Below are 56,289 nucleotides of genomic sequence, written 5' to 3' on the forward strand. Positions count from 1 at the left end.
TGGGAAACCTTCAATAGAGATATTTTTATAGAAAAGCCGGTGCAAATGTTTGTACCGGCTTTTTTTGCGAATTCAGGTCAGATTTATTATAATTTTAATTTCTGTCGTCCAAATCGTAAATTTACAACTTATGAGGTTATCCGTTTTAATAAAACATCTGGAAGCGTTCGCTCCGCTGAACTATCAGGAAGATTATGATAATTCAGGTTTGCTGATCGGCGAGCCGGAAATGGAGGTTCATGCTGCGCTGGTTGCATTGGATTGCACAGAGGCGATTGTAGATGAGGCCATCGAACAGAATTGCAATTTGATCATCACACATCACCCGATCGTCTTTAAAGGACTGAAGAAGATTACCGGAAAGACCTATGTAGAACGGGTCGTGCTTAAAGCCATAAAAAATAACATCGCGTTGTATGCGATTCATACCAATCTGGATCATGTACAGCATGGAGTTAATGGGGTAATTGCAAAAAGATTGGGCCTTAAAAATGCAAAAATACTTAGCCCAAAGCGCGCTTTACTAAAGAAGCTGGTTACTTTTTGTCCTGTTGCCCAGGCGGAGGAGCTTAGAAATGCGTTGTTTGCTGCGGGAGCCGGTAGTATTGGAAATTATAGTGAGTGCAGTTTTAACGCAAACGGAACGGGTACTTTTAATGGAAATGAAGATACTGATCCTTATGTAGGAGAACGAGGATTGCGGCATCATGAGCAGGAAATCAGGATAGAAACCATATTTACAGTTCAGGATGAAAGAAAAATTTTGCTGGCCTTACTGGAAAACCATCCTTATGAAGAGGTGGCTTACGACATTTATCCCCTGGAAAATAAACTGGACACTGTGGGTGCAGGAATGATTGGCTGGCTGGAAGAAGGAATAGAAGGGCGTGCATTTCTTAACCTGTTGAAAGACAGAATGGATGCGGTGGTGATCAGACATACCAGGTTGCTGCCAAAAAAAATCCGGAAGGTTGCTGTTTGTGGAGGATCTGGAAGCTTTTTACTCAAAGAAGCAATTGCTGCGGGAGCCGATGCCTTTGTTACGGCAGATTTTAAATACCATGAGTTTTTTGATGCAGATGAAAAATTAGTCATTGCAGATATCGGACACTTTGAAAGTGAACAATTTACATCTGATTTGTTGATAGATATTATTCAAGAAAAATTTCCTAACTTTGCAATCCGTTTAACGGAGCATAACACAAACCCCATAAATTATTTCATTTAATGGAACAAACTGTAGAGCAAAAGCTAAAAGCTTTATACGAATTACAAACCCTGCATACTAAGATCGATAAAATACGTCAAATCCGTGGTGAATTACCAATGGAAGTAGCCGATTTAGAGGACGAAGTTGCTGGCCTGGAAACACGTATACAAAAATTCAAAGGCGAATTGGATGATACTGAAGATGCCATTGTAACACGTAAAAATATGATCAAAGAAGCTCAGAACTTGATCAAAAAATATGAGACCCAGTTAAAAGATGTTAAAAACAACCGTGAGTACGATGCCTTAACTAAAGAGGTGGAGATACAAACGCTTGAAATCCAGGTTTGCGAGAAGAAAATCAGAGAGTTTGGTTTTGATATTGTGACTAAAAATGAGGTTTATGAAAAAGCACTTGCCGATTTAGAATCAAGAAGAAAAGATCTTGATATCAAAAGAGGAGAGTTGCAAACCATTACTTCTGAAACGGAAAAAGAAGAGCAGGCATTGGCTAAAAAATCTGAAAAAGCAGAAACATTAATCGAAGAAAGGCTTTTAACGGCTTACAATAGATTAAGAGGAAATGCAAATAACGGATTGGCAGTTGTAACGATTGATCGTGATTCATGTTCTGGATGTTTCAACCAGATCCCACCTCAACGTCAGCTTGACATTCGTCAACGTAAAAAAATCATTGTTTGCGAGCACTGTGGAAGAATCCTTGTGGATGAGGCCCTTACACTGGAAGTTGTTCCTGCATAACAAAATGAGCTTATATAGAAAGAGGCCGGGATTTTTATCCGGCCTTTTTTTATGCCTGTTTTTTTCATTCTTTAAAACATACTTAGGTAACTTGCGTTATGTTTTTTTAATCATTGATCAGACCGATTGGATACCCTATGCCTAAAAGAAATTTTTCTTATACCAAATATGTTTTTCTCGCGCTCTTTTTGACCTGCCCCTTTTCACTTTTTGCCAATTTTGACTTCAATGCGAATTGCCTGAGGGCTTATCAGAATATTTTCGAGTTAAAGTTGACTACAGCAAAGGCGCTGATCGCAAATGAAAAGAAAGTAAACCCTGATAATTCGATTATTCCATTGCTGGAAAATTACATCGATTATTTTCATCTGCTGACTACAGAAAGTAAGACTGACTTTGATAAATTAAAGGAAAATAAGTCAAAACGCCTGGATCAGGTTGAAGGAGATGATAAAAGCTCTCCGTATTATTTGTATGCACAGGCTGAAATCAATTTGCAATGGGCCTTGATCAGGGGACGTTACGGAGAGTATTTTACGGCCGCAAGAGAGATAAAAAAAGCAAACGGCCTGTTGCAGGACAACGTAAAGAAATTCCCGGGGTTCCATCTAAATTCTAAAGGACTGGGTGTGATTAATGCTTTCCTGGGAAATTTGCCAGATGGAATGCTTAAAAGTACATTGGCTACATTTGGAATTAAGGGCAATCTGCAAACCGGGATGAATATGCTGGATAATCTGGCAGAAAACCTTCCTAAGTCGACCTACGAGCCTTTTTATGAAGAGGTGATCTTTTATTATGTGTTTGTTTTGAATGACATTGCCCATAGTCCCAGTGCTTACCAGAAAACGATGAAATATACCGGGAGAATTGCAGATAGCAGTTTGCTAAAAGCATATCTGCAAGCCTCCGTTTGTACAAAAACCGGACATAACGCAGAAGCGATCCAGATTTTATTAAACAGACCTTCCGGAAGTTATTATGAGTCCTTCCCCTATCTGGACCTTTTACTGGGGAAAGCAATGCTTAATAAATTGGATTACTCGGCAACTACTTATTTTAACCGGTTTTTACAGCATAATAAGGGCGTAAATTACATTAAAGATGCGAACCTGTACTTGTCGTGGTCTTCCTTGTTAAAAGGCGATACAGGGGCTTATTCTGCGTTCGTAGCCAAAGTGAAAACTACGGGCTATACCTATCAGGAAAAAGACAAGCAGGCTTTGAACGAGGCCAATTCTCCTGTGCCGGATGTGTCGCTGTTAAAGGCGCGTCTTTTATTCGATGGAGGCTATTACAGTAAAGGGCTGGAAGTCTTGTCAGACAAGAAGGAATCCGATTATACAGCAGGACGGAACAAGGCGGAGTATTACTATCGTTTGGGCAGGATAAATGATGAATTAGGAAAAGATGAGCATGCGTTATCCAACTATCAGCTTGCCATAAATGCGGGCAAAACGTTGAAATATTATTTTGCAGCAAACTCCGCTTTACACATGGGAAAGATTTATGAGCGGCAGAAAAACTATTCCAAAGCTAAAGCGAGTTTCAATACAGCCATCCAAATGAAAAATCATGAGTATGAAAGCAGTATTGAGACTCAGGCTAAAGCAGGATTGAATCGTATAAAATAGTTAGTTCCCTTTTTTTTCATTTTTATTCAGGCTCAGATCTGCGGCTGCAGCGCCTGCAGCAAGAGCGCCGATTCCTACGCCGTTCATTGCTTTGCCATATCCGGTTGTTTCCGAATAATAGAAGATATTGCCAGGCTTACGCTCCATAACTGTCATTACTTTTGGATTTGCACCTGTTTTGACTAAATTGGAAATATAAAAATCCTGACGTAAAGAGAAGTTCTGTTGTTTATTTTCCTTTTGCGTATACAGGGTTAAATAGCTTTTGAAATTCAGAGGGCTGTTTTGTGAATTAAAGCTCGCTTCTTTGCCCCATACACCTGGCTGACCAGCAAGAGGAATGTAAGACCGTTGATATAAGGTGTCGGAAATGGCTTTATAGTCTATCTGAGCTAATTTTAACGGGATCTTTGTAATGCGGGATCTTGGAGGAATGAAACTGATTTCTTCCGGTAAAGTTGCAGCACCCGAAATTTTTGCGTCATAATCAGTCGTCTCCAGGCCATTGATCAACTCAAAACCTCCAAGGGAGCTTCCAGACAGTTCAGCGTTAAACGTAATTTGTTTTCCTGAATAACTGGTTGCCCTGTCTCCCTTTATCAATGCTGACTTTTGCCAGTTCACATATAGGGGTTCATTCAGTTTGTTGTAAAGTTCAATGCTGATTGGGGCATTCACGCCATGAAAATTGTAGGTAATGGCAAGTGTATCGTTCTCAAACTTGAACTCTCCTGTAGCCTCATTTTTGATGGTGTTTGAACTTTCTAAGGTGCTTACATAGTATCTGGAGCAGGAACTGAACGATACTATTGCAGTTAAAAACAGAAATAATTTTCTCATAGCGTTATTGATTTGATTTGTGTGCTAATCAAATTTAACGAAAAACAAACGCGTTTCTATCTTTTTACTGAAAATAATTTAAGTTAAAAGCGGTAAACAAAAGCATTGATGTGCATTCCCGCCCCCACTGATGCAAATACAGCATAATCTCCTTTATTAATCTGATACCCGTTTACATTTCCTTTCCAAACCAGGTCAAGTAAGGTTGGTACGGTTGCAACAGAGCTGTTTCCGAGCCAGCAAATAGACATCGGCACCAGGTTATCAGGAACAGCGTCTATATCGTATAGTTTGAAAAGACGCTTCATGATGGCATGGTCCATTTTTCCATTTGCCTGGTGAATGAAGACGATTTTGATGTCTTTTATATCTATTTCTGCTTTATCAATCGCTTTTTTAACCACCTGAGGGACATTTGTAACCGCAAATTCATAGAGCTTACGTCCATTCATTTTCAGATACATATTGCCATTGGTTTCCGCAGGGTTATTGCTCTTCCCCATCGTCAGCAATGATCCAAAATTAATTGCATAAGTTTGCGTTTTGTGGGCAATGATTCCTAAGTCCTTTTCTGAGGTCTGAGCTTCAAAAATTACTGCAGCAGCACCATCTGAAAAGATCATCGTGTCCCTGTCGTGAGGGTCTGTGATTCTTGAAAGGGTTTCTGCTCCAATGACCATGACCCTTGATGCATCCCCACTTTGAATCAGATAATTGGCCTGAATAGCGCCTTGTACCCAGCCCGGGCATCCAAATATAAGATCGTACGCAACGCAGTCCGGATTCTGAATCTGAAGCATTTGTTTTACTTTGGCCGCGAGAGAAGGCAGGATATCCATCCTATTGCTACCGAGTTTGACATCCCCAAAATTGTGGCAGAATATGATGTGATCAAGGCTTTCTTTGTCTATTCCTGCATGATCAACCGCGCGTTGTGCTGCAATAACTGCCATGTCGCTGCTGGTTGAGTGATCATCAATATACCGTCTTTCTTTGATCTCTGTGATCTCTGAAAATTTATTGATAATTTCATGAATGTCCTTGTCAAGGACTACTCCATTGTCGTAAAATGTTGAGTTTAAAAAGGCGTCACCTGAGATGATATTTTCTGGAATATAACTGCCAGTACCTATAATAACTGAATGTATGTTTCTTTTTTCGCCCATTTTGAACCGTATACTGATTTGGTGTACAGTATAAAATTAGGATTAATTAATTGAAAAATAAAACGATTAAGAGAAATCGTCGATTAAAAATACAAATAATTCTTTAGGTCCGTGTGCTCCGAGTACCAGTGTTTTTTCAATATCAGCTGTTCTGCTGGGTCCTGTGATCGTGCTGATCATGGAAGGGAGTTGATCTCCGTATTTGTTTTTGATGAGTTTAAAAGCATCCTTTAGATCGAGGACGAGTTGTCCTGTTCTTGCAATTACAATGTGATGGTGTGGGAAGATACTGAGTCTTCTTCCGGCTGCATTTTCGTTAGAAACCATTATGGAGCCATTCCGGGCAATCAATGCTTCACAAAGCGTGATTCCTACTTCTGCAAGTTCAAAGTCTTTGTCCGTCTGATAAAAAGGGAATTCGTATTCAGATAAGAGTCGTTGTAATTCTGGCTCCCAGCAATAGATTTTTCTCCAGTTGAATTTTTCTGCCAGTTGTAATATGTTTTCAATGAATTCCATTCCATTTTCGCAATAAATGAAATTACCGGAAACGGCAGTAAGCTCTTCTGCGAACATAATTTCTGGCATTTCATCGCTTTTTGGATATAGCGGGGTATCTTCCAGATTTGGATAGGGATTGTCGCGCTTTTCTAAAAGGGCTTTCCTTATCTTTTTTAGCATTAATTCTTTAGAAGATCTGTTTTCTTGCATAAAAAAAAAGGATGAGCAGTCCACCTACGAATAAGTGGACTGCTCATCAAAAATGAGTTTAAGATTCTGTTTGAGCAGGGCTGGTCGGGGCAGCAATATCAGTTGCTTCACCAATACCATTGTGTAATAACCCTTCGGCAGCAGGTTTTTGATCACCTGTTCCATTTACAAATTCGTCGTAAGTGGTGCGGTTATCAAAAGGGCGTTTGCCTAAAATCTCTTCCAGATCGGCCTGGAATAAGATCTCTTTTTCCAATAGTTTCTGAGCTAATTTTTCTAAACCATCTCTTTTATCGGTTAAGAGTTGTTTCGTCCTGATGTAAACTTCTTCTACCAGTTTACGCACCTCTATATCGATCAGTTCTGATGTTTTTTCAGAATAAGGCTTATTGAAATTGTATTCATTCTGAGGATCATGGAAAGATACATTACCGATGGTACTGTTCATTCCATAAATCGTTACCATTGCATAAGAAAGCTTGGTAATGCGCTCTAAATCATTCTGAGCACCAGTTGAGATTTTACCAAAAACGATGTCTTCAGCAACTCTTCCACCCATAGTCATACACATCCCGTCTGTTAACTGCTCTGTAGTGTATAAGAATTGTTCTTTAGGAAGGTACTGAGCGTATCCTAATGCAGCAACGCCACGAGGAACAATGGATACTTTTACCAAAGGATCTGCATGTTCAAGGAACCAGCCTGCGATGGCATGACCCGCTTCATGGTAAGCAACTATTCTTTTCTCTTCCGGAGAGATGATTTTATTTTTCTTTTCTAATCCACCGATCACGCGGTCAATTGCATCCTGAAAATCCTGCATATCTACAGATTCCTTATTGCGTCTTGCTGCAATTAAAGCGGCTTCGTTACAAACGTTGGCGATTTCGGCACCAGCAAAACCAGGAGTTTGTGCAGACAGCTTTTTAGCGTCTACTACTTCATCCGTTTTGATTGGTTTCAAATGGACTTTGAAGATCTGTTCACGACCCACCAAATCCGGCTTGTCAATAGAGATCTGTCTGTCAAAACGACCAGGTCTAAGCAATGCAGAGTCCAATACGTCAGGACGGTTTGTTGCGGCAAGAATGATGATTCCTGAATCTGTACCAAATCCATCCATCTCCACCAATAGCTGATTCAGCGTGTTTTCGCGCTCATCATTTCCACCCATCATGCTATTTTTTCCTCTGGCACGGCCAATCGCATCTACCTCATCGATAAAGATGATACATGGTGCTTTATCTTTGGCTTGCTTAAACAAATCACGTACACGTGATGCACCTACTCCAACAAACATCTCCACGAAGTCTGAACCGGATAAGGAGAAGAAAGGAACCTGAGCTTCACCGGCAACCGCTTTTGCCAATAAGGTTTTTCCGGTACCTGGTGAACCAACTAATAGCGCTCCTTTAGGGATTTTACCTCCCAGATTGGTGTATTTTTTTGGGTTTTTAAGGAAATCGACGATTTCCATTACTTCCTGTTTAGCTTCTTCCAGTCCTGCGACATCATTAAAGGTCACGTTTACCTGACTCTCTTTATCAAAAAGGGTTGCTTTAGATTTTCCAATATTGAAGATCTGACCACCACCACCACCGGCGCCACCGCCCATGCGGCGCATGATGAAGATCCAGAATCCGATAAATAACAATACCGGGATAATTACGGTAAAGAACCAGGAGTTGAATGTACTTTGTCTGGTTTCTTTTTCTGCAAGAATCTGCTGATCCGGAGGCAGGTTTTTCTGAGACTCCCTCAATTGAGTATCTAAGGCATCCATGGAACCTGAGGTGAAATATACAGCTGGCCCGTTAGCAGTACCAAAGTTATTCTTGCTGATGTATTTTTTATACTTCTCCGTGTTGAGTCTGTCCTTTTTAATATAGACCTCTACCTTTACCAGATCTTCATGCTTATAGGCGACCAGTTTTTCAACATCACCAGGTAAAAGCATTTGAGTTTCGAAAGTACGGTAAGTAACGTCTTTAGTTGTATCAGCGCTAAATAAGAATTGCAATAAAATCAAACCTAAAATAATAGCCGCATAAACCCAAAAGATATTGAATTTAGACCCTTTTTGAGGTTTCTTTGGGATATTCGGGATTCTCTTAATTAATTTAGGTTTTGTATTTGGGTTCTCTTTCATCTTGAGTCAAAAATGTTTTGTGTAAATGATTAGGCGCTTTTATAGCTTGTCGACTGGGCATCCCCCCATAGGTCTTCAATTCCGTAAAAGTCTCGCTTTTCAGTTTTAAATATGTGAACTACAATATCGAAATAATCCAGGATGATCCACTCTGCGCTTTCGAGCCCTTCTTTTCTCCATGGATTGGTTTGGGTGCTTTTATAGATTTCATCTTCTACACTATCGGCAATAGCCTTTACCTGTGTGGTCGAATCTGCGTTGCAGATGATAAAGAAATCAGAAACAGAACTGTTAAGTTCCCTTAGGTCTAAACGCACAATATCATTCCCTTTTTTTTCCTGTATGCCATGAACGGCTATCTCTGAGAGGTATGTAGAAAGGTTTACAATTTTCTTTTTTACCATTAAAATGTTTTAGTTTTGATAAACAAATATACAATCAACACTTGCAAAATAACACTTTTTCAACATTATTTGTTGGTCAAAATCTTATCAAATTATTAGAGGTTGATTCTACCAATAACTTTTTAAAAGTGTTGGTGTCAAATTCCGAGCCATTAACCGAAGGAACTGTTATTATGGCAGATAAACAATTCGCAGGGAGAGGGCAGCAGAACAATGTATGGCATGCTGAGCCGGGATTGAACCTGACTTTTAGCATTTATCTGAAGCCATCTTTCCTTCCGGTGTCGAGACAATTCCTTCTTAATATGGCTGTGAGCATTGGTATTCGAAATGCGCTGGGACTTTTTGTAAAGGATGGGGCCAGGATTAAATGGCCAAATGATATTTATTATGGGGATCAAAAGATGGGAGGAGTATTGATTGAAAATATCCTGTCGGGAGCGACCTATAAGGCAAGTATCATCGGTATTGGTATCAATGTTAATCAGGTTCATTTTGACCCGAAACAGCTAAAAAAGGCCACTTCTCTGAGAGAAATTTTACAACAGGATGTTAATTTAATTGAGCTATTAGCAGAAATTTGCAGTCATATTGAAAAGCAATACCTTCAGTTGAAGTCTGGGAACTATAGTCAATTGATGGAAGACTATGTCAATGGACTGTATAAATTTAACGAACCTGCAGCATACCGCCAAAATGGCGAGGTTATTGAAGGAAGGATCATTGAAGTTACACAATCCGGTTTATTGGGTGTCCTGACAAACGGAACGTTGAAGCATTATAATTTTAAAGAAATAGAGTTTTTAAACCATACACCATGAAAAAAATCAGTCTGATACTGGCATTTGTATTATTTGCGGTAATCGGGGCTTCTGCCCAGATCGAAAAACCCGTAACCTGGTCTTATCTTGCCAAAAAAATAAGTAAAACAGAAGCGATAATTTACCTGAAAGCGAATATGGAAGAGGGATGGCACATCTATTCTCAGAATTTGAAGCCCGGGGGACCAAATAAAACGGTTTTTTCTTTTGCTTCATCAAAAGACTATAGCCCTGTAGGAAAAACGACGGAGCCAAAAGCGACAACTTATTTTGATGAGAACTTTAAAATGAACGTAAGTTATTTCGGGGATAAGGTGATCTTTCAACAAAAAGTGAAGCTGAATAAAGCTACAGCGACGGTGAAAGGAACGGTTGAGTTTATGGTATGTAATGATAAACAGTGTTTACCTCCTGATGAGGTCAGCTTTAGCATTCCTGTAAAGTAGAAACCAGGCATTTAGCCGGTAAAAGAGCGACAGGAAATCCCTGTCGCTCTTTTTTTATAGGTAATCAATCAAAGAGTTATCGGGTTAGCGTAAAAATATCCTGCCGGGGCCTGTATTCAAGGACTTAAATAAAAAATAATAACTAATTTCACGCCCTTATCACAAAGGCGATTGATTCGCTGCAGCGGCATTCGATTGAAAATATTAGGAAGCACTGCGGTATGATCACCTTTAAAACACAATACACACAGATGAAAAAAGGACTTTTAATGTTGGGATTTTTGTTGTTGTTTACAACAGCTTTTTTCTCGCATAGCTTTGCGTCAGTGCAAAAGCCGGATTCGGCCGCAACTGAAGAAGAACTGGTTTTTACAGAAGTCGGTTCTGCTCAGGATAGTGCCGCGAACAATATTGTAAAGGATACCGTAAAAAAAGCAACTACAGTCGATAAAACGGTAGAAAAGCAGCAGCCTCTGGCGGCTTCCGGAACGTCAGAAAAAGATAAAACGCTTTGGGAAACATTTATTGCCGGTCTTTTAGGAGGCTTTATTGCTTTTCTGATGCCATGTATCTTTCCAATGGTGCCGTTAACGGTCAGTTATTTTACCAAGAGAGCAGGTAGCCGACAGAAAGGAATCGGGCAGGCCTTCATTTATGGTGTTTCTATCATTGTGATCTACGTGGCTTTCGGCCTTTTAATAACCGCTATTTTTGGCTCTGCCAAATTAAATGAACTCAGTGCCAGTGGTTGGTTTAATTTCTTCTTTTTTCTGTTACTGGTCATTTTTGCGATTTCCTTTTTCGGAGCTTTTGAAATCACGTTGCCGAGTTCCTTTGTAAATAAGATCGATCAAAAGGCCGACGACAGCAAGGGACTTGGGGGCATCTTTTTCATGGCGGCTTCTTTGGCCCTGGTTTCTTTTTCCTGTACAGGCCCCATCATTGGGACTTTATTAGTTCAGGCGAGCTCTAAGGGGGAATATCTTGCTCCGGCAATCGGGATGTTTGGCTTTGCTTTGGCCCTGGCGCTTCCTTTTACCTTATCAGCGATATTTCCCGGCTTTTTAAGTGCAATGCCTAAATCGGGCGGATGGTTAAATAGCGTAAAGGTTTGTTTGGGCTTCCTTGAGCTTGCATTGGCTTTAAAGTTCCTTTCAGCTGCCGATCTGGTTTGGCATTGGGAGTGGTTCGACAGGGAGATTTTTCTGGCATTATGGATCATTATTTTCATCCTGATGGGGGTTTATATTCTTGGGAAGATTAAATTTTCCCACGATAGTGACGTTCCTTATGTCTCTGTTCCAAGATTGTTTTTTGCGATCCTCTCTCTGTCTTTCGCTGTTTATCTTGTTCCGGGATTATGGGGTGCTCCGGTAAATATTCTTAGTGGAATTGCACCACCCATGAATACTCAGGATTTTATTTTAAACGGTAACGGGGCTTCAGTTTCGGGCAGCCCTTCGGGATTTCCTGCAACGGTAAAGTATAGTGAAACATTAAAACCACCTGTTGGATTCCATTCGTTCTTTGATCTGGATGAGGGCCTTGCTTATGCTAAGCAGGTAAACAAACCGGTGCTGATTGATTTTACAGGGCATGCCTGTGTAAATTGTCGTAAGATGGAAGATAAGGTCTGGATTGATAAAGAGGTGGGCAGATTGATTAAAGAAGAATATGTGTTGATTCAGCTTTATGTGGATGAACGTAATATAAAAATGCCTAAAGAGAAAGTTCATTATTCAGAAGTACTAAGGACAACTACAGATGACCTGGGAAGATGGAATGGTGATTTTCAAGCAACAAAATATGTGTCAAATTCTCAACCTTTTTATGTATTGGCAGGGCACGACCTGAATCCGCTTGTGAAACCACAAGGGGCAATTTTTGATGCAAAGGAATATGCTGCATATTTACAAAGTGGTTTAGATAAATTTAAAAATGCTGGAAAACCAAATGAATAAGATTAAAAATATAGGAGTACTAACTTCCGGAGGTGACGCTCCGGGAATGAATGCTGCCATTAGGGCAGTGGTTAGAGCGGGAATCTATTATGATTTGAAAGTTACAGGTATACTGAGAGGATACGAAGGCTTGATTCATGGCGATTTCATTGAAATGGACCGAAAATCTGTCGCAAATATTATTCAGCGAGGTGGTACCATCTTAAAAACTGCCAGAAGTGATGCTTTCCGTACAAAGGAGGGCAGGGCAGAAGCACATCGTCAGTTGGTAAATCAGGGTATAGATGCGCTGATTGTGATTGGTGGAGATGGAACTTTTACCGGAGCTCATTTGCTGACTACAGAATTTGATTACCCCGTAGTTGGATTGCCTGGAACAATTGACAATGACCTTGAAGGAACCGATTTTACCATAGGTTATGATACGGCCATTAATACCGTAATTAATGCTGTAGATAAGATCCGGGATACGGCGGAGTCGCATGACCGCTTATTTATTGTAGAGGTGATGGGGCGTGACTCCGGACTGATTGCTTTGAGAAGCGGAATTGGTGTTGGAGCAGAAGCGATCATGATCCCTGAAGCAAATATGGGAGTAGATGGACTGGTGACAAGGCTAGAGTCAGGACGTAAGGATAAATCATCAAAGATTATCATCGTAGCAGAGGGAGATGAAGTTGGGGGTGCATTTAATGTAGGAGAAGTTCTGAAAGAGAAATTCCCTCATTATGACATCCGGGTATCTGTATTAGGACATATCCAACGTGGAGGAAAACCAAGTTGTATGGACCGGGTATTGGCTAGCCGCCTTGGTGTTACTGCGGTGGAGGGCCTGATCGCGGGTCAGTCGGGCGTAATGGTTGGACAAAAAAACCGTGAAATTCTTTTTACTCCTTTTGATCATGCAATTAAACATATTGACGCGAAAGAAATCACACCAGCCTGGTTGAAGCTGGTAGAAATACTTTCCTTATAAAGGTAAAAGAGAAAGGCCCTGAAATTTCAGGGCCTTTCTCTTTTTATTCAATGATTACTGCTGTTCCTGTTGCTGCAACCATGAGCATGCTGCCACCACTTCCTACGGTTTCATAGTCTAAGTCTACTCCAATGATCGCATTCGCGCCCATTGCAGCCGCATATTGCTGCATTTCATTTATTGCTGTATTTTTTCCTTCTCTTAAGACTTGTTCGTAAGAACCAGACCTCCCGCCAACGATATCTCTGATACCGGCGAAAAGATCTTTAAAAATATTGGCGCCAATTATGGTTTCGCCGCTTACAAGGCCAATGTATTTGACTACTTTTTTGCCTTCTATAGAATTTGTTGTTGTAATTAGCATATCGTTTTATTTTTGTTATTTGATGCCCGTTACGTGTAAATGTTACAATTCCGGACCTACTAATTTGTCCAAAACCTGCTGCCAGTTGTCTACGCGTTCGTAATCCGTCAGCAAAAGATTATGAGGGGAGCTGAACAACAGTTTCCTGCCTTTAAAGCCGATAAAGTTTTTTGCCCTGTCATCTATCATTACGTCAACATCTACGATCTTATCCCCGCAAAACATGATGTTCTGCCAGGTGATGAAAGGGAAGTGGTCGGCAAGCCAATCCATTTTGTCTTCGAGTGAATTTCTAAACTCTGTTGCCGCAGAGACGATGTAAACGTCGTGGTGTTGTTGTAATTTACGGACAGCTTCGACACTTCCTTCGATAAGGGGGAGGTCCCGGAAAAAGCCTTTTTCATTGATATAGTCGAACCATTTATGGTTGGCATGTTCAGGGACATGATGATAAATTTCGTTTCCTGGCTCAGGGATAAGGTCCAAGGGAACGCCGTAATCCCGGTGGTATAATTTGATAAATTTGCTTAGGGGATCGGCCAGGACTTCGTCCATATCTATTGCTATTCTCATAATGGTATCGGTTTTGGTCAAATATCTCCAATTGGCCTAAGACTTATGTTAACTGAATTTAAAATTATTGCATCTTGCTAATCATTAGTATTTTACTTACTTTTGCAACCCCGCAAGCATAAAGCTCCGGGAACTATGTTGAATACATAAACTATAAAAAGAAATGGCAACTAAAATCAGATTGCAAAGATTCGGTAAAAAAGGAAAACCTTTTTTCCACGTAGTGGTAGCGGATTCCCGTTCACCAAGAGATGGTAAATTCATTGAGCGTTTAGGTTCTTATAACCCAAACACCAATCCTGCAACCATCGAAATCAATTTCGAAAAAACATTAGACTGGGTTAACAAAGGTGCTGAGCCTACGGATACTTGTCGTGCTATCCTTTCTTACAAAGGTGTTTTATACAAAAAACACTTAGAAGGTGGTGTTAAAAAAGGTGCTTTAACAGCAGAACAGGCAGATGCTAAATTTGCAGAGTGGTTAGGTGCTAAAGACGGTCAGATCGAAGGTAAAAAAGATGGCTTAACTAAGTCTAAAGACGAAGTTAGAAAAGCGGCATTAGCTGCTGAAGCTAAGAAAAATGCAGATCGTGCAGCTGCTTTAGCAATCAAAAATGCTCCTGTAGCAGAAGAGGTTGTTGAAGAAGAAGTAGTAGCGGAAGAAGCAACTGAGGAAACTCCGGTAGCTGAGGAAACTGCTGCAACTGAAGAAGCTCCTGCAGCTGAAGAGAACAAAGAAGAACAAGCATAATATTTTTGTTATTCTGAAGAATAGCGAAGAATCTTCCCTGGGAATGTATTCTTCGCTATTTTCGTTTAACACGAATTGGTTTTGAAGGATTGAGATATTAAGGAATACGATTATGAAGATTGAAGAAGCATTTTATATTGGTTACATCACCAAGACTAAGGGATTAAAAGGAGAGGTTCAGCTATTTTTTGAATATGATGAGCCTGAGCTATTGGAACTGGACGTTGTTTTTGCTGATTTTAATGGAAAAATGGTGCCTTACTTTGTCTCGACTTATAAGCTACATACCAACAATACCGGCAATTTTTATTTTGATGACGTAGACCATATCGATAAAGCACAGCCTTTATTAAGAAAAAAGATCTATTTGCCGCTCACAAAAATGCCAGACCGCTCCAATGATGAATTTCACTATGAGGACCTGAAAGGCTATCTGGTTTCGGATGAAAATCACGGAGAGCTTGGCGAAATCCTGGAAGTAAATGAATATCCTCAGCAGTTCGTGGCAACGGTATCTTACCGGGATAAAGAAATCATGTTCCCCTTGAACGATGATATGATTGTGGAGATCGATGAAGAAGAAAGCATCTTAAGAGTTCATCTTCCTGATGGCCTGATCGATCTTTACCTCGAAAATTAAATTATCTTTGTCCTATGCGTTTTGACATCATATCCGTTTTACCTGATTTACTTGAAAGTCCATTTGCCCATTCTATCTTGCAGCGTGCGCAAAAAAAAGGAATTGCAGAAATTATTGTGCATAACCTGAGGGATTATTCAACAAACAAACAAAAAAGCGTTGATGATTATCCCTATGGTGGCGGGAGTGGGATGGTGATGTCTATTCCTCCTTTTGCCCGTTGTATTGAGCAGTTGAAAACTGAGCGGGAATATGATGAAGTGATTTTTATGAGTCCTGATGGCGTTACCTTTAACCAGACCATTGCTAATGAATTGTCAGGAAAGGGAAATGTGATCATTCTATGTGGCCATTACAAGGGCATAGACCAGCGTATAAGGGACTTGTTTGTGACTAGAGAGATTTCTATTGGGGATTATGTTTTATCCGGAGGAGAGCTTCCTGCAGCCGTTCTCGTTGACGCTATTGTGCGGTTGATTCCCGGAGTCCTGAATGATGAAACTTCGGCTTTATCAGATAGTTTTCAGGGGGAGTTGCTGGATGCGCCTGTATACACCCGTCCGGCCGATTGGAATGGACATAAAGTCCCCGATGTGCTGTTAAGTGGCCATGAGTTGAAAATCAATGAATGGCGCCATGAGCAGGCTTTATTGAGAACGCAACAACGGAGGCCTGACTTGTTGGAAGATTAGCTCTTGCCGCTGAGTAAGCCAATAATTCTATCCTTATCTTTTATTTGTTCCTTTAGTGCTGCAGACATTTCTTTGCAGTTTTTGAGGTTATTCTTTAAATCACTGTATTCATTCCTGGATTCTGCGGTAAGGCTGGTGCCTGTTTCTGTTTTATAGGACCTTGCTTCCGTCTCAAAGAATGTGGAAGGCGGTACTTCTAAAATTTTAGCCATCAGCTTAATGTCCCGATATTTAATGGATTCATTAATCAGACTAAGCTTCAGTCCATCAAAAGTTTTATCCATTTGATTGACAAGCCAGGTAAAAGGTCTTTTCTTTTCAAGAAGGATTTCATCAACAACGGCTTTTATATCCATAAAAATTTAGGTGTATTTTTTATTTTCACTAAAATAATCAGTATATTAGTTCTAAAAAATTATGTACTATTTGTCATAATTTTGATAAACATACACATTTAATAATATTTTTCATAAAAGGTTATGACTGAAGACCCTAAAAAGTACAAAATCAATGATTATTTGAATCAGCTCAATGTTAAAGAGTACCGGATGGCGGTACAAATCATTCCCAAAATTTTGGGAGTTTCCCTAAATACTTTTCATAATTATCGGAATATTTTATGGAATAGCACTCAGGATATTCCCTATGAAAAAGTCGTGATGTTTGAGCAGCTTTTTGAAATGAGGTCTGGTGAGCTAATTAACAATGCGATCTCCGTAAAAAAATTAAAAGATTTATTTCAATCCGAGTCCCCGGTTCTGGGAGAGGGAAAGGAGCAGGCCTGTTAAGACGGAATTTTAATTTAATAATATTCTTAAAGTGAGTAAAAGTGTATTAATTGGAAATAAATTATGTATATATAATGCTTATGTATATAATTGTATTATGAATATTATTTTGTAAGAAATATTTTGTATTGTATGTCAACAAAAGACCATTTGTAAACGAAAATTGCAAACCCAGTTAAAATTATGGAAGAACCAAGGAAGTACAAGATTGAAGAAGAGATGAATAAATTGAACCTTAAAAACTATAAGGCAGCCAGCAGAGTGATTCCGAAACACCTAAAGATCGCTTTTAATACTTTTCACAACTATCGTAAGCTTCCTGCTGACGGAAAAGCTGATATTCCGTATGCAACAGTGAGGTTATTGGAAGGTGTATTTGGAATGAAGCCCGGTGAACTCGCAAATTATCCCATAGAATTGAAAAGTCTTGACACCTTGATTAGTGAAGAAGCTTGTCATCAGGAAGAAGATCAAAAATAAAACAGAAAAATACAGGTCCCCAATCTAAAGATAAAATAAATTTGGCTTGAAAAACGCCTTTTCCGTGGCCCTGATTGTGGAAATGTTAAAGAATGTGGAAAAAAATAAAAAACGCTTTCATTTATAAAATAATTTTCCTAATATTGCAGTCCGATTTTAAACAACAAAAAGTCGGCTTAATAGCTTAAAATCATGGATTTAGTAAAATTTGTTGAAGAGCAGGTAATCGCAAAAAATGAGTTTCCTGCATTCAAATCAGGAGATACAGTGAGTGTTCACTATAAAATTCGCGAAGGTAATAAAGAACGTATTCAAATTTACCAAGGTGTAGTATTACAACGTAATAGTGTAGGTGCTAATGAAACGTTTACTGTTCGTAAAATGTCTAATGGTGTTGGTGTGGAACGTATATTCCCTATCAATTCGCCTAATATCGCTAAAATAGAGGTTAATAGCCACGGTAAAGTTCGCAGAGCGAAACTTTTCTACCTACGTGAACTAACTGGTAAAGCAGCTCGTATCAAATCTAAAAGAGTTTAATCTCTTTAGAAAAAGCATAATGGCCTTCCCGATGATATCGGGGAGGTTTTTTTGTTGGTGTATTTTCGTAGAATTAATAGCGAAAAATTGTCCGTATGGTGGATGTTAAATGTTCTCTGGCTTGAGTACCTTTGGAGATCTGTAAGAACTAAAAAACCATATATTCAATGAAAGACCTGTTAAAAAAATTCGAAGAGAAAAGACCCGAGATTGTTTTTGAGTGGAAAGATAAAGAATCAGAAGCCGAAGGCTGGGTCGTAATCAATTCTCTCCGTGGCGGGGCAGCGGGTGGTGGGACCCGTATGCGTAAAGGGCTTGATAAAAGAGAAGTCGAATCTTTGGCAAAAACAATGGAAGTGAAATTTACAGTTTCAGGCCCCCCTATAGGAGGTGCTAAATCGGGAATTAACTTCGATCCTGCAGACCCAAGAAAAAAAGAAGTTCTGGATAGATGGTATAAAGCGGTAATGCCTTTGTTAAAAAGTTATTATGGTACCGGAGGTGATTTGAATATTGATGAAATCCATGAAGTGATACCTATCACCGAAAATTATGGACTTTGGCACCCTCAGGAGGGTGTGATCAATGGGCATTACCAGGCCAGGGAAAATGAAAGGATTCATCAGATTGGCCAGTTGCGCTATGGGGTATCTAAGGTTTTAGAGGACCTGAATTATACGCCTGATATCAAAAGAAAATATAAAGTCGCTGATATGATCACCGGATATGGTGTCGCAGAGTCTATCAGGCATTTTTATCACATCTGGGGAGGTGAGATTGCCGGAAAAAAAGCAATTATTCAAGGTTGGGGTAATGTTGCCGCAGCGGCAGGTTATTATCTCGCTCAGCATGGTGTCAAAATTGTCGGAATCATTGACCGCGTTGGTGGATTAATTAAAAAAGAAGGATTTACACTAGCCGAAATTGTTGATTTGTTTAACAAAAGAGAAGGAAATACATTGGTGTCTCCAGACCTTATCCCATTTGAACAAGCCAGCAAAGAAGTTTGGAACATCGGAGCTGAAATATTTGTGCCAGCTGCAGCTTCCCGTCTTGTTCAGCAGGCGGAAGTAGATCAGATGATCTCCGGTGGCCTGGAGGTAATTGCCTGCGGTGCAAACGTTCCCTTTGCAGATAAAGAGATCTTCTTTGGAAGTATAATGGAGCATGCGGATAGTCATGTTGCCGTAATCCCGGATTTTATTTCCAACTGTGGAATGGCGAGAGTTTTTGCCTATCTGATGCAGAGAAATGTAGAAATGAGTGATGATGCGATCTTTACAGATGCTTCCAATATCATCTACAATGCCATGGTAAATATTCATAAACAATCTGCAGCAAAGAAAGAATTGTCTAAAACTGCATTTGAAATTGCTTTAAAACAACTGATATAAGATGGATAGTCCGTTTTTTGAGCAGATATTCTGGGGAAACACGATTAAGAATTATTGTCTTTTTGCAGGAATCCTTCTATTTGGTGTATTATTCAAGAAAATCATATCACGCCTGCTAAGTCTGCTGTTATTTCGCTTGTTTAAGAAATTTGCCTCTGCAGTTAAGGATGATACTTTTGTTGGCCTGTTGCTACAACCGATTGCTTTCTTCATTAGTCTCTGTTCCTACTATTTGGCTATTAACCAGCTAAGGCAGCCCTTAGATCTGGTGTTATTCGGATATGCTAAGCAGATAGAAAAAACGAAAGAAACAGTACATGTCACCCTTGGGCAGGCGATAGATAAGGTCTTTCTCTTTCTTATTATCCTTTCCGTTTTTTGGATTATATTGAGAATTATTGATTTTATTGCCCATGTCCTGAAGTTTAAAGCCTCTCTTACGGCCGACCGTGCAGACGATCAGCTCGTTCCTTTTTTGAAGGAACTGGCAAAGACTATTATTTGTTTCTTTGGCTTTTTTGTATTGCTCGGTTATGTTTTCGAAATCAATGTCTTAACACTCATTACAGGTTTAGGGATTGGTGGTATTGCGATTGCCCTGGCTGCGAAAGAAAGTCTCGAAAATCTGATCGGCTCTTTTACTATTTTCCTTGACAAGCCTTTTACGGTAGGAGATGTGGTTAAGGTAGATGGAGTAGAAGGCACTATTGATAAGGTTGGTTTTAGAAGTACGAGGCTGATTAGTCCCGATAAAACAACCATTGTTATACCCAACAGGGCAATGATTGATGGGGTGCTGGAAAATGTAACCAGAAGAGATTTTCGCAGGGTAAATTTCTTCATTGGCATCACTTATGAAACGCCAGCTACTGCTATAAAAGAGATCGTAACCGCTATTAGTACATTATTAACGGAACATCCTGAAACAACAGATGGTTTTGCTGTTTTTGACAACTTTGGCGATTCGGCTTTAAATATCCAGGTCGTATACCTGGTGGTACAAATGCCACATAGTGAGTTTATCAGGGTCAAAGAAGAGATTAATTTTCAATTGATCAGGATTGTTCAGGAGCATGGCTCTGACTTTGCCTATCCAACACAGCGTGTCGTAGGAGAAGAGCCTCCTGCTGCAGCTGCTACAAGTGTAGGTTAAATGAAATTCTGAATTAAAAAAGACCGCAATTCTTTTCATCCCCGAATCTTTGCTGAAGGGCAAATCTTCGAATGTCTTCAAAGAACAGCGGTCTTTTTTTTAATGCTGCTCCATTCCTGTAAAGCGCCCTGTACAGCCTATAAGGATGTGACAGCCAATTGCAAAGCGTGTTATATGTCGGGCCCTAACTCCTCATTTGTTAAGTCTAAGCTACCGGAATGGTTTTGTCCGCTGGGTCATGGAACTTAATTTCCTCAAAAAAGAGGCGTTCTATGAAAAAGCCTAGAAAATTTTGCGCCCTTCCGCGCAAAAGATTTCAGCCTTTGAATAGTAATGCTCTTTTTTAGGAGCACTTAACCCTTAATTTCCAAGATCAACGAATCAATAAAGCACAAAAAAGCCGGTGTCTCTTAGAAACACCGGCTTTTTAAATATGATCTTGCTTAGCTTAATTCCGCCAAGACGGTAATTCCGCCTTTTACGACCTGATCTAGTTCAAGGTTAACCTTAGTGCCCAAAGGCAAAAAGATATCTACTCTGGAGCCAAATTTAATGAAGCCAAACTCTTTGTTTTGTTGTACTACGTCACCTTCTTTTACATACCATACAATACGTCTGGCAAGAGCGCCTGCAATTTGTCTGAACAATACAGGGGTCCCATTTGCATGTTCTACAACTACTGTTGTCCTTTCGTTCTCAGTAGAGGATTTTGGATTCCATGCTGCAAGGTATTTACCAGGATGGTATTTGAAAAACTTTACCACTCCTGAAATCGGATTTCTGTTGATGTGCACATTAACGGGCGACATGAATATTGAAACCTGGATTCTTTTGTCTTTAAAATATTCTCCTTCTACCGTCTCTTCAATCACCACAACTTTACCATCTGCAGGGCAAATTACTTTATTGTCTGCCGTAGTGAACTGTCTGCTTGGGTTTCTGAAAAACTGTAAAACGATGAGCATTAAAACAGCTGAAAAAATATAAACAAACCATCTTAACCACGTTATATCGGCAAATCTATAGTCAATAATAGCATTCAATATAAAGATGAAAAGTAATGATATTGCGATGGTGGTGTAACCTTCTTTATGTATCGTCATTGTTGATTAGGGTATTTGTTTCTTTTCTGCAAAAGTGAGAAAAAATTATAACATTAAGGTAAAGGGGACGCAACAGTTTTAGCCTTATAGATATGGTTGAGGTTTCTGCCTAGTCCGTTATAATCTAAACCATAGCCGACAACAAACTCATTTGCAACTTCAAAGCCGACATATTCCAACTCTTCTATGGGTGCTTTTAGGGCTTCTGGCTTTAGGAGGAGCGAACAAACCTTGACAGATGCGGGTTGTTGTTTATAAACTTCCTTCAGGATGTATGCTAATGTAAAACCAGTATCAACAATATCTTCAACAAGAATGATATCTCTGTCTTTCAGGTTGCCAGGGAGACCAAATGCTTCTTTAATTTCTCCGGTACTTTGGGTGTCTTTATAAGAGGAAACCCTGATAAAGGCCATTTCACAAGGTAATGTAATCTCTTTTACGAGGTCAGCCATAAATAAGAAACTCCCATTTAAGACCCCAATAAAAACGGGACACCTGTTTTCGTAATCCACATTGATCTGAATTCCTATCAATCGGGTTCGTTTTGCAATGTTGTCGTTTTCGAGTAGTATGTCGAATTCCTTGTCTTCAATTTTTATCGTGTTCATATTCGTTTATACTAACAACTAAGGGTTCTCTTTTGATTGTTCCAGTTGCTTTTCTAATTCTTTTTCTTTCCTTCGCAGCTCTCTTCGTTCCTGTCTGAGTTGTTTTTTTGTTTTTTGAAGGCTATCTGTTTTTACAGCAGGTCTGGAAGCGGTGTCCTTTTTAGACCCTCCACCAAAGATGCGGTCAAACAGACTTTTTGATTCGTCATGTGTTTCTATCGCCGGTAGCGGATCTTCGTTATCAAACGCCGTTGTATCCACCGTAGTAGAGTCTGGCAACAGATATTGTCTAAGGCCGGCTCTCAATTGGACATTGTAAAAACCATAGCCGCTGCTGTCGGATGGCGTCAGGCCACGTTTGGCCATAATGTTTCCGATGTACTTGAAATAAGGGTACAGATAGTCTTTCAGACCTCCGTCTCCTCTGAATTTATAAAGCGCAATTTTTGGTCTGGGAACGATGTTGGCCAGGAAAATTCCTTCACCAATGTTAAGGTCTGAAGGTCTTTTTCCAAAATAATATCTTGTGGCTTCACCGATTCCGTAAATATTTTGTCCCATTTCTATGATGTTGAAATAGACTTCCAACATTCTGTTTTTGCTAATCAGGCGATTGTTTTCAATCAACCATACAATGAGAATTTCTTCGGCTTTTCTGGCCAGTGTTTTCTGTCTGCTGAGGAAGACATTTTTTACCAGTTGCATAGAGATGGTACTTCCGCCCCGTACAAATTTCTTTTCTTTGAAATTTACGGCGAAAGATTTACGGATAGACTCCTGTACAAATCCTTTGTGGCTGAAGAAGGAAGGATCTTCGGAAGTTAATATCGCATTTTTGAAATTGCTGGAAACGCCTGATAATGGGGTGAAATTTGGGTTTGAAGGGCCAATCATGATATCACGCATTGGTTTCCCACGTTCATAGGGCGTATACACAAAATCTTTATTGATCTTTTGAAGGTTTGTTTTTCCCCATTGAAGAATTTTGAAATTAGTTGGGGTTAAGCCTGAATTGAAGCGGACGCTGTCCGGAATAGCGCTATCCAGATAAAAGTTAAGGTCATATTTTACTTTTCCACTTACTTTTAAGCCGTCCAGAGATTCAAATAAGCCCTGTGGGAAGGCATTTAATACCTCCTGGGCATCTTGCTCCGGTGCCATAATCTTAACCTCGTAAATTTTGTTCGGAGATAAGGTGTATTTTAGGTAAGGATGAAGTATTGCTTTTTTCAGGAATACGGTAGATGAGCTATCAAGAGCAACATAATTGGGACCAATAAGCATGTCCGCCTCAATTTTTGCGTCGGAAACGACAATGTCATTCGATGCTATTTTCGGATGGTTAACCAGAAGGTTTTTAACAGACCAGGATCCCTTTATCTTGAAATCATCGCCGCTATAGTCTGCACTTTTCATTTCGGTTCTAACGGTATCAAAGCTGAATTTAGCTTTGAGCTTATTTTCAAGGTATGGAAGCTCTATCTTTTTATTGTCGGCAAAGAGCATGACATCTAATTGTTTTTTGCCGGGTTTAACCGTTCCGTTGATGTGCCATGTTGCGGCATTGTCATTCACCAGAATTGTTGATAGTAAATCTCCGTCGTTGATCGTTGCGGTGGTAGTTAAGAACTTCAGCTTTGCCGTGTCATTGTCATTGACCTGAAGCATCAGGTTTTTTATTTCCATGTTGTCAGGAATCTTGTATAGAACCTGGTTCAACAGATTATGCGCGAGATCTGCGAGATCTGATTTGGTTTTCTTTTCTGTGTTTTTCTTTTTCCGTTTCAGAAAAAAGTCCAGGTTACTTAAAGAATCTTTGAATACAACATTCAGTGTTCCCTTATTCAGAATAATTTCAGAGAGTTTGACATTTCCGAAGATCAGGGGGAAAAGTTTCACCCCGACGGTAAAATCATCAATGGTAGATAGGGTATCGCGGTCTTTTGGGACTACAGAAATGTTTTTCATGTGGACGGTACTCAGTCCACTGAATCCCGATTCCCCGATTTTAATGTCGAGACCATAGTCTTTGTCGGCTTTAGCAATTGCTTTGGCCATCATTGTTTTTAATAACGCTTCTCTTTTGCTATAGGCTATAGAGCCAAGAACAACGGATAGCAATAGAAAAACCCCTAACACCCACGCGCCAATTTTCAGGTATTTTTTAGGGATGTTAATTTTTGGAAGATGCATGCTGTAAAATAGATAATAATTGCTAAACGTTAAACGCAAATGTTTATTTCGTGTTAAAATTACACTTAAAAAGCCTAAAGTCAATTAATTGTGGCCGTCTTTTGTTATTTTTGGCTAATGATAATTAGTCCAGAACAAGTTCTAGCCGCTCTGAGAAATGTTGAAGACCCTGATCTTAAAAAAGATCTGGTGACTTTGAACATGATCAAGGATTTGAAAATAGAAGATAAGAACGTGAGTTTTACCTTAGAACTCACGACTCCGGCCTGCCCGATGAAAGATATGCTGAAAAATGCATGTTTTAATGCTGTGAAGCATTTCGTAAGTCAGGAAGCCGAAATAGAAATCAATATTACTTCCAGGGTAACCAAACCTATGGACATCAACCAACTGAAAGATATTCGTAATATTTTGCTGGTTTCTTCAGGAAAAGGTGGTGTAGGAAAGTCAACTGTAGCAAGTAATCTCGCCATTGCCCTGGCTGCCGATGGCGCAAAAGTAGGCCTGATCGACGCAGACATCTATGGGCCTTCTGTTCCAACGATGTTTGATCTTGTAGGGGCTAAGCCGAGTGCCAGAGAAACTGCAGATGGAAAAACGCTGATCCTTCCTATTGAAAAGTATGGGATTAAGCTTTTGTCTTTAGGCTTTTTTGCAGATCCGGATCAGCCTGTACCCTGGCGCGGACCAATGGCTTCCAATGCGGTCAAACAATTGTTCAATGATGCCGACTGGGGAGAATTGGACTATCTGATTGTAGATCTTCCTCCGGGAACAGGAGACATTCACATCACCATCACCCAGAGTTTCCCGATCGCTGGTGCTGTAATTGTAACGACACCTCAACAGGTAGCACTCGCGGATACCAGGAAAGGATTGGCAATGTTTAAAATGCCAAGTATTAATATTCCTGTATTAGGAGTAATTGAGAATATGGCTTATTTTACACCAGAGGAATTGCCTGAGAATAAATACTATATTTTTGGCAAAGACGGTGGCAAGGAACTGGCGAAGTCATTTGAGGTACCTTTCTTAGGTGAAATCCCAATCGTTCAGGGAATTACTGAAGCGGGTGATAAAGGTGCACCAATTGCGTTGAATAAAGAAAGCAAGATATCCGCTTCTTTTGCAGAGATTGCCGGAAAGGTCGCACAACAAGTGGCAATTAATAACTCGCTGAGTGTTAATTGCTAAAAAATTACTATTTTTATACTTTAAAAAATTACCAAAATGGATTTAACACAACAAGTAGAGCAGGCATTAGAAACGATCAGACCATATTTAATCGCTGATGGTGGAGATGTTGCAATAGAAGAGATTACGGCGGATAATGTAGTTAAATTGAAATTATTAGGAAACTGCGGGTCTTGCAAAATGAGCTTTATGACTATGAAAGCTGGGATTGAGCAGGCAATTATGAAGGCTGTTCCACAGATTACTTCAGTCGTTGCCATTAACCTTGCGGAGCCGGTATAATTGTTTTAACACTATTTAACTAGCCGTTTTAATTAATACCGCTATTTTTGTATATGAAGTATTCACTCACCTTATTATTGCTTCTTTTGATTTCTTCTGCGTTTGCACAGCAAACCACGGGGAGTAAGAAGTTGATTCAGTTTACTGGTATCATTACCGATGTAGACAGTAATACTGTGGTGCCTTATGTAACGGTTACCAATTTGACGAATAAAGGGCAACGGTATGCCGCCAACTATAAAGGATATTTTTCCTTTATTGCCCATCCTGGTGATACCATCCTTTATACGGCTGTAGGATACAGGGATTTACTCCTGCCTATCCCTACTCAGATCGATGACAGTAAATATACAGCAATGGTGAAGTTAAAGTCAGAGATTGTGAACCTGCCTACCGTTAGGGTATACCCCTGGGCTACTGTAGAAGAGTTTACACGGGATTTCATGGCGATGAAAATTGCCGATGATGATTTTTCTATCGCCATCAGAAACGTATCTCAGGAAAGTATTTCGGGATTGATTCAAACCCTTCCGAGGGATGCAGGGGAGATTTCGGGAATTAATTTCAGACTAAATCACGACCGGGCCTTAAATAAGAATATGGTGCAAACCAACCCGCTTTTAAACCCATTTGCATGGGGTAAGTTGATGCAATCCATATTCAAAGGAGATAAAAGCAGGAGCGAAGGGAATTAACGCCTTCTGCTCTGCTGTGGGAAACGCATTTTATAATCCACTTTTACATTTCCTTTAGAAATCGCGTCCAGTTTGCTTTTCAGCATTCTTTTCCGCAATAAGCTTAAAGTTTCCGTAAATAGTTTACCCTGAATATGATCATATTCGTGTTGGATCACGCGGGCTAATATGCCGTTAATTTTTTCTTCATGTAGCTCCCAGTTTTCATCATAATATCTGATGAGGATATTGGGTTTACGAAATACGTCTTCTCTGATATCGGGAATACTCAGACATCCTTCATTGAAAGCCCAGGGTTCACCTGTTTCTTCCAGGATTTCTGCATTGATGAAAGCACTTTTGAAGCCTTTCTTCTCCTCTTCATCTACGCCGGTATCTACAATGAACAACCGGATCGGTAATCCAATCTGAGGGGCAGCTAAACCAATTCCATGAGCATTATACATGGTTTCGAACATGTTACTGATTAATTGTTTTAAATCCGGATAGCCCTGCTCAATAGGAGCACAAACCTTTTTCAATACCGGATCGCCATATGCTACAATAGGTAATTTCATAGTGCAAAAATACAAATATTACCCTAAAGGGTAAAAGGTTAAGGACGTAAGATTACTTTCATCTAATATTTCATTGGCAATATTGGCCATATCAGCGGTTGTTACTGCCTGAATTTTATTAAATACAGTTTGGAGGTCGTCAATTTTGTCGTAGTCTATCAGGCTTTTAGCCATGGATATGATCAGTCCGATCCTATTTTCTTCGCCCAGAGCGATCTGTCCAATAAATTTATTCTTAGCTTTTTGAAGTTGAACCTCTGTTAGCGGATGATCTTTAATCTTTTTAAACTCTTTGAAGATCAAGGATAGTGCTTTGTCCACTTTTTCCTGATCTGTACCGAAATATAAAGTAAAAATACCCGTATCGCTCAGGGGGCTATAGCCGGTTTCAATCGTATAAGCGATTCCATGTTTCTCCCGGATCTGCAGATTCAAAATAGAGCTCATTCCGGTGCCACCCAACAGGTTATTGAGCAATAGCAACCCTGTTTTATAGGGATGGTGCAAAGAATAAGCCTGAGCGCCTAACATGGCATGCGCCTGCATGATCGGTTTCTGGAAAGAATGGGTGACTACAGGAGCCTTTTCTGGTGCAATCCTTGAGTTTTTGTGTAGGTTCTCCGGTATTTCAGAATAATATTTAGCCCCGATCTTAATGACTTTATTCAAGGAATAGTTCCCTAAAACGGCGATAATGATTTTGTCCGTATGGTAATTTTCCGCAATGAAATCATAAATGTCTTTCTTCTCGATTTTACTGACACTTTCTGCGCTCCCAAGGATATTTCTACCCAGCGAATGACCAGAAAAAACAAGGTCCTCAAAATCATCATATATCGCTTCTTCCGGTTGGTCAAGGTAGGAGGTAATCTCATCAAGAATTACACTCTTTTCCTTCTCCATTTCGTCTTCTGGAAAGGTCGAATGAAAGACAATATCGTGAAACAATTCCAATGTCCTGTCCAGATATGGGTTCAGGAAAGAAGCGTGAATGCAGGTATACTCCTTAGTCGTATAGGCATTAAGGTCTGCGCCAACACTCTCCAGTCTGTTTAAAATCTGGTTGGTATTTCTTTTTTCTGTGCGTTTAAAGATCAGGTGCTCAATAAAATGAGCCAGACCGGATTTTTCTTCCTGTTCATCTCTGGACCCGCTATTTACAATAATGCAGGCATGAGAGATTGCGGATGCAGAAGGGACATGAAGTAATCGGATGCCATTCGGCAAGGTGTGAACATTGTATTCCATCAGGGAGCAAAGATACGCAAGAAATAAACTTCTGTAGGATAATATTTGGTCTCCATCAGGGTGTTTTAGAAGCTTATTTAACTACTGCATACTTAAACGTATAAAAACCGGTCTCATTATAATCCTCTTCATCAAAATAATAGCTTATAATTTCCAGTTTAATATGTTTTCCTGAAGCAGTTTTAACAATAATGACTTTACCTGGAATAGGACTGAGCGCATGGGTTGCCATGTCATAATTGTACCATCCGTTGCCCGATCCGGTTGGGATGGCACTGCTGCTTTGGCTGTCTTTTTTATATCCGTTTTCCGGAGCTTTAATTACTTTATCAAAGGTTGTATTACTTAAAATCTGCGCAGAAACGTTTTGTTTGCTGTTGATTTTAATCGCCGTATTGTTAAATGCCAGGTCCCATTTTTCTGTCTCTTTGACAATTTTTCCAGCCTCCAGGCTATAGAATGTCGTTTTCGACTTGGCATCAAGATTTTTCTCTGTCTTTGGACCTTGAGCTATGGTGTTGAGGCCGGCAAAAAGAAAAGCCGACATTATGGATAGGGTATAGATAGCTTGTTTCATGTAAGTTTTTTTACAAAGAAACAAACTATCTGGAACTATTCTAAATAACTGATGGATTTATTTTTCTTCTAAAAGTCAGCACTTGATCCTCCGCCTCCAAAACTTCCTCCGCCCATCCGGCTTCCTTCAGGAGCCGCAGCAGGACCAGAAAAGGTTTCGCCGACAATAAGAGACTCTACTCTAATCTTATCCATTAGCTGATCATCATCAAATTCTTCATAGGTAAAGCCTTTCTTTGGTGTTTTTAGGTAATGGATTACTCCATAAGATATGGCCAGTAATGCTGCTCCAACGAGTGATAAAGCACCTTCAATAGGCATGATATGGTAATAATTCCTAAAGGTAAATGCTGCTGCAGCAATCAGGATTAAGCCTGAACGTAGTAAAATCACGTCTTTTCGTTTGAGACCTAAGGCGATATATACAAACGGAATGACTATAGTCCAGGTCCAGAAGAACCAGCCGAGTGGAATTCCTTCTCCTTCCTGCAAAGGTTGACTGATCGTGCTTCCCATTTCTTTGACTACGAAATAATTGCCTGCTGCATAGCCGATTAAAAGACAGAAGACCTGCACCGCTGTAAGGCAATTTTCATAGTCTTTATGTTTCTTCCAGGAAACACAAAGAAAATAAACTCCGGCAGAGACCAGGATGATCAGAAAAGGAAGAATCGCTGCGGCATAGAAGCCAAATATTTCCCGGCTAAAGAACAGGAAGAAAATTAGGGAAAGAAAGGATACAACAGCCATTAACATATCAGCGAAACGCAAGGCAAAATAGCCCGCCAGTACCAAAGTGAAGCCAAAAAGGTAACTTTCAAAAGGACCAGATAGGCCGTTACGCAGTACGATGGTAAGGTAGCCAATAAAAGCAGAAACAATTAAGCCTGCGGCTGTCCACATTAATGAATCGTCTACACCGGATCTGAAATGATGCATCCGTTGAACGATTAATTCCAGCGCGATATAACTGATGATACCTAAAAATAGCCAGTAACCCGGGGAAGTAATCAGGTTATTTATACTGCTCAGAATGAGACTGAGCAGTCCTCCTGCAAAACTGGTAATGATCAGGGTCAGGATAAAAAGGCCGGTCCTAATGAAAATATTGGGCATGTAAAAGCCGACCGGATACTTTTCTTCGATGTGTTTTAATTCCTCGGCAGTAATGTCCCCTAAGCGTTGCGCTCTTTTTAGCTGGTTCTGTAAGTCTAAATTCTTCAGCCAGGTTTTGTTGTAAATGATCATGAGGCTTTAATTTGCTTGTTTAAATAAATCAACAGACGGATCAGCGCAATGGCAGAGCCAATAAAATAAAAACAACAGAAGTATAATGCTTCGGTATCACCGATGGTGATGAAGCCTCTGACCACCAATGTACTAATGGCGATATAACTATACAGGACTACCAGCAGCAGAAAGTAGAACGCTTTGTGCTTCATTGCATCAGTATAAAGATAATAGGCCAGTGCGAAGAGCACAAAAAGCCATATAAATGAAAAGGAAGCATTATAATGATTAAAGTAGCCAAACAATAAAGAGATAAACGAAATATGGATTCCGAAATGCAGGTAACTAAATCTGAAATGCTTTTTGAAATTGAAATATTCGGTCAGCTGCCCAGCCAGTAATAGGATTGAACCCAGGATCAGGTAAGTATAAATCACCGTTTCATTGTCAAAATTCCCACTGGAAAGTACTTGAGCAGGCGTAACCGATACCCCCATCCATATGGCGAGGTTGGCAATTCCCATACTGAGAATTCCAAGGTGGTCAAATTCATAGGCTACAAAAAATAAAAGCAGCATCGGAATGAAGGTCGCCATCCCATAATTGGTGCCGAAAACAGTATACTGAAACTGCAGATAGCCAACAAATGTTAAAAAGCTAAGGCAACCGAGGAGCAGCAGGTAGTCAAAAAGGGAATTTGGAGATTTTACCTTTTCCCTGCTAAACGGGGGCCGATGTTTAAGACAGTAAGTGAAACAACCAATGCTGATTGCTGCGATGATGGCCAGAATCGCCTGATGGCCAATCGTATCAATGTTCTTATAGATGAGAATGCCTAATCCGGTACTCAATAGCATTACGCCCAGATATAATAAGGTTTTTAGTTCCCAGTGCAAAGAAAACAGAGGATTTTGCCTCCTCAGCCGTATATTTTCAATAGATGTGGCTGAAATAAAGTCTTCTTCTTTTAGTTTATCGTAATGCTCCGCATTCATAGGGTAAGGAAATGTTTAATCATAGGATATTCAAGTATACGCAAAGATTTTGTTTCCTCGCCATCAAGGCTGAAATTGGAAGCTGAACTGTCAATTTGACAAGAATGTTGAATTGGAATAGCCATTGATAGGATCGTTATGTACTTAAAAATGAGTTAACATATGAGCATAGAAGAAAAAGGAACCATTTCCATTCACACGGAGAATATTTTCCCGATCATCAAAAAATTCCTGTATTCAGACAATGAGATTTTCCTGCGCGAGCTGGTTTCCAATGCCGTTGATGCGGTACAAAAGATTAAACGTCTTGCCGCATTGGGACAATACAACGGAGAGCTGGGTAACCCATTGGTAGAAGTTGCTGTTGATGCAGAAAAAAAGACCATTACCATTACAGATAATGGTTTGGGTATGACTGCTGAGGAGATCAAAAAATACATCAATCAGGTGGCTTTCTCCGGAGCAAGTGAGTTTGTAGAGAAGTTTAAGGATGCTAAAGATGCCAATGAAATCATCGGTAAATTTGGTTTAGGCTTCTATTCTGCATTTATGGTAGCGGACCTGGTAGAAATCCAGACCCTTTCTTATCAGGATGGTGCCGAGCCTGCCCGTTGGGTATGTGATGGCAGTACTGAATTTGAAATCAGCGCAGGTAACAGAACGACCAGAGGTACTGAAATTACCCTGCACATCAATGCGGAATCAGAAGAATTTCTAAGTAAAAACAAGCTGGAAGAGATTCTGGACAAATATGGTAAGTTCTTGCCGGTACCGATTAAATTTGGAACAAAGACCGAACAAATTGCAGATGGTGAAGACGAAGAAGGAAAGCCAAAAACCGTAGCTGTTGAAGTCGACAATATCATCAATACCACAAACCCGATTTGGACAAAAGCACCTGCAGATTTGTCAGACGAAGACTACCTTGCGTTTTATAAACAACTATATCCTTTCTCGGAAGATCCTTTATTCTGGATTCACCTGAATGTTGATTATCCTTTTAACTTAACAGGAGTATTATACTTCCCTAAAGTGAAGAACGATTTTGACATGCAACGCAATAAAATCAAGTTGTTCTCCCGTCAGGTATTTATTACAGATGAAGTAAAAGATATCGTTCCGGAGTTCCTGATGTTGTTACATGGCGTAATTGACTCACCGGATATCCCATTGAACGTTTCCAGAAGTTTCCTTCAGGCAGATAGTAACGTTAAAAAAATCAACAGTTACATCACTAAAAAAGTAGCGGATAAATTACACGAGCTCTTTAACAAAGACCGTAAGGCTTATGAAGAGAAATGGAGTGATATCGGTTTATTCGTGAAATATGGTCTGGTAAGCGAAGATAAGTTTTATGATAAAGCGAAAGATTTTGCCTTATTGACCAATACAAAAAACGAACACTTCACTTTAGGTGAATATCATGACAAAGTAAAGGACTTCCAGACCGATAAAAATGGACAGGTGGTTTACATTTACTCGAATGATCCTGCAAAACAGGATAGTTTTATTCAGTCGGCCAATAAAAAAGATTACGATGTCTTATTAATGAACTCGCCTATTGACAATCATTTTATCAATCATTTAGAGAACAAACTGGAAAAAACACAATTGAAACGTGTAGACTCCAGCGTGGCAGATAAATTGATTGAAAAAGATGATGCCGTAGAATCTGTGCTTACAGAGGAGCAGTCGAAAAAGGTTACAGAAATCTTTACAAAGGCAATTACCAAACCTGGAATGCAGGTAGAAGTGGTTGGATTAAACCCGGAAGAATTACCGGTTACGGTAACTATGGATGAGTTTATGCGACGCATGAAAGACATGGCCCAGATGGGTGGTGGTATGGGCTTCTACGGCAGCATGCCTGATAATTATAAGGTAGCCATCAATGGAAATCATAAACTGATCGGAAAGATCCTTTTAACAGACAATGAAGAGGAACAAAGCCTGCTTGCAAAACAAGCCGTGGATTTGGCTTTATTGGCGCAAGGAATGCTAACGGGAGCGGAACTAACTGCTTTTGTAAGTAGAAGTGTAAATTTGATCTAAGGATTTCCTTTTTCCTGAAAAGCCCGTTGCATTGTTGTGCAACGGGCTTTTTTGTGGAATTTTTATTCTTAAATCTGCGGACTTGAAAAATATTTTAGGTTGACTGTAGCGTTTTTAAAGAACGCTACGTTTTAGGAGAAAAATGGTTAACGGCCAATAACTAAACGATTTATACATCTTATTAATTTTAATTATGGAAATTTCAAACAATCTTAAAAATATATCTAAGGCTTTTATTGCTGCAGTTACGATCTCAGTTGCATTATCTGCCTGTTCTAAAAGGAACGATCCACAATCAGTTCCTGCTACGGTGGTGTCTGTTGTAAATGCAAGTCCAAACGTTAAGGAATTAGATTTTATTATTGGAGGTCAAAGATGGAATACAGATCCTTTTAAGTTCGGTACAACGCTTGACTATGTTGGTTTCTATCCGGGCGCATTCAGGATTGGGATCGTTGAAAGAGGGAAGAACACCTACTTGTTGTCAAAAGATCTGGTTTACCAGGCAAGCAAGTACTACTCTACTTTTTTAATAGATACAGGAACTAACAGATCCTTTTTAACGGTTATTGATAATTTGGATAGTCCTGCAACTTCTACAAAAGCAAGGGTACGGTTTCTTAATCTGAGCCCTGATGCATCTCCGTTAATCCTTGCGGTTAAGGGAGGAACAACCGATTTGTTTACCAACAAAGCATATAAAGCAGTTTCTGCATTTACTGAGGTCGAGGCAGGCGATAACGTTGCTTTCGAGATTAAGGATAATGCGACAAAAGCGGTACTCACTACTGTGCCGGGAACTAAGCTTGAACAAGGTAAGTATTACACCATTTATGCCAAAGGATATAAAGACAAGTCAGATACGGATCCACTGAAATTTGGAGCCAATATCTATATCGCTAAAAATAAATAGATACCCCCCAGGTCGGTTTCTTCTGAAACCGGCTTTTTTTAATCTTTGAATAATGGAAATGATTAAATTTACATTTCCTCTGTTAAATGGTGTGTTAGAATATGCTGAGGTTGAGGTTCTTTTTCAATCTCTTTGTTTTAGTCATACAGAGATGGTAAACTTAAATAATCCTTAATGGTGTTAAAAAAGAATGCTCAAATTTGAGGACGTTTTAGCGGGGTGTTTGAAAAATGACAACAAATGTAAAGAGGTGGTTTATAAATCATTTTATGGCTATCTAATGGGCGTTATTTTGAGATACGTGACCGACAAAAATGATGCTCAGGAATTGATTAACGATAGTTTTATTAAGGTTTTTAAAAGCATAGGACAGTTTGGCTTTCCAAAGGACAAGGCAGATTTACAGAAAGCATTTAAGGGCTGGATTGCCAAAATCTCTTCACGCACTGCGATCGATTTCCTCAGAAGCAGGCGAACCTACCTGTATGTGGATGATATGGAGGATTTGCAGCAGCCACTTACGGAGTTAAATGCCGTTTCTCAACTCAATGTGCAAGATATTATGAAGTTGTTGGGTCAATTACCGGAAACCCATAAGTTGATTTTTAATATGTATGAAATTGAAGGTTTCTCGCATGATGAAATCTCCAAATTATTGAATATCCCTGAGAGCTCAAGCCGGGTTTACCTGACCAGAGCAAAGAATAAATTGAGAACGCTTTATTCAAAATCATTGATTAGTTCTTATGAGTCCAACTAAATTAAACAATATAGATTACGCATTTAATAGCTGCTTGATCCAGATAAATATAAAGAAATAAGAATGAAACCTAATGAACATATAAAATTGCCTGAAGACGAGTTCATCGCTCATATCAGGGAGAGTTTAATGGCTCATGAGGAGGAGTATGATCCGGGGGCATGGGAAGATTTTATAAAAGAAGAACCGAAAAAAAGAGGTTTGATTTTCTGGTTGGCTGGCCTGAGCAGTGCTGCGGCAGTCCTGTTGATTGGATTTGGCTTGTTCTTTACGCTAAATAAAAAAGAGCTGCCTAAAAATCAGGAGGTTGCTAAAACAAAAACGCTTGAAAAAGAATCGGCAACGCCCCAGGTAACGGATATAGTCTCTGCTGTTCCTTCCGGACAAAAACAAGGAACACTAATTTCAGTTACAAAAAACAAGCGTACTTTGGGGGCCGATGACATAAAGGCCGGGCAAGTCGCCATAAATCTGAACACGAATGAGCCACATTCTGCAATAGCTGAGGTGGGGGCAAATCAGTCTGGTGTAAAACCTGGTTCTAAATCAGAGCAGATTATTCCTCAGGAACAGGTTGTCGTTCAGGTTCCTGCTGTAGAAAAAAAACAGAGTTTCGAGGATTTCTTAATTGACGAAACCAAACAAAATCGAACCGCCAATACGGGTAAACCGACCACCAAAAGGGAAAGTAAATGGGAGATGGGACTTGTTGTCGCACCTTCATTTGGAAATAGTAAGAAGTTAAATATGGGGTATGGCGTAAGTATGGGCTACGCGCTGTCGGATAAGGTATCCATTAGTTCGGGTATTTCCTATAATGAAATGGGTGCATCCAGGACCATCGAAAATCCGCCCAATACAGCAATGAAGAGTATGAGTTTTGGTGGCGATGTAGCCAACGACAGCAAAGAACTGAAAGCGGTAAACGCACAGCTACGAGGGATAGATATTCCACTTGAGCTGAAGTATCATTTAAGTAAAAGATTGTATGCCAATGTTGGTGTTTCTGCTTTTGCTGTTATTGATCAGAAACAGCAGAATACTTTTATTGAAAGCAAAGTTGCACCACAGGCATATGAGGCAGGGAGCGGAGACGCCAAAGCGATGGTACTGAATAGAACTGTTTCTGAGGAAGCACCAAAAGAAGAAATTAAAAACGATCCTTATTTAGGTTTTTATAACTTCTCTGTGGGGTATAGACAGAAGATTTCAAAAGGAAAAGCATTCTCCGTTGAGCCATTTATAAAATTACCAATGAAGGAGCTTAAACAGGAAAACCTGTACCTTATTGGCACAGGTGTGAGGTTAAAATTTGATTTTTAGGATTAGTACCGGCGTTAATCCTGTTGTTCCTCTTTCAGCGCTCCGATAAGCGATTCTATTTCCTTTGCATATTTGCCATAATATTGATTTAGCCAGATGATGGCAAAGAAATGAATCACAATACAGATGCTCAATATGGTCAATCCAAATACCACATAGAAATAGCCGGGCTCGTTGACAATCCCTTTCATAAAATACTCATAGTTGAAATTAACGAGGATTATTGCTCCAAAAGCCAGAAAAATAATCAGGAGCATGTAATTGAACATTTTATAAAGTTCGATGTTTAACTTTAGGTCATAATTTAATTCATACAAGCTGTCTTTCGTGGTTAAGGAAGATTGTCCGATCTTTTTATAAAGGCCATAAAACCGAATCAGGAAATACAGGGTGGTGATGACAAAAAGAATATAAGTGCAATTAAAAGAAACTCTTAATGCGGGGATGAGGTTAAAATAACCGGGTATAAAGACACTCACCAATAAAGCCACGACCTGGAATATCGCTTCTCCTCTCATGTTTTTCCTGAATTTATCCAGTGGCATCTGGGCTTTCTTTAAGCTTTCAATTGTGTTTGGTACTTCAATCGGTTGCTCCGGTTCTTTGTTCCATGCTGATTTTATATCGTCAAAATTCATAACCTTGTTTTTTTATAAGTTCTTTTAGTTTATTCTTTGCCCTGTTGAGCTTTACTCTTGCATTTCCTTCAGTAATCCCCAGGTTGTTCCCAATCTCTTTATGGGAATAATTCTCCAGGAAATAAAACATCAATGCTTTCTCTATTTTGTCCAGTTTTTGGAGTGCTTTATAAAAGTGAGCCAGTTGTATTTCTTTCGTTTCTGCTTCGTTCGATGGAATCTCTATTTCCTCAGCGAGGATATTCGCATAGACATCCTGCTTGCGTTTGTCTTTCTTGAAAAATACGATGGCGGTATTCAACGCAACTCTGTACATCCAGCTGGAAAACTTACTTTGATGGTTAAAGGAATCGTAAGATTTCCACAGCTGACAGATGATTTCCTGGAAAAGATCTTTCTGGTCATCTTCATCGTCCATGTACATTCTGGAGATCTTATGAATGATTCCTTTATGGGTTTCTATTTCCCCAAGAAACACTTTCTCCTTTGTTTTCAAAGCTTAATTCATTACTGGTTTAACGGTATATCCCTGCGCTTTTAAAAGCGCCAATACACCTTTTTTACCAGGTAGGTGTGCGGCACCTACAGCAAAGAAAGAAGCTTGTTTTTTCATCATTTCCGGCATTTGTTTCACCCAGTTTGTATTTCTTGTATCCAGCATCCACTTATTGGTTTCTTTGTCGTTGAACTTCTTATTGTTCATTTCTTCTGCCACCTTGCTGATGTTTTCTTCCTTGTAGGCCTTAACAGCAGCGTTAAACATTGTTTTGTAATCATCAAACATGTGAATGTGTTTGACCATTACAGCGTCCGGATAGGCTGTTTGCAAGTATGCCATTTGGGCTTTTGTCGTTTCCAATGCTCCTGTGGCTATATTTTTCTGTTTGGCTAATTTAATAAATTCCAGTTCATATGATTTTGTTGTGGCACAAGCTAAGGTTTTTGAAATTGCGATGGAATAGACTGTGGACAGGCTATATTGGTCCATAGCTTTTAAAGGGATTTTTGCTTTTAATTTCAGAACAGAGTCTACGAGGGAGTATTGACTCGAATTCAGGGTTTTGCTCAATAACGTTCCCGGTACAGCTGCTTTTTGCATGTCCGCCATTTCATTTGGGTCATTGTAATCAATTTCTAGAATAAGTTTTTCTGTTTTATCAAAAGCACGGGTTGCTTTTTCAGGCATTCTGAAATCATTTTCACAGATCATATGAATTGTTCCGTAGATGTAAGAAGGCTTTGTTAAGCCTTTTCCGCTTACTTCCCATAGTAAGGAGTTTTCCAAAGGGGTGTTTTGTGCTATAGTTTTAGTAGTAAAGATGCTGCTTAAGGTAATGGCGGTGATGGTGAATATTGTTCTCATGGTTTGTTGGTTTTGATTTTTATACTCAATTAGTAGCCGCTTTTTGGATTCGTTACAAGCTTTTTTTATTTTTTTCTTAAAAGCCGCTATTTATCCTTTTTCCTTACATTTTAGCACGCTTTTTCCGATATTGTTGCAACAATGATACTTTTAAAGACAACCAGGCCTGATCTAAAGAATTATATTTGCCGGACCTCAGCTCAACTGAGGTTTTTGTGATTAATTAATAAAGCTGATCTGAAAAATGAAATTAAAAAACGGAATCCCATCAATGATCTTAATTTGCGGAATGCTGCTGGTTACTGATAAAACGGTAATGGGCCAGAATACGAATCCATTTATGGAAGAGTACAATACTCCATATGGAGTTCCTCCATTTAACAAAATAACAATCCCTGATTTTGTGCCTGCTTTTCAGGAAGGAATGAAGCAGCAGCAGCAAGCTGTTATGGCAATTTACAGGCAACGTTCTGTCCCTACTTTTCAGAACACCATAGTGGGCCTGGAAGAAAGCGGAAAATTACTCAGTAAAGTCAGCACCGTGTTTTTCAACCTAAGTTCTGCCAATACTTCTCCTGAGCTTGAAGCCATATCGAAACAAATGGCACCGGAGCTCTCCAAACATAGTGACGACATTTACCTGAACGCCGATTTATTTAAACGAGTGAAGGCGGTATACGATAAGCGGGAGGGGCTAAAGCTGAATATAGAACAAAAACGTTTGCTGGATAAGACCTATAAAGGCTTTGTTCGTAGCGGAGCCAACCTTAATGCAGCACAACAGGTAAAAATGAGAGCAATCAATAAAGAGTTTTCTCTGCTTACTTTAAATTTCGGACAGCACCTTCTGGCGGAGGTCAACAATTTTGAGTTGCTGATTGACCAGCAAGCCGACCTTGCAGGACTTCCGGAATCGGTAAAATCGGCTGCGGCCCAGTCTGCCAAACAAGCTGGGAAAGAAGGAAAATGGCGGTTCACTTTGCATACACCGAGTGTAATGCCCTTTTTACAATATTCGGAGAACCGTGCATTGAGAGAAAAGATGTATAATGCCTATATCAACAGGGGCAATAATAACGACGCGAACGATAATAAAAAAATCATTTCAAGGATGGTTGCTTTACGTGCTGAAAAAGCCGGATTATTGGGCTATAACAGCCATGCAGACTTTGTTTTGGAGGAAAGCATGGCAAAATCTCCGAGAGAGGCTTACGGCCTGTTAAATGGCCTCTGGGATGCTGCTTTGCCGGTGGCCAGGCAGGAAGCCACAGACATGCAGAAAATGATGGACAAAGAGGGCAAAAATGAAACACTGGAAGCCTGGGACTGGTCTCATTATGCAGATAAAGTGCGTAAAGAGAGATACAATTATGACGCAGAAGAACTAAGGCCATATTTCAAGCTGGACAATGTAAGGGAAGGATTTTTCAAAGTAGCGAATAAGTTATATGGAATTACTTTTACCGCGTTGACTGATGTCCCGGTCTATCACAAGGACGTAACCGCTTATCAGGTGAAAGAAGCTGATGGAACCCATATTGGGGTTATTTATATGGACTTCTTTACCCGCAGTTCTAAGCGTGGTGGGGCATGGATGACTTCTTATGCGACCCAATCTTATAAAGAGGGAAAGCGCGTCCCTCCTGTTGTTTCTATTGTTTGCAACTTTTCAGGCCCGAATGGAGAGGAGCCAGCTTTATTTACAGCAGATGAAGTAACCACATTTTACCATGAAATGGGACATGCCCTCCACGGTTTATTGTCTAATGTAAAATACAGAAGCCTTGCCGGTACTTCAGTTCCCCGTGATTTTGTGGAGTTACCTTCGCAGGTGATGGAGCACTTTGCATTTGAGCCAGAGGTGCTTCAGTTTTATGCGAAACACTATAAAACTGGTGCAATTGTACCTCAGGAGCTGATTACAAAGATGAAAAATGCAGGGAAGTTCAATCAGGGCTTTGAAACTGTAGAATATCTTGCTGCTTCTTTACTTGATATGGGCTTTCATACGATCCCTGCTGGCAAAGAAATAGACGCGCTAAAATTCGAAACGGCAGAAATGAATAAGTATGGACTGATCAGACAAATTGCTCCCCGTTACAGAAGTACCTATTTTCAACACATCTTTGCTTCCGGTTATTCGGCCGGATATTATAGCTATATCTGGTCAGCCGTATTGGATAGTGACGCCTTTGCCGCCTTCAAAGAAAGCGGAAATATCTTTGATCCGGAGGTTGCTAAATCCTTCCGTAAGAATGTACTTGAAAAAGGAGGTACCATTGAGCCAATGGACCTTTACAAGGCTTTTAGAGGTAAAGAGCCTGATATGAAACATTTATTGAAAGACAGAGGGCTAAACAAAGCCCTTTAACCGAATCCTTAAAAAGGATGCTAACTGATCCTTTTTTAATGGATAAGAAATAGTAGGAATAATAAAAAGGGAATACCTGGAAAGGTATCCCCTTTTTTTATGAGCTGTATTATTTGCTAATGCCTTCCAATGCGAAAAGGAAGGAATAGTTTAAAGCAACGTCTTTCAGGTAATCAAAGCGTCCCGAAGCTCCGCCATGGCCGAAATCCATATTTGTTTTAAGCAACAGGACATTTTTATCCGTCTTGGCTGCCCTTAGTTTAGCCACCCATTTTGCCGGCTCGAAATACTGAACCTGACTGTCGTGAAGGCCTGTTGTAACCAACATGTTCGGATAAGCTTTCTTTTCTATGTTCTCATATGGAGAATAGCTCTTCATATAATCATAAGCCACTTTTTGTTTAGGGTTTCCCCATTCATCAAACTCATTTGTTGTCAGTGGAATGCTTTCATCCAACATGGTATTGATTACGTCCACAAATGGAACCTGTGCAATAATACCATGCCACATGTCAGGAGCAAGATTGATAATTGCACCCATCAAAAGCCCGCCTGCACTTCCACCCTGTGCATATAAATGCTCCTTTGCTGTAAATTTCTCATCGATCAGGTATTTCCCACAATCAATAAAGTCAGTGAAGGTGTTCATCTTCTTCATGAGCTTTCCGTCTTCATACCATTGGCGACCCATTTCCTGTCCGCCTCGGATGTGTGCAATTGCATAAACAAAACCGCGGTCTAAAAGACTTAACCTGCTGCTGTTGAAAGCCGGATCAGTACTGGAGCCATAAGAGCCGTATGCATAAAGCAATAGTGGTGCTTTTCCATCCTTTTTAAGCCCTTTTTTATAGACCAATGAGATCGGAACTTTAGTCCCGTCTTTTGCTGTCGCGTATAATCTTTCTGAAGTATAGTCGTCCTTATTATATCCGCCAACAACTTCCTGTTGTTTCATCAGTTTTTTTGCCTTTGTATCCATGTTATAGTCGTACGTAGAGGACGGGGTAGTCAGTGAAGTATACACATAACGAAGTGTCTTGCTGTCATAGTCAGGATTAGCCCCAACCATAGCAGTGTAAGTCGGTTCTTCAAAGGCGATGTTATGCTCAGGACCGCCTGTTGTACGAACACGAAGCTGGGTAAGTCCGTTTTTACGTTCGGTAATTACAATATGGGTTTTAAATTCCTCTACGCCTTCAAGTAAAACATCTTTACGGTGAGGAATCACTTCTTTCCAGTTTTCTCTGCCGGTTTTATCCAAAGGGCATTCCATCAGACGGAAATTCTTGGCATTCCAGTTGGTCAGGATCAGGAATTTATCATCCAAAGGAATTGCTTCATATAACATGTCCTTTTGTCTTGGCTGAAAAGATTTAAAAGGTTGGTCCGGTGTGCTGGCATCCAGCATTTTAATTTCATTGGAAAGTGTAGCCTGAGAATAAATGAAAATGTATTTTCCGGATTTTGATTTCCCAACACCGATATAATTAGACTTGTCTTTCTCCTCATATACCGTCACATCCTGTTTTGCATCGCTGTTTAGCTGGTGTTTCTTTATTTTTTCACTCAGGAGTGTTACTTCATTCTTGGAAGTATAGAAGATCGTTTTATTGTCCATTGCCCAAACCGGATCGCCCTGGGTATTGGAAATTGCATCTTTAACCACTTCTCCGGTTTCCAGATTTTTAATGTGAATTACATATTGACGCCTGGAGACTTTATCTACCCCAAAAGCCATCATCTTATTGTCTGGACTAACGGAGAAACCAGAGGCCTGATAATAAGGTAAGCCTTTCGCCTCCGCGTCCATATCTAATAATATTTCTTCTTTGGCATCCAGTGTGCCCTTTTTCCGGCAGTATTTGGCGTATTGTTTTCCTTCTTCATTTCGGGTATAGTAGTAATATCCGTTTTTGAAAACCGGAACAGATTCATCTTTTTCCTTGATTCTGCCTTTGAGTTCTTTGAACAAATCTGCCTGAAGCGTTTTTGTTCCACTCATCATGGTGTCCAGGTATTTGTTTTCTGCGGTCAGGTAATCCACGACTTTAGTACTGTCTTTTCCTTTTTTGAAATAGTCAATCATCCAGTAGTAGTTGTCTGTTACCGTATCCCCATGCAGGGTTCTGACGAAAGGTTTTATCTCTGCGACAGGTGCCGCTGCATCTGGCCATTTATAGGTTTCCATTTTGTTTTCTTTGTTTGTACAGGACAAAGCTACACCGAGTAGCAGTAATCCGGGGATAGTTTTTTTTATCATACGCTGGTCAAGGTAATAAGTTGTTGTTCTGCAAATTAGAATTTATTCTTTAATTTGCATCGGCTCCTGTGTAAAAATTTTATCGAAATGAGAAAGATGTTCAAAAAGAGTAATGTAGTTAACGGAGTGTTCGTGATTTTGATGCTGGTTGTTCTTTTTGTTCCTTCAGCGAAAGCAATCATGATTCAGGGATTAATGGAAATAGGACTTTTTAAACCGGATACCACAGCAGAAACAAAAGGGCTGCTGCCTGCAAATGGCTTGGCTGGTATTCGCTTTAAGAATGCGTCAGGAACGGTACTCGACCTTGGCGATTTAAAAGGTAAAGTGGTGTTTTTAAACTTCTGGGCCACCTGGTGCCCTCCCTGTTTGGCCGAAATGCCTTCTGTAAACAAACTATACAAACAATTTAAAGACGACAAAGAAGTTGTTTTTATTCTCGTAGATGCCGATAGCGACTTTGGTAAGGCCCAAAAATATATGGACAGGAAAGGATATCAGCTCCCTGTTTTCGCCACGGCAAGCAGCATTCCTGAAAGTCTTTTTTCCGGTGCATTGCCCACAACCATCGTTTTTGATAAGGAGGGGCGCGTTTCTTACCATGAATCCGGGGCTGCAAACTATGCGAATACCAGATTCATCGAATTCATTAAGAAATTAAAGGGGAATTGATTTAACATTTTTTAACTTTAAAATGGCAGAGATCAACCCGCTACGTTATATCTTTGCATTAGGAATTGAGTGATTTTGCTTTTAGTTAAATCCTCGAAAAATGAACCGAGCTTAATCTTAGCTAAATATGGCATAGATTATGTAAGATCCATCTGACAAATAAAATAAAAATATATACAGATGAAACGGAATTTGATTATTGTCGCAAGTTGCATCGCAGGTCTGGTTTACTCGACGGTTGGTTATGCACAAAATCCAGGACTGGCAGAAGACCAGAATCCAAGATATCAGGAAAGCAGGGCTAAATATATAGAATTAGCGGATTCTTTGAACCGTAATCAGGGCAGCACTGTCCAGAATACCTATAAAGCGTACGACTGGTACACGGCGAGGGAAGAGCGCAGGGCTTTACGCAGACAAAGGAATTATGAAAATAGCTGGTATAATCCTTACTATTATGGTAATTCTTATTATTCTCCAATCGGTCTCTCTCTGGGCTTTGGCTATAGCAACTATGGCTACGGTAACTATGGTTATGGTAATTGGGGACATCACGGGCGCTGGAACCGCTGGTAAACAACAACATTAGAAATTTATATTTAGAAATATGCAGTTTAAAAAAATAATAGCAATTGCAGCTATTGCAGTTTCTGGGATGATGGTCATCAGCTCATGCTCCAGACAAGTTACACGTGTAAATACAGATGAATCGATTGACATCAGTGGAAACTGGAACAATACAGATTCAAGGCTGGTAGCTCAGGAAATGACCCAAACGATTCTGGGCGGAAAATGGTTGCCTAACCATTTGGAAGGCAAACAAGGAAAGAAACCAGTGGTTGTTGTTGGTGCGGTAAACAATAAAAGCCATGAGCATATCGATGCCGAGACTTTTGTTAAAGACGTAGAACAATCTTTTATCCAAAGTGATCGCGTGAGATTGGTGCAGGGTGGCAAAAAAAGAGAAGAATTACGTGCAGAAAAAGCAGATCAGCAAGACAATTCTTCCGTATCTACGATGAAGAAATTCGGATTGGAGAATGGAGCTGATTATATCCTTCAGGGTTCCATCAACTCTATTGTAGATTCACACAAAAGAAAAAAGGTCGTTTATTATCAGGTAAACCTGGAACTGACCAATATTCAAACCAATGAAGTGGTTTGGATAGGAGACAAAAAAATTGCTAAATACGTTAAAAATTAGTCTGGTTTTACAGACTAAATGTAATATGGTTAATATTAGTAAGCATACTTTTAGAGCATCACTTCTTTTGGGGTTGATGCTCTTTCTTTTTAGCTGTTCCAGCTATAATGACATGGTTGGGCCATATTACAAACAGGTTTCCAGCGGCAATTATCCGGAAGCAATTAAAGAGCTGGATAAAAACAGCCTACTGAAAAAGCCAAGAAACAAACTGCTTTTCCTGATGGAGAAGGGTAAAACGAGTCACCTTGTCGGGGATTACGAAAACAGTAACCGTTTCTTTAATGAGGCAGACCAGCTCCTGGAAAATGGAATGGGGGGGGCAATGGATGCGGTAGTAGGTACGCTTGTGAATCCGATGACACAGGTTTATAAAGGAGAAGACTTTGAGAAGTTTATGATCCATTATTATAAAGCCTTAAACTACGTTTACCTGAACCGTACAGAAGATGCAATCGTGGAAGCAAGAAGGATTACATTGCAGTCGCAGGAGCAGGGAGAGAAATTTAATGATAAGGAAAGCCGTTATTCTAAAGATGCCTTCTCCTTAATGCTTCAGGGATTAATCTATGAGCACGATGGAGATGTAAACAATGCTTTTATCGCTTACCGGAATGCTGCGGAAGTTTACCTGAACAGCAAAGACCAGACTTATTACGGAACCCAGATGCCGGAAGGCTTAAAGAAAGATGTGCTCAGAACAGCCGATGGAATGGGATTTGTGTCGGAGCTTCAAAGGTTTGAAGGGTTATTTAACCTTAAATATACCAGAGAAAAAGCACCCGAAGGCGGAGCGCTGATCTTTTTCTGGGAAAATGGACTGGCACCTGTTAAACAGCAGGAAGAGTTTTTCTTTTCCTTGGTTAAAGGCAGCGATGGCGGTTTGTTTTTCACAAATGTAGGGGGAACGATCATCGTTCCGTTCAACAATAGTTATGGCAATAGGAACGACTTTAATGCGAGTTCCATTCAAAGTTTGAGGGCAACCTATCCAAAATATGTTGCACGTGCTCCTTTCTACAACAATGCTACCTTAAGTAATGGTATAAATACAGTAAATTTTGAGAAAGCAGAAGACATCAATGAACTGGCTTTTAAGACACTTGATCAACGTTTTCTGAAAGAGATGAGTAAAGTATTAACACGTCTGGCGGTAAAAAAAGCTGCGGAGTATGTGCTGAGAGAGAGTGCTAAAGGAACCGGAAAGAATGGAAAAGACAACTCTCTTTTGGAAGGACTTGGCTTAGGGATGCAGTTGTATAGCCTGATCTCTGAAAAGGCGGATACCAGAAACTGGCAATCTTTACCGGCAAATATCAGTTATACCCGGATTCCACTCCAAAAAGGGAACAATACCATCACGCTTAACCTAAGGGGAGCGAATGGCAGTAATGAAACGAAAACAATAGAAGTTGTGGGCACAGGAAAATTACAGTTTTATAACTATTCAACTTTACGGTAGCCCCGGCTCAAATCAATAAACCACACAATAAATAAATATGCAAGAACCTTTTGACATTCAGATAGGAGACATTAATTACGCTGTTTTTCCGGAAGGAAACGACGTTTACGTAATTTTTAAAGAAGGTAAAGAATATACCCACATTCAAAAAGACACAGACCTTCAATGGCTGAAACTAGATCCTGAAACCGCCCTTCCTTTGTTTGAAGTGGATGAAGAGATCAACAACATTGGCCGCGAAATCTTAGCATTCCAACCTGAAGAAGAAGACGAAGCGGAAAGCGAAGAAGAGGAAGAAGAATAGACCTCAGGATGCCCAGCTATCGCGGTCCAGGCTGCGGTAGTGAATGGCTTCTGCCAAGTGTTCCGGTTCAATGTCTTCGCATGCTGCCAGGTCAGCAATCGTTCTCGCCACCTTTAAGATCCGGTCGTATGCCCTCGCTGATAAGCCCAGTTTCTCCATGGCTTTTTTGATCAGTTCCTGTCCTTCCACATTGATATTACAAATCTTACGAACCATTTTGGGGCTCATCTGAGCGTTGCAGTATACATCCGTTTTCCCCTGAAAGCGATGGGCCTGAATGGCTCTGGCCGCAATAACCCGCTCCCTGATCAAGGCACTTTTTTCTGTGGCAACAGGAGACGAGAGCTCAGTAAAGTGAACAGGGGTGACTTCTACATGCAGGTCTATCCTGTCCAGCAGCGGACCGGAAACCTTGCTCAGGTATTTCTGGACCATACCTGGCCCGCAGATACATGCTTTTTCAGGATGGTTATAAAAACCACAGGGACAGGGATTCATGGAGGCGATGAGCATGAAACTTGCCGGATAGACCACGCTCATCCTGGCTCTGGAGATCACGATATTCCGGTCTTCCAGCGGTTGGCGCATGACTTCAAGTACGCTTCTTTTAAATTCAGGAAGTTCATCCAGAAAAAGCACCCCATTGTGGGCCAGGGAGATTTCTCCCGGTTGGGGGTGGGCACCACCGCCAACCAGTGCCATGTCTGAAATCGTATGGTGCGGACAGCGATAGGGCCGCGCTGTCATGAGCGAATCTATGGCATTGAGCTTTCCTGCTACCGAATGTATTTTAGTCGTTTCCAGCGCCTCCTGTAAGCTGAGTGGAGGTAGTATGGTAGGGAGTCTCTTTGCCAGCATTGTTTTTCCTGCTCCCGGCGGACCAATTAAAATCAGGTTATGTCCGCCTGCTGCGGCAATTTCCAGCGCACGCTTAATGTTCTCCTGCCCTTTCACATCAGAAAAATCAAATTCATAGCTATCCTGATGCTGCAGAAAAGTATCGGTTGAATTGACGAATACCCGTTCCGGTTTTTCCTTGCCATTAAAGAAAGCAACCACTTCACCGAGGTTAGACATCCCGTATACCAGGAGTTCGGCCACGATGGCCGCTTCCCTGGAATTGTCTTTGGGCAGGATAAAGCCTTTAAATCCTGCGGCTTTTGCCTGGATTGCTATGGGCAGGGCCCCTTTGATGGGTTGTAATCCTCCGTCTAAGGAGAGTTCACCCATAATGAAATAATCGGCAGTTTCAGTGCTTTCGATCTGACCTGATGCGGCAAGAATGGCAATGGCAATCGGAAGATCATAAGCTGATCCTTCTTTCCTGATGTCTGCCGGAGCAAGGTTAATCACAATCTTTTGTCTGGGCATTTTTAGTCCGGCAGACTGGATCGCACTTTCTATTCTGCGGAGGCTTTCTTTAATCGCATTGTCCGGAAGGCCAACGATATGGTATTTATTTCCTCCGCCAATACTGACTTCAATTGTGATCGTTAGGGCATCAACGCCAAAAACAGCGCTTCCATAAGTTTTTACCAGCATATACAGATTGGGTTTTGCCTAATCTATACGCAAAAACAATATGGAGGTAGTTTTTTGGCAAATAAAAAGCCCGGCTTGGAGGGCCGGGCTGATATCGTATCTTAAAAAATAGCTTACATTCTTCCCTGAGGCATTTTAGGCATGTTTTTCATCATTTTTGCTGCTGCTGCGGGATTAGAGAACTGCTTCATTACTTTACGCATGTCTTCAAACTGTTTGATCAGTTTAGTAACGTCCTCAATTTTATTTCCTGAACCGTTGGCAATCCTTGCACGTCTGCTTTGCTGAATGCTGTCCGGGTTTTCACGCTCGTACTTGGTCATAGACTGAATGATGGCTTCTACATTTTTGAAAGCATCATCTTCTATCTCCACATTTTTCATCATTTTGCTCACGCCGGGAATCATGCCCATCAGGTCTTTCATGTTACCCATTTTCTTGATCTGCTGAATCTGGCTATAGAAATCGTTGAAATCAAACTTGTTCTTACGGATTTTCTTTTGAAGTTCTGCCGCTTCTTTCTCATCAAACTGCTGTTGTGCACGTTCAACAAGGGAAACCACATCACCCATACCCAAAATACGTGAAGCCATCCTTTCAGGATAGAACACATCCAGGGCTTCCATTTTCTCACCGGTACCGATAAATTTGATCGGTTTATTGACCACTGATTTGATCGATAAGGCCGCACCACCACGGGTATCACCATCCAGTTTGGTTAAAACCACCCCGGTAAAGTCTAACCTGTCGTTGAATGCTTTTGCTGTATTAACCGCATCCTGTCCGGTCATGGCATCAACAACAAACAGGATTTCGTGCGGTTTAGTATGTTCTTTTACGGCGGCGATCTCGTTCATCATCTCCTCGTCTATCGCTAAACGACCGGCCGTATCTATAATAATTACATTGTTGTGCTGTTTCTTCCCTTCAGCAATACCCTCCATTGCAATCGCTACCGGATCTTTAGAGCCGATATTTGCATAAACAGGAACCCCGATCTGCTCTCCCAGGATCTGCAACTGGTCTATCGCTGCCGGGCGGTATACGTCGCCTGCCACCAACAGCGGTTTCTTACCTTTACTTTTCAGATAATTGGCCAGTTTTCCTGTGAAAGTTGTTTTACCGGCACCATTCAGTCCGGCAATCAGTATGATGGTTGGGTTTGTTTTCAGGTCTAACTCTGTTACTTCACCACCCATTAAGGCGGTCAGCTCATCGTTCATTACTTTGGTCAGCAACTGACCTGGAGAAACAGCCGTAAGTACATTTAAGCCCAGCGCTTTTTCTTTCACGTCATCGGTGAAGCTTTTCGCTGTTTTGTAATTTACGTCGGCATCCAATAAAGCCTTACGGATTTCTTTCATGGTCTCGGCCACGTTGATCTCTGTAATACTGCCTTGTCCTTTTAAAACTTTAAATGCACGGTCTAGTTTATCCTGTAAATTTTCAAACATTTTCTTTAATGCTTAGTGTTCAATTTTTTGTAAAAGCCAAAGTTATTAAATTTGGCCGAATCAGATGGGAATATTTGTAAAGTATTAGCGTGGGAAGACAAACATCACGCCCAGTGCAAGTGTCTGACTCCCTTGTATACTGGGGTCGGTATCTTTGTCCATAAGCCCTATGCCACTTAAAGACACATTCATGAGTCTGTTCAGCTTCGACGTAAGTGTAACATCGAGCCGATGGTCTATGTGAATCAGTGGCCTGTCGTAAGGAATAAACATCTGATACCTTGCTTTCAAAGTGGTGTTCGTAAAGATTTCTTTTTCAAAGTTACTCACGATCTGGAAAGCGAGTTCATTTCTGAATGTCTTACCAGAGTCGACCCCAAATTTGGGATTCTTATCTATAAAGATGCTTTTATCTAATACAAAAGTCTGTCTGGCGGTCCCGGTACCAATTCTTGTAGAAAAATACTTGTTAGGCTTATATTCAAAACCCATTGACTCCGTCAGATAACCCGGGGCCATAAATCTGGAAATAAGATCGGCCTTTTCCACTCCCGCTGTGGTGGTGTATTTATAACCTTTATCAAATTGAGACTCAAAGTTTACTGACGCAAAGAAATACCAGTTTTTGGACATCTGTATCGCCGCTTTATTATCCCAGAAGATCCTGTCCCTGGTTTTTTTCTGCAGTTGATCTTTATTTTTTATTTTCCCATATTCCAGGATTACCTCACTCACATAACTGTAGTTTTCCTTGCTGTATTCTGCTTTATAATTCACCAAACCGCCTACTGCAAGGGAATTTACCCCACCACCTTTCCAATTATTAGAAAAGGTTGCCTGGTTCACATTGATCCCTATCGCGGTCTTTGTTTTCCAGTAATTTACTTTCGCATCCACAACGATGGGCGAAAGAGCTACGGGTTTAAAAATTAAAACTCCAGTTCTGGAAGGTAGCGGACTACGCTTTAGTTTGATCTCCAGACCTTTGGTGTCAATTGGAATGGTGTCTACTTCCTGAGCAGATAAGGTATTTATGGATGCTATAAAAACCAATAAGAAGCTGGCATAAAAAATCTTCATTCCTACAAAGAAAAACAAAAATGTTGCTTATTAAAAGTTTAATAGCAAACTAATTGCAGAATGACAGGGAATTAGGTGTTTTGGGAGCGGTATCTGAGCCAGGAAAAGACCTTTCTATGTGATAAATAACTCAGGTTACGCTCGTTGGCATAAGCTTCTCTTTCAAAGCGGATATTAAAATAAGCGAGGTAATGGTTTTTGAAACGAATCAGGTTAATCAGATAATTCAGTACATACAGCAGATAAAAAGGAAGGATGAGCAGCTCCAGCTGTTGGCGAAGGTGTATGCGCTCATGATTAACCAGTGTTTTATTTGTTTTTTGATGTTTGTTCTGTAAAATGATAAAAGGGTAGAGGGCCATGGCATTGGCAGACAACCCGGGATATATCAAAAAGAACGACCTCAAAACTTTTCAATCGTTAATTTAGGCAGGGGTTGCAACCTGAAGGCCGCGGGATTTCGTTTATAACTGGCATAGCTGTTTCTCACAAAAACAACAAAGGCATAATCAGATGCGGTCAATGCAAACTGATAGGTGGGCCGGTATTGCTGCATAAAATCTTCTGCCTCGAAATCGCCGATGTGTAACGTTCTTTTCACGTAATCGGGCTTAAACCTGTAGTCGATGATGGCCTCTTTATAATCCCTTTCCAGGATTTTCTGCAAATGTCTGGCATTTTTGCCATCTCTGCTCAGCAGGTTGTAAATTGCGTCTATACCCAATCCTACGCCGCCCATTCCAAGGTTGAGCAGGTCTTTTGCTTTTCCTTTATCCAGGGCATACTTATATTCTTTCAGGGATTTCTCATGACGTTCTCTTGGGGTATATTTATCGCCGATAATGGCCACTTCCCTCAGGTTGATTCCAAGTGACTTCAATTGAAAATACACCGCTTTCTGACCTTTGTAAACGATCGTATCCAGTGCGTAGCCCTGCAACACGGCAAATAAGGTATCTCCAACAGCAGCTTTTATCGCAAATTCTCCTTTCGGGGTGTTGTAAATCCCCTCATCATTGGTAGAATTGTAGATATACACCTTTGCGAGGCGGAGTTTGGATTCCTTATCTACGACAAACCCCTGCACACCGGAACTCTGTGCTACAATTTTAAGGCTCAAAAAAGAAAACAGTAAGAGTAAACCTAAATACTTCATCAGAACACAAAATTACGAGATATCTATATCAGCAGATTAAATATTAACATTATTTAACTAAGACCAGTTTCTGCCCGATTTTGATGCCCTCTTCGGTAAGGCTATTCAGCGTTTTTATGTCCTCTATGCTGATGTTGAACCGTTTGGAAAGGTTATAAAGCGTGTCTCCCTTTTGTACGGTATAGACCTTTTCTGCTAGTGTGGCAGGCATAACCGTTCCAATGACCGCTGTTTTTACAGGAGCTGAAGTATCTGCTGGTGTAGTGATCACCTGTTTTGAAGGTGGCGTGGCTACAGGAGTGAATTTTTTCTTTTCCTGAGGGATGTTGGCATTGATCTCTGTAAAGATTTTGTCCTCTCTCTTTAGTTTTTCTTTTTCTGATTCCGACTGGTCATACTGATACAACTGGTATTTTTCGATCATACTGATCAGCATGGCCGGATATCTTGGATTAGTCGCATAGCCTGCCTGTTTCAACCCATTTGCCCAGTTCTTATAATCGTTCTTATCCAGTTCGAATAAAAAGCTGTAACGTTTTCTTTTGAGAAACTCGGAATGGTCTTTATAGGATTCACGGGCATCTTTATATACCCGGAAGCAATCGTTGGTATTGTCGTCATCTTTGTAATAGGCTTTTCCTTTCCATTCTGACGTACATTTAATCCCGAAATGGTTATTGGCATATTTTGCCAGGCTGCTGTTCCCGCTTCCGGATTCAATAATACCTTGTGCCAGGGTGATACTCGCAGGAATCCCATAGGTATTCATCTCTTCAATGGCTACTGCTTTAAAGGTTTCAATGTAGTTTAAAGTGGTATAAGAAGGGATATTTGGATTTGCTTTGTTGGCAGCTTTCTCTATTTCCTTATTGTTCCGGCTGTATTTTTTTGTCTTACAGGCGAAGAACATTGGGAGGATCAGGGCAAGGAGGAGGATTCTTTTGTTCATTAGAGTCTTATTTTTTGTCCGGGTTTCAGGTTTACATGCTTCAATCCGTTTTTGTTCATAATGGCCTTGGTGGTGGTATGGTTCCGTTTTGCAATTTTACTTAAATTATCGCCTGCTTTTACGGTATATTTTTTCCCTGAAGCACTGCTTCTGGTTTTTTTTCTCGTTCTGACGGAGACGGCCACAGCCGGTTCTACGTAATCGTCTGGTCTTTCATCGTACTGATACAGTTCATATTTTTTGACCAGTCCAACAATCTGTGAAGCCCAGGAGCGGCTTCTGGCATAACCGCCACGTTGTATTCCCCGGGCCCAGCCCCGGTAGTCATACTGGTCATATTTTTCAAATAAAGGACTAAAAGTTGCCCTGCTTTTGAGAAACTCAATAAAATGGTCGTAAGATTCATCTACGGTAGGATAGTCTCTGTAAGAGGAACGGATTTCCGTATTTGAATTGGGGCCTTTCACCCCAAAATGATTGTTCATATAACGGGCGATTTTACTCTGACCCGCTGCAGATTCATGAATGGCTACTGCCAGGATAATGCTTGCCGGGATCTGATGTTCCCGCATGAGTTCCTGCGCATGTGTCAGTCGTTCAGCAATATAATCTTCCGTACTTTGTGCCCGGGCAGCAAGACTTAGAAAAGTGATGCTGAGCCAAACCCACAATAGTTTTTTAATCATATTCTATTTTTTTCTGATGATAAACAAGCCGTCCCGGACGGGAAGAATCATTTTTTCTACACGGTTGTCTGCCGCAATTTTATCATTAAATGTAGTAATATTTTTAGTGTCTTTATCGGGATTGGCATTGAGGACCTTACCGCTCCATAGTACGTTGTCTACGATAATTAGCCCTCCAGACCTCACCCTGTCGAAAATAAGGTCGTAATAAGTCCCATTGTTTTTTTTATCCGCATCAATAAAAACCAGGTCAAAAGTTTCCTGAAGTTCATGGACGGTTTTGGTGGCATCACCCAGGATATACCTGATTTTTGTTGCATCCGGAGAATCCGCAAAATTACGGCGGACCATCTCTTCCAGTTCCTCGTTGATGTCCAGGGTATAAATGATTCCACTTTCCTTGAGTCCTTCGGCCAGGCAGATCGTTGCATAACCGGTAAAGGTGCCGATTTCCAGGATCCTGTCCGGGCTGATCATTTTGCTGAGCATGCTCAGTACCCTGCCCTGATAGTGGCCGGAAAGCATTCTTGGCATCAATACTTTCAGATTGGTTTCCCGGTCTATTTTTTGGAGTAATTCGCTTTCAGGTTCGCAGTAATTGAGCAGCAACTGCTGCATATCTTCATTAATCAGGCTCATAATTGTTTTTTAAGCATCCTTATTGTTGTTCTATAAACGGGGCTGTTCCATAAAATATTGCAGAATGATGGTTGCTGCAATGGCATCTACCCGGTCTTTGTTCTGACGGTCCTGTTTTTTGAGGCCACTCTGCATGATGGCCTGATGGGCCAGTTTGGAGGTAAAGCGCTCATCGATCCAAAACTGAGGGATGTCGGGGAAGTTTCTTCTTAAAATTTTCGAAAAACCTTTCACATGTTGTGCGGAATCTGAGGGAGAGCCATCCATTTGTTTCGGATCTCCGATCACGAAGGCTTCTACCTGTTCGGTTAAAAAGTATTTTTTCAGGTATTCAATGATGTCTTTGGGGTGTATGGTATCCAGTCCTGTGGCAATAATTTGCAAAGGGTCTGTAACGGCAATTCCGATCCGCTTGGTTCCATAATCAAAAGCTAGAATTCTAGGCATAAATGCAAATATGCAAATCAATAATCTAAAAAATTGTTATTTTGCACCAAATGCAATTTAAAGACATCATCGGGCAGGAACAGATTAAAGCGCAACTGGTACAAACAGTTGCCGAAAACAGGGTGAGTCATGCTCAGTTGTTTTTATCGAGTGAAGGGAGTGGCGCTTTACCTATGGCGATTGCCTATGCGCAATACATTAACTGTCTTGATAAGCAGGGTGATGATAGTTGTGGTGTTTGTTCTTCCTGTCGGAAGTACGAACGGTATATACACCCCGACCTGCATTTTTCCTATCCTTTCTTCGCTTCCAAGGATGCCCGGATCGCCGTTGATGTCTTGGACGAATGGCGGAACATGCTGCTGGAAGATGCTTATTTTGACATGGACATCTGGCGTTCCAAGCTGAGTGCCGACAACAAACAGGCCAATATCAACATCGCCGAATGTCATGATATTATAAAAAAATTAAGCTACAAAGCTTTTGAAGCAGAGACGAAGGTCCTCATCATGTGGCTTCCTGAATATCTGGATAAAGAGGGAAATGCATTATTAAAAATTATTGAAGAACCGCCTAAAAATACGCTGTTCTTATTGGTGGCCAATAATCAGGAACAGATTTTATCTACACTCCTTTCCCGCACCCAAATTGTTAAAATTCCCAAGCTTCCTCATGCTACGATCGAGCAGTACCTGATGGAAAAACATGGTATGCAGGAAGATCAGGCCACAGAATATAGCTTTCTGGCGGATGGAAACCTGATCGAAGCCAAACTGTTGGTGGCCAATACCCAAAACGAAAATGCTGATAAGTTTGCCGAGTGGTTAAGGATGGGCTATGGCAACCGTGTACTCGACCTGACGGTCTTTGTAGATCAGGCGGCAGGCTGGGGAAGAGAAAATCAAAAGAATTTTTTAAAATACGGAATTAACTTTTTAAGAGAATGCAGCCTCTTACTGAGCGGTGCCGAAGAACTGGTGAAACTGCCTGCAAGAACATTAGACACGGCAAAAAAGCTGAGTAACCATGTCCTTGATCTGGGGATGGCAGAGGCCATTATTCAGGAGTTGGAACGGGCACATTACCACATCGAAAGAAACGCAAACCCAAAAATTCTGTTTTTAGATGTATCTTTACAATTGGTAAAAATAATTAAGTTTAAAACGTTCCCGAAAGGGACTCAATATATATACAATTAACTATGGGATGTGGAAGTTGTTCTACAGGTGGCGGTTGCGCCCCCTCGGGCTGCAAAAGTAATGGCTCATGCCTTACCGGAGGTTGTCAGAAATTAGAAGTTTACGATTGGCTGTCGAATTTAGACATGCCCTCAAATTATATACCTTTTCAAGTAGTAGAAGTTAAATTTAAAGGCGCCAGGAAGGAATTCTTCCTGAACAATGAGAATATTTATCTTGAAATTGGAGAGTTGGTGGCTGTAGAAGGGCCTACCGGAGGTTATGATGTTGGTCATATTTCCCTGACGGGAGAATTGGTCCGCATGCAGATGAAGCGTCGGAAAACCCCTATCGATCAGGTTACCCGTAAGATTTACAGAAAGGCTACAGAAGCTGATGTAGAGAAGTGGAAGATTGCTAAAGGGCTGGAATGGGAAACCATGCATAAAGCCAGAACACTGGCCTTAGATCTGCGCTTATCGATGAAAATCAGTGATGTGGATTATCAGGGTGATAAAACCAAAGCCACTTTCTTTTATACTGCTGAAGGTCGTGTTGATTTTCGTGAACTCATCAAGAAGATGGCAGAAACTTTCCGGATCAGGATTGAAATGCGTCAGATTGGAATGAGACAGGAAGCAGGAAGGCTTGGAGGAATCGGCTCTTGTGGTCGTGAACTTTGCTGTTCTACCTGGTTA

General features: G+C 40.5%; 60 protein-coding genes (2 of these 60 only partly in view). 31 read left to right on the forward strand and 29 right to left on the reverse strand.

The window, feature by feature from the left end; genetic code table 11:
- The 4 genes from BLQ87_RS23875 to BLQ87_RS23890 all read left to right on the forward strand — a co-directional run.
- On the forward strand, positions 1 to 17 hold the final stretch of the coding sequence (locus BLQ87_RS23875; protein WP_083362030.1) for a TM2 domain-containing protein. It extends 343 nt beyond the left edge of the window; only the last 17 of its 360 coding nucleotides appear in the window; the start codon falls outside the window, past its left edge; the stop codon is at positions 15 to 17.
- Positions 18 to 130: 113 nt separating this feature from the next.
- Positions 131 to 1,228 carry a Nif3-like dinuclear metal center hexameric protein gene (locus BLQ87_RS23880; protein ID WP_074611441.1) on the forward strand — a complete coding sequence of 366 codons (1,098 nt, stop codon included), beginning with the start codon at positions 131 to 133 and terminating at the stop codon, positions 1,226 to 1,228.
- Entirely contained in the window at positions 1,228 to 1,971 is a 744-nt protein-coding gene (locus BLQ87_RS23885; RefSeq protein ID WP_074611442.1) for a zinc ribbon domain-containing protein, read from the forward strand. The genes BLQ87_RS23880 and BLQ87_RS23885 overlap by 1 nt, the downstream gene beginning before the upstream one ends.
- Before the next feature lie 137 nt (positions 1,972 to 2,108).
- Positions 2,109 to 3,605, forward strand: coding sequence for a tetratricopeptide repeat protein (locus BLQ87_RS23890; protein WP_074611443.1), 1,497 nt, complete (start codon positions 2,109 to 2,111; stop codon positions 3,603 to 3,605).
- Here the strand turns inward: BLQ87_RS23890 and BLQ87_RS23895 are convergent, their stop codons facing one another.
- The 5 genes from BLQ87_RS23895 to rsfS all read right to left on the reverse strand — a co-directional run bounded on the left by BLQ87_RS23895 (position 3,606) and on the right by rsfS (position 8,875).
- Complete coding sequence (locus BLQ87_RS23895) at positions 3,606 to 4,445, reverse strand: hypothetical protein (protein WP_074611444.1); 840 nt, start codon at positions 4,443 to 4,445, stop codon at positions 3,606 to 3,608. It abuts the gene before it with no gap.
- An 83-nt stretch (positions 4,446 to 4,528) separates the two neighbouring features.
- Positions 4,529 to 5,611, reverse strand: a complete 1,083-nt coding sequence (locus BLQ87_RS23900; RefSeq protein WP_074611445.1) for a 3-oxoacyl-ACP synthase III family protein — start codon at positions 5,609 to 5,611, stop codon at positions 4,529 to 4,531.
- Between the two features lie 66 nt (positions 5,612 to 5,677).
- The gene (locus BLQ87_RS23905; RefSeq protein WP_074611446.1) at positions 5,678 to 6,322 is read right to left on the reverse strand and encodes a LutC/YkgG family protein; all 645 of its coding nucleotides are present in this window, start codon (positions 6,320 to 6,322) and stop codon (positions 5,678 to 5,680) included.
- Positions 6,323 to 6,380: 58 nt separating this feature from the next.
- The gene (gene ftsH / locus BLQ87_RS23910) at positions 6,381 to 8,471 is read right to left on the reverse strand and encodes an ATP-dependent zinc metalloprotease FtsH (RefSeq protein WP_073237314.1); all 2,091 of its coding nucleotides are present in this window, start codon (positions 8,469 to 8,471) and stop codon (positions 6,381 to 6,383) included.
- Positions 8,472 to 8,500: 29 nt separating this feature from the next.
- Complete coding sequence (gene rsfS, locus BLQ87_RS23915) at positions 8,501 to 8,875, reverse strand: ribosome silencing factor (protein WP_074611447.1); 375 nt, start codon at positions 8,873 to 8,875, stop codon at positions 8,501 to 8,503.
- 41 nt (positions 8,876 to 8,916) lie between these two features.
- Between rsfS and BLQ87_RS23920 the strand changes: the two genes are divergently transcribed.
- The 4 genes from BLQ87_RS23920 to pfkA all read left to right on the forward strand — a co-directional run bounded on the left by BLQ87_RS23920 (position 8,917) and on the right by pfkA (position 13,079).
- Positions 8,917 to 9,696, forward strand: a complete 780-nt coding sequence (locus tag BLQ87_RS23920; RefSeq protein WP_074611448.1) for a biotin--[acetyl-CoA-carboxylase] ligase — start codon at positions 8,917 to 8,919, stop codon at positions 9,694 to 9,696.
- Positions 9,693 to 10,142 carry a protein-disulfide reductase DsbD N-terminal domain-containing protein gene (locus BLQ87_RS23925; RefSeq protein WP_074611449.1) on the forward strand — a complete coding sequence of 150 codons (450 nt, stop codon included), beginning with the start codon at positions 9,693 to 9,695 and terminating at the stop codon, positions 10,140 to 10,142. Before BLQ87_RS23920 ends, BLQ87_RS23925 begins: the two co-directional genes overlap by 4 nt.
- A gap of 251 nt (positions 10,143 to 10,393) precedes the next feature.
- A complete protein-coding gene (locus BLQ87_RS23930) occupies positions 10,394 to 12,103 on the forward strand; it encodes a protein-disulfide reductase DsbD family protein (protein ID WP_074611542.1) in 1,710 nt (569 codons plus the stop codon).
- Positions 12,096 to 13,079 (forward strand): 6-phosphofructokinase, encoded by a 984-nt coding sequence (pfkA, locus tag BLQ87_RS23935; RefSeq protein WP_074611541.1) that lies wholly within the window; start codon positions 12,096 to 12,098, stop codon positions 13,077 to 13,079. Before BLQ87_RS23930 ends, pfkA begins: the two co-directional genes overlap by 8 nt.
- A gap of 43 nt (positions 13,080 to 13,122) precedes the next feature.
- On the opposite strand, the gene BLQ87_RS23940 is transcribed toward pfkA, so the two are convergent.
- Positions 13,123 to 13,443 (reverse strand): YbjQ family protein, encoded by a 321-nt coding sequence (locus tag BLQ87_RS23940; protein ID WP_069378284.1) that lies wholly within the window; start codon positions 13,441 to 13,443, stop codon positions 13,123 to 13,125.
- A gap of 42 nt (positions 13,444 to 13,485) precedes the next feature.
- Positions 13,486 to 14,016, reverse strand: a complete 531-nt coding sequence (locus tag BLQ87_RS23945; protein WP_074611450.1) for a 5' nucleotidase, NT5C type — start codon at positions 14,014 to 14,016, stop codon at positions 13,486 to 13,488.
- A 163-nt stretch (positions 14,017 to 14,179) separates the two neighbouring features.
- On the opposite strand from BLQ87_RS23945, the gene BLQ87_RS23950 reads away from it, so the two are divergent.
- The 3 genes from BLQ87_RS23950 (at position 14,180) to trmD (ending at position 16,099) form a co-directional block, all read left to right on the forward strand.
- Complete coding sequence (locus BLQ87_RS23950; RefSeq protein ID WP_074611451.1) at positions 14,180 to 14,767, forward strand: 30S ribosomal protein S16; 588 nt, start codon at positions 14,180 to 14,182, stop codon at positions 14,765 to 14,767.
- Positions 14,768 to 14,879: 112 nt separating this feature from the next.
- Positions 14,880 to 15,407: a ribosome maturation factor RimM gene (rimM, locus tag BLQ87_RS23955; protein WP_074611452.1), complete on the forward strand. Its 528-nt coding sequence runs from the start codon at positions 14,880 to 14,882 to the stop codon at positions 15,405 to 15,407.
- Positions 15,408 to 15,421: 14 nt separating this feature from the next.
- Positions 15,422 to 16,099 (forward strand): tRNA (guanosine(37)-N1)-methyltransferase TrmD, encoded by a 678-nt coding sequence (trmD, locus tag BLQ87_RS23960; protein WP_074611453.1) that lies wholly within the window; start codon positions 15,422 to 15,424, stop codon positions 16,097 to 16,099.
- Here the strand turns inward: trmD and BLQ87_RS23965 are convergent.
- Positions 16,096 to 16,455: a hypothetical protein gene (locus BLQ87_RS23965; protein WP_074611454.1), complete on the reverse strand. Its 360-nt coding sequence runs from the start codon at positions 16,453 to 16,455 to the stop codon at positions 16,096 to 16,098. The two genes, trmD and BLQ87_RS23965, sit on opposite strands and share 4 nt — an antisense overlap.
- A gap of 123 nt (positions 16,456 to 16,578) precedes the next feature.
- On the opposite strand from BLQ87_RS23965, the gene BLQ87_RS23970 reads away from it, so the two are divergent.
- The 5 genes from BLQ87_RS23970 (at position 16,579) to BLQ87_RS23990 (ending at position 20,454) form a co-directional block, all read left to right on the forward strand.
- Positions 16,579 to 16,887, forward strand: coding sequence for a hypothetical protein (locus BLQ87_RS23970; protein ID WP_074611455.1), 309 nt, complete (start codon positions 16,579 to 16,581; stop codon positions 16,885 to 16,887).
- 183 nt (positions 16,888 to 17,070) lie between these two features.
- Positions 17,071 to 17,367 (forward strand): hypothetical protein, encoded by a 297-nt coding sequence (locus tag BLQ87_RS23975; RefSeq protein ID WP_083362032.1) that lies wholly within the window; start codon positions 17,071 to 17,073, stop codon positions 17,365 to 17,367.
- Between the two features lie 192 nt (positions 17,368 to 17,559).
- Positions 17,560 to 17,907, forward strand: a complete 348-nt coding sequence (rplS, locus tag BLQ87_RS23980; RefSeq protein ID WP_008241658.1) for a 50S ribosomal protein L19 — start codon at positions 17,560 to 17,562, stop codon at positions 17,905 to 17,907.
- Between the two features lie 167 nt (positions 17,908 to 18,074).
- Complete coding sequence (locus BLQ87_RS23985) at positions 18,075 to 19,301, forward strand: Glu/Leu/Phe/Val dehydrogenase dimerization domain-containing protein (RefSeq protein ID WP_074611457.1); 1,227 nt, start codon at positions 18,075 to 18,077, stop codon at positions 19,299 to 19,301.
- 1 nt (position 19,302) lies between these two features.
- Positions 19,303 to 20,454, forward strand: coding sequence for a mechanosensitive ion channel family protein (locus BLQ87_RS23990; protein WP_074611458.1), 1,152 nt, complete (start codon positions 19,303 to 19,305; stop codon positions 20,452 to 20,454).
- A 443-nt stretch (positions 20,455 to 20,897) separates the two neighbouring features.
- On the opposite strand, the gene BLQ87_RS23995 is transcribed toward BLQ87_RS23990, so the two are convergent.
- The 3 genes from BLQ87_RS23995 to BLQ87_RS24005 are packed head-to-tail and all read right to left on the reverse strand — an operon-like array spanning position 20,898 to position 24,361.
- Positions 20,898 to 21,557, reverse strand: a complete 660-nt coding sequence (locus tag BLQ87_RS23995; protein ID WP_074611459.1) for a phosphatidylserine decarboxylase family protein — start codon at positions 21,555 to 21,557, stop codon at positions 20,898 to 20,900.
- A gap of 53 nt (positions 21,558 to 21,610) precedes the next feature.
- Positions 21,611 to 22,168 (reverse strand): hypoxanthine phosphoribosyltransferase, encoded by a 558-nt coding sequence (gene hpt, locus BLQ87_RS24000; protein WP_074611460.1) that lies wholly within the window; start codon positions 22,166 to 22,168, stop codon positions 21,611 to 21,613.
- Positions 22,169 to 22,186: 18 nt separating this feature from the next.
- Positions 22,187 to 24,361: a transglycosylase domain-containing protein gene (locus tag BLQ87_RS24005; RefSeq protein WP_074611461.1), complete on the reverse strand. Its 2,175-nt coding sequence runs from the start codon at positions 24,359 to 24,361 to the stop codon at positions 22,187 to 22,189.
- A 117-nt stretch (positions 24,362 to 24,478) separates the two neighbouring features.
- On the opposite strand from BLQ87_RS24005, the gene BLQ87_RS24010 reads away from it, so the two are divergent.
- The 3 genes from BLQ87_RS24010 to BLQ87_RS24020 are packed head-to-tail and all read left to right on the forward strand — an operon-like array spanning position 24,479 to position 26,532.
- A complete protein-coding gene (locus BLQ87_RS24010) occupies positions 24,479 to 25,555 on the forward strand; it encodes an Mrp/NBP35 family ATP-binding protein (RefSeq protein WP_172664951.1) in 1,077 nt (358 codons plus the stop codon).
- A gap of 36 nt (positions 25,556 to 25,591) precedes the next feature.
- Complete coding sequence (locus BLQ87_RS24015) at positions 25,592 to 25,837, forward strand: NifU family protein (protein ID WP_069378271.1); 246 nt, start codon at positions 25,592 to 25,594, stop codon at positions 25,835 to 25,837.
- Between the two features lie 53 nt (positions 25,838 to 25,890).
- Positions 25,891 to 26,532, forward strand: a complete 642-nt coding sequence (locus tag BLQ87_RS24020; RefSeq protein WP_074611462.1) for a peptidase associated/transthyretin-like domain-containing protein — start codon at positions 25,891 to 25,893, stop codon at positions 26,530 to 26,532.
- Here BLQ87_RS24020 and def read toward each other — a convergent pair.
- The 5 genes from def to BLQ87_RS24045 all read right to left on the reverse strand — a co-directional run bounded on the left by def (position 26,529) and on the right by BLQ87_RS24045 (position 31,138).
- Positions 26,529 to 27,089, reverse strand: a complete 561-nt coding sequence (gene def, locus BLQ87_RS24025) for a peptide deformylase (protein ID WP_074611463.1) — start codon at positions 27,087 to 27,089, stop codon at positions 26,529 to 26,531. The two genes, BLQ87_RS24020 and def, sit on opposite strands and share 4 nt — an antisense overlap.
- Before the next feature lie 18 nt (positions 27,090 to 27,107).
- A complete protein-coding gene (locus tag BLQ87_RS24030; RefSeq protein WP_074611464.1) occupies positions 27,108 to 28,337 on the reverse strand; it encodes a M16 family metallopeptidase in 1,230 nt (409 codons plus the stop codon).
- 73 nt (positions 28,338 to 28,410) lie between these two features.
- Entirely contained in the window at positions 28,411 to 28,914 is a 504-nt protein-coding gene (locus tag BLQ87_RS24035; protein WP_074611465.1) for an HmuY family protein, read from the reverse strand.
- A gap of 68 nt (positions 28,915 to 28,982) precedes the next feature.
- A complete protein-coding gene (locus tag BLQ87_RS24040) occupies positions 28,983 to 30,161 on the reverse strand; it encodes a hypothetical protein (RefSeq protein ID WP_074611466.1) in 1,179 nt (392 codons plus the stop codon).
- Positions 30,158 to 31,138 (reverse strand): DUF2157 domain-containing protein, encoded by a 981-nt coding sequence (locus tag BLQ87_RS24045; protein ID WP_074611467.1) that lies wholly within the window; start codon positions 31,136 to 31,138, stop codon positions 30,158 to 30,160. Before BLQ87_RS24045 ends, BLQ87_RS24040 begins: the two co-directional genes overlap by 4 nt.
- Before the next feature lie 162 nt (positions 31,139 to 31,300).
- On the opposite strand from BLQ87_RS24045, the gene htpG reads away from it, so the two are divergent.
- From htpG to BLQ87_RS24065, 4 genes are all read left to right on the forward strand, one after another.
- On the forward strand, positions 31,301 to 33,190 hold the full coding sequence (gene htpG, locus BLQ87_RS24050; RefSeq protein ID WP_216857854.1) for a molecular chaperone HtpG: 1,890 nt from the start codon (positions 31,301 to 31,303) through the stop codon (positions 33,188 to 33,190).
- Positions 33,191 to 33,383: 193 nt separating this feature from the next.
- A complete protein-coding gene (locus BLQ87_RS24055) occupies positions 33,384 to 34,103 on the forward strand; it encodes a DUF4397 domain-containing protein (protein ID WP_074611468.1) in 720 nt (239 codons plus the stop codon).
- A 190-nt stretch (positions 34,104 to 34,293) separates the two neighbouring features.
- Positions 34,294 to 34,863 (forward strand): RNA polymerase sigma factor, encoded by a 570-nt coding sequence (locus BLQ87_RS24060; protein ID WP_074611469.1) that lies wholly within the window; start codon positions 34,294 to 34,296, stop codon positions 34,861 to 34,863.
- 63 nt (positions 34,864 to 34,926) lie between these two features.
- The gene (locus tag BLQ87_RS24065; protein WP_074611470.1) at positions 34,927 to 36,186 is read left to right on the forward strand and encodes a hypothetical protein; all 1,260 of its coding nucleotides are present in this window, start codon (positions 34,927 to 34,929) and stop codon (positions 36,184 to 36,186) included.
- 14 nt (positions 36,187 to 36,200) lie between these two features.
- Here BLQ87_RS24065 and BLQ87_RS24070 read toward each other — a convergent pair whose 3' ends face one another.
- From BLQ87_RS24070 to BLQ87_RS24080, 3 genes are read right to left on the reverse strand one after another with little or no spacing between them, the layout of a single operon-like run.
- The gene (locus BLQ87_RS24070; RefSeq protein WP_074611471.1) at positions 36,201 to 36,824 is read right to left on the reverse strand and encodes a hypothetical protein; all 624 of its coding nucleotides are present in this window, start codon (positions 36,822 to 36,824) and stop codon (positions 36,201 to 36,203) included.
- Positions 36,814 to 37,320, reverse strand: a complete 507-nt coding sequence (locus tag BLQ87_RS24075) for an RNA polymerase sigma factor (protein WP_074611472.1) — start codon at positions 37,318 to 37,320, stop codon at positions 36,814 to 36,816. Before BLQ87_RS24075 ends, BLQ87_RS24070 begins: the two co-directional genes overlap by 11 nt.
- Before the next feature lie 3 nt (positions 37,321 to 37,323).
- Complete coding sequence (locus BLQ87_RS24080; protein ID WP_074611473.1) at positions 37,324 to 38,187, reverse strand: TraB/GumN family protein; 864 nt, start codon at positions 38,185 to 38,187, stop codon at positions 37,324 to 37,326.
- A 244-nt stretch (positions 38,188 to 38,431) separates the two neighbouring features.
- Here BLQ87_RS24080 and BLQ87_RS24085 point away from each other — a divergent pair, with 244 nt between their 5' ends.
- Positions 38,432 to 40,558, forward strand: coding sequence for a M3 family metallopeptidase (locus BLQ87_RS24085; RefSeq protein ID WP_074611474.1), 2,127 nt, complete (start codon positions 38,432 to 38,434; stop codon positions 40,556 to 40,558).
- A 109-nt stretch (positions 40,559 to 40,667) separates the two neighbouring features.
- On the opposite strand, the gene BLQ87_RS24090 is transcribed toward BLQ87_RS24085, so the two are convergent.
- Positions 40,668 to 42,818: a S9 family peptidase gene (locus BLQ87_RS24090; RefSeq protein ID WP_143010533.1), complete on the reverse strand. Its 2,151-nt coding sequence runs from the start codon at positions 42,816 to 42,818 to the stop codon at positions 40,668 to 40,670.
- 87 nt (positions 42,819 to 42,905) lie between these two features.
- Here BLQ87_RS24090 and BLQ87_RS24095 point away from each other — a divergent pair, with 87 nt between their 5' ends.
- The 5 genes from BLQ87_RS24095 to BLQ87_RS24115 all read left to right on the forward strand — a co-directional run bounded on the left by BLQ87_RS24095 (position 42,906) and on the right by BLQ87_RS24115 (position 46,460).
- Positions 42,906 to 43,490, forward strand: coding sequence for a TlpA family protein disulfide reductase (locus BLQ87_RS24095; protein ID WP_074611475.1), 585 nt, complete (start codon positions 42,906 to 42,908; stop codon positions 43,488 to 43,490).
- Positions 43,491 to 43,670: 180 nt separating this feature from the next.
- Positions 43,671 to 44,066: a hypothetical protein gene (locus BLQ87_RS24100; protein ID WP_074611476.1), complete on the forward strand. Its 396-nt coding sequence runs from the start codon at positions 43,671 to 43,673 to the stop codon at positions 44,064 to 44,066.
- A gap of 31 nt (positions 44,067 to 44,097) precedes the next feature.
- Entirely contained in the window at positions 44,098 to 44,694 is a 597-nt protein-coding gene (locus BLQ87_RS24105; RefSeq protein ID WP_074611477.1) for a penicillin-binding protein activator LpoB, read from the forward strand.
- A 25-nt stretch (positions 44,695 to 44,719) separates the two neighbouring features.
- A complete protein-coding gene (locus BLQ87_RS24110) occupies positions 44,720 to 46,156 on the forward strand; it encodes a COG3014 family protein (protein WP_074611478.1) in 1,437 nt (478 codons plus the stop codon).
- A 37-nt stretch (positions 46,157 to 46,193) separates the two neighbouring features.
- Positions 46,194 to 46,460 (forward strand): hypothetical protein, encoded by a 267-nt coding sequence (locus tag BLQ87_RS24115; protein WP_074611479.1) that lies wholly within the window; start codon positions 46,194 to 46,196, stop codon positions 46,458 to 46,460.
- A gap of 3 nt (positions 46,461 to 46,463) precedes the next feature.
- On the opposite strand, the gene BLQ87_RS24120 is transcribed toward BLQ87_RS24115, so the two are convergent.
- The 9 genes from BLQ87_RS24120 to ruvX all read right to left on the reverse strand — a co-directional run bounded on the left by BLQ87_RS24120 (position 46,464) and on the right by ruvX (position 54,413).
- A complete protein-coding gene (locus tag BLQ87_RS24120; protein ID WP_074611480.1) occupies positions 46,464 to 48,002 on the reverse strand; it encodes a YifB family Mg chelatase-like AAA ATPase in 1,539 nt (512 codons plus the stop codon).
- A gap of 113 nt (positions 48,003 to 48,115) precedes the next feature.
- Positions 48,116 to 49,456: a signal recognition particle protein gene (gene ffh / locus BLQ87_RS24125; protein ID WP_074611481.1), complete on the reverse strand. Its 1,341-nt coding sequence runs from the start codon at positions 49,454 to 49,456 to the stop codon at positions 48,116 to 48,118.
- Positions 49,457 to 49,540: 84 nt separating this feature from the next.
- Positions 49,541 to 50,536, reverse strand: coding sequence for a DUF3078 domain-containing protein (locus tag BLQ87_RS24130; RefSeq protein ID WP_074611482.1), 996 nt, complete (start codon positions 50,534 to 50,536; stop codon positions 49,541 to 49,543).
- A gap of 71 nt (positions 50,537 to 50,607) precedes the next feature.
- On the reverse strand, positions 50,608 to 50,898 hold the full coding sequence (locus BLQ87_RS24135; protein ID WP_074611483.1) for a hypothetical protein: 291 nt from the start codon (positions 50,896 to 50,898) through the stop codon (positions 50,608 to 50,610).
- Between the two features lie 41 nt (positions 50,899 to 50,939).
- Positions 50,940 to 51,692, reverse strand: a complete 753-nt coding sequence (locus tag BLQ87_RS24140) for a hypothetical protein (RefSeq protein ID WP_074611484.1) — start codon at positions 51,690 to 51,692, stop codon at positions 50,940 to 50,942.
- Between the two features lie 49 nt (positions 51,693 to 51,741).
- Positions 51,742 to 52,641, reverse strand: a complete 900-nt coding sequence (locus BLQ87_RS24145) for a glucosaminidase domain-containing protein (RefSeq protein ID WP_074611485.1) — start codon at positions 52,639 to 52,641, stop codon at positions 51,742 to 51,744.
- Positions 52,641 to 53,327: a glucosaminidase domain and LysM peptidoglycan-binding domain-containing protein gene (locus BLQ87_RS24150; RefSeq protein ID WP_074611486.1), complete on the reverse strand. Its 687-nt coding sequence runs from the start codon at positions 53,325 to 53,327 to the stop codon at positions 52,641 to 52,643. The genes BLQ87_RS24145 and BLQ87_RS24150 overlap by 1 nt, the downstream gene beginning before the upstream one ends.
- Before the next feature lie 3 nt (positions 53,328 to 53,330).
- Entirely contained in the window at positions 53,331 to 53,966 is a 636-nt protein-coding gene (locus tag BLQ87_RS24155; protein WP_074611487.1) for an O-methyltransferase, read from the reverse strand.
- 30 nt (positions 53,967 to 53,996) lie between these two features.
- Positions 53,997 to 54,413 (reverse strand): Holliday junction resolvase RuvX, encoded by a 417-nt coding sequence (ruvX, locus tag BLQ87_RS24160; RefSeq protein WP_074611488.1) that lies wholly within the window; start codon positions 54,411 to 54,413, stop codon positions 53,997 to 53,999.
- Between the two features lie 50 nt (positions 54,414 to 54,463).
- On the opposite strand from ruvX, the gene BLQ87_RS24165 reads away from it, so the two are divergent.
- Together BLQ87_RS24165 and BLQ87_RS24170 are read left to right on the forward strand one after the other, a co-directional pair.
- Complete coding sequence (locus BLQ87_RS24165) at positions 54,464 to 55,612, forward strand: DNA polymerase III subunit (protein WP_074611489.1); 1,149 nt, start codon at positions 54,464 to 54,466, stop codon at positions 55,610 to 55,612.
- A gap of 2 nt (positions 55,613 to 55,614) precedes the next feature.
- A protein-coding gene (locus BLQ87_RS24170) for a PSP1 domain-containing protein (RefSeq protein WP_083362033.1) crosses the window boundary here: on the forward strand, positions 55,615 to 56,289 show its 5' portion. 765 nt of this gene lie beyond the right edge of the window; the window shows 675 of its 1,440 coding nt (coding positions 1-675); the start codon lies at positions 55,615 to 55,617; its stop codon lies beyond the right edge, outside the window.

Origin of the sequence: Pedobacter steynii (assembly GCF_900103665.1) — a bacterium.
GTDB classification, from domain to species: Bacteria; Bacteroidota; Bacteroidia; order Sphingobacteriales; family Sphingobacteriaceae; genus Pedobacter; species Pedobacter steynii.

Coding starts and splice junctions, on each gene's coding strand:
- BLQ87_RS23880 (WP_074611441.1), top strand. CDS start 131: ATGAGGTTATCCGTTTTAATAAAACATCTGGAAGCGTTCGCTCCGCTG.
- BLQ87_RS23885 (WP_074611442.1), top strand. CDS start 1,228: ATGGAACAAACTGTAGAGCAAAAGCTAAAAGCTTTATACGAATTACAA.
- BLQ87_RS23890 (WP_074611443.1), top strand. CDS start 2,109: ATGCCTAAAAGAAATTTTTCTTATACCAAATATGTTTTTCTCGCGCTC.
- BLQ87_RS23895 (WP_074611444.1), bottom strand. CDS start 4,445: ATGAGAAAATTATTTCTGTTTTTAACTGCAATAGTATCGTTCAGTTCC.
- BLQ87_RS23900 (WP_074611445.1), bottom strand. CDS start 5,611: ATGGGCGAAAAAAGAAACATACATTCAGTTATTATAGGTACTGGCAGT.
- BLQ87_RS23905 (WP_074611446.1), bottom strand. CDS start 6,322: ATGCAAGAAAACAGATCTTCTAAAGAATTAATGCTAAAAAAGATAAGG.
- ftsH (WP_073237314.1), bottom strand. CDS start 8,471: ATGAAAGAGAACCCAAATACAAAACCTAAATTAATTAAGAGAATCCCG.
- rsfS (WP_074611447.1), bottom strand. CDS start 8,875: ATGGTAAAAAAGAAAATTGTAAACCTTTCTACATACCTCTCAGAGATA.
- BLQ87_RS23925 (WP_074611449.1), top strand. CDS start 9,693: ATGAAAAAAATCAGTCTGATACTGGCATTTGTATTATTTGCGGTAATC.
- BLQ87_RS23930 (WP_074611542.1), top strand. CDS start 10,394: ATGAAAAAAGGACTTTTAATGTTGGGATTTTTGTTGTTGTTTACAACA.
- pfkA (WP_074611541.1), top strand. CDS start 12,096: ATGAATAAGATTAAAAATATAGGAGTACTAACTTCCGGAGGTGACGCT.
- BLQ87_RS23940 (WP_069378284.1), bottom strand. CDS start 13,443: ATGCTAATTACAACAACAAATTCTATAGAAGGCAAAAAAGTAGTCAAA.
- BLQ87_RS23945 (WP_074611450.1), bottom strand. CDS start 14,016: ATGAGAATAGCAATAGATATGGACGAAGTCCTGGCCGATCCCCTAAGC.
- BLQ87_RS23950 (WP_074611451.1), top strand. CDS start 14,180: ATGGCAACTAAAATCAGATTGCAAAGATTCGGTAAAAAAGGAAAACCT.
- rimM (WP_074611452.1), top strand. CDS start 14,880: ATGAAGATTGAAGAAGCATTTTATATTGGTTACATCACCAAGACTAAG.
- trmD (WP_074611453.1), top strand. CDS start 15,422: ATGCGTTTTGACATCATATCCGTTTTACCTGATTTACTTGAAAGTCCA.
- BLQ87_RS23965 (WP_074611454.1), bottom strand. CDS start 16,455: ATGGATATAAAAGCCGTTGTTGATGAAATCCTTCTTGAAAAGAAAAGA.
- BLQ87_RS23970 (WP_074611455.1), top strand. CDS start 16,579: ATGACTGAAGACCCTAAAAAGTACAAAATCAATGATTATTTGAATCAG.
- BLQ87_RS23975 (WP_083362032.1), top strand. CDS start 17,071: ATGGAAGAACCAAGGAAGTACAAGATTGAAGAAGAGATGAATAAATTG.
- rplS (WP_008241658.1), top strand. CDS start 17,560: ATGGATTTAGTAAAATTTGTTGAAGAGCAGGTAATCGCAAAAAATGAG.
- BLQ87_RS23985 (WP_074611457.1), top strand. CDS start 18,075: ATGAAAGACCTGTTAAAAAAATTCGAAGAGAAAAGACCCGAGATTGTT.
- BLQ87_RS23990 (WP_074611458.1), top strand. CDS start 19,303: ATGGATAGTCCGTTTTTTGAGCAGATATTCTGGGGAAACACGATTAAG.
- BLQ87_RS23995 (WP_074611459.1), bottom strand. CDS start 21,557: ATGACGATACATAAAGAAGGTTACACCACCATCGCAATATCATTACTT.
- hpt (WP_074611460.1), bottom strand. CDS start 22,168: ATGAACACGATAAAAATTGAAGACAAGGAATTCGACATACTACTCGAA.
- BLQ87_RS24005 (WP_074611461.1), bottom strand. CDS start 24,361: ATGCATCTTCCAAAAATTAACATCCCTAAAAAATACCTGAAAATTGGC.
- BLQ87_RS24010 (WP_172664951.1), top strand. CDS start 24,479: ATGATAATTAGTCCAGAACAAGTTCTAGCCGCTCTGAGAAATGTTGAA.
- BLQ87_RS24015 (WP_069378271.1), top strand. CDS start 25,592: ATGGATTTAACACAACAAGTAGAGCAGGCATTAGAAACGATCAGACCA.
- BLQ87_RS24020 (WP_074611462.1), top strand. CDS start 25,891: ATGAAGTATTCACTCACCTTATTATTGCTTCTTTTGATTTCTTCTGCG.
- def (WP_074611463.1), bottom strand. CDS start 27,089: ATGAAATTACCTATTGTAGCATATGGCGATCCGGTATTGAAAAAGGTT.
- BLQ87_RS24030 (WP_074611464.1), bottom strand. CDS start 28,337: ATGGAATACAATGTTCACACCTTGCCGAATGGCATCCGATTACTTCAT.
- BLQ87_RS24035 (WP_074611465.1), bottom strand. CDS start 28,914: ATGAAACAAGCTATCTATACCCTATCCATAATGTCGGCTTTTCTTTTT.
- BLQ87_RS24040 (WP_074611466.1), bottom strand. CDS start 30,161: ATGATCATTTACAACAAAACCTGGCTGAAGAATTTAGACTTACAGAAC.
- BLQ87_RS24045 (WP_074611467.1), bottom strand. CDS start 31,138: ATGAATGCGGAGCATTACGATAAACTAAAAGAAGAAGACTTTATTTCA.
- htpG (WP_216857854.1), top strand. CDS start 31,301: ATGAGCATAGAAGAAAAAGGAACCATTTCCATTCACACGGAGAATATT.
- BLQ87_RS24055 (WP_074611468.1), top strand. CDS start 33,384: ATGGAAATTTCAAACAATCTTAAAAATATATCTAAGGCTTTTATTGCT.
- BLQ87_RS24060 (WP_074611469.1), top strand. CDS start 34,294: ATGCTCAAATTTGAGGACGTTTTAGCGGGGTGTTTGAAAAATGACAAC.
- BLQ87_RS24065 (WP_074611470.1), top strand. CDS start 34,927: ATGAAACCTAATGAACATATAAAATTGCCTGAAGACGAGTTCATCGCT.
- BLQ87_RS24070 (WP_074611471.1), bottom strand. CDS start 36,824: ATGAATTTTGACGATATAAAATCAGCATGGAACAAAGAACCGGAGCAA.
- BLQ87_RS24080 (WP_074611473.1), bottom strand. CDS start 38,187: ATGAGAACAATATTCACCATCACCGCCATTACCTTAAGCAGCATCTTT.
- BLQ87_RS24085 (WP_074611474.1), top strand. CDS start 38,432: ATGAAATTAAAAAACGGAATCCCATCAATGATCTTAATTTGCGGAATG.
- BLQ87_RS24090 (WP_143010533.1), bottom strand. CDS start 42,818: ATGATAAAAAAAACTATCCCCGGATTACTGCTACTCGGTGTAGCTTTG.
- BLQ87_RS24095 (WP_074611475.1), top strand. CDS start 42,906: ATGAGAAAGATGTTCAAAAAGAGTAATGTAGTTAACGGAGTGTTCGTG.
- BLQ87_RS24100 (WP_074611476.1), top strand. CDS start 43,671: ATGAAACGGAATTTGATTATTGTCGCAAGTTGCATCGCAGGTCTGGTT.
- BLQ87_RS24105 (WP_074611477.1), top strand. CDS start 44,098: ATGCAGTTTAAAAAAATAATAGCAATTGCAGCTATTGCAGTTTCTGGG.
- BLQ87_RS24110 (WP_074611478.1), top strand. CDS start 44,720: ATGGTTAATATTAGTAAGCATACTTTTAGAGCATCACTTCTTTTGGGG.
- BLQ87_RS24115 (WP_074611479.1), top strand. CDS start 46,194: ATGCAAGAACCTTTTGACATTCAGATAGGAGACATTAATTACGCTGTT.
- BLQ87_RS24120 (WP_074611480.1), bottom strand. CDS start 48,002: ATGCTGGTAAAAACTTATGGAAGCGCTGTTTTTGGCGTTGATGCCCTA.
- ffh (WP_074611481.1), bottom strand. CDS start 49,456: ATGTTTGAAAATTTACAGGATAAACTAGACCGTGCATTTAAAGTTTTA.
- BLQ87_RS24130 (WP_074611482.1), bottom strand. CDS start 50,536: ATGAAGATTTTTTATGCCAGCTTCTTATTGGTTTTTATAGCATCCATA.
- BLQ87_RS24135 (WP_074611483.1), bottom strand. CDS start 50,898: ATGGCCCTCTACCCTTTTATCATTTTACAGAACAAACATCAAAAAACA.
- BLQ87_RS24140 (WP_074611484.1), bottom strand. CDS start 51,692: ATGAAGTATTTAGGTTTACTCTTACTGTTTTCTTTTTTGAGCCTTAAA.
- BLQ87_RS24145 (WP_074611485.1), bottom strand. CDS start 52,641: ATGAACAAAAGAATCCTCCTCCTTGCCCTGATCCTCCCAATGTTCTTC.
- BLQ87_RS24150 (WP_074611486.1), bottom strand. CDS start 53,327: ATGATTAAAAAACTATTGTGGGTTTGGCTCAGCATCACTTTTCTAAGT.
- BLQ87_RS24155 (WP_074611487.1), bottom strand. CDS start 53,966: ATGAGCCTGATTAATGAAGATATGCAGCAGTTGCTGCTCAATTACTGC.
- ruvX (WP_074611488.1), bottom strand. CDS start 54,413: ATGCCTAGAATTCTAGCTTTTGATTATGGAACCAAGCGGATCGGAATT.
- BLQ87_RS24165 (WP_074611489.1), top strand. CDS start 54,464: ATGCAATTTAAAGACATCATCGGGCAGGAACAGATTAAAGCGCAACTG.